Below are 57,671 nucleotides of genomic sequence, written 5' to 3'. Positions count from 1 at the left end.
CGTCCCGGTGCCTGCGCGGAGCTCGTCCACATCCCCGGAACTGCAGACTTTCTACCGTTCCCCCGACCCATTACCGAAGGAGCGCCATCATGGCCGCCACCAAGGATGAGATCGTCAAGGGTCTCGCCGAGATCGTGAACGAGATCGCCGGGATCCCCGTCGAGGACGTCCAGCTGGACAAGTCCTTCACCGACGACCTGGACGTCGACTCGCTGTCCATGGTCGAGGTCGTCGTCGCCGCCGAGGAGCGCTTCGACGTGAAGATCCCCGACGACGACGTCAAGAACCTCAAGACGGTCGGCGACGCGACCGATTACATCCTGAAGCACCAGGGCTGATCCAGTCCCGGCGCATGTCGCCACCCCGCGGTGGCGCCGTCGATTCTCAACCCCTCAACCTGTGGAGTAGGAATTTCCGTGAACGCGACCAATCGCACCGTGGTCGTCACCGGTATCGGCGCAACCACACCGCTGGGTGGCGACAGTGCCTCGACCTGGGAAGGGATGCTCGCCGGACGCTCCGGCGTGGCCGCCCTCGACCAGGACTGGGCGGCCGACCTCCCGGTCCGCATCGCCGCCGCGGCGGCCGTCGACCCGGGTGAGATCATCCCCCGGGCCCAGGCCCGCAAGCTGGACCGCTCGGCGCAGCTCGCGCTGATCGCGGCCCGTGAGGCGTGGGCGGACGCCGGTTTCGAGGCCCGGGCCGGCGAGGACTCCTCGGTGGACCCGGACCGGCTCGGCACGGTCATCGCCTCCGGCATCGGCGGCGTGACCACCCTGCTGAACCAGTACGACGTCCTGCGGGAGAAGGGCTCCCGCCGCGTCTCCCCGCACACCGTGCCGATGCTGATGCCCAACAGCCCGTCGGCCAACGTCGGCCTGGAGGTCAACGCGCGGGCCGGTGTGCACACCCCGGTCAGCGCCTGCGCCTCCGGCGCCGAGGCCATCGGCTACGGCATCGAGATGATCCGTACGGGCCGTGCCGACGTCGTCGTCGCGGGCGGTACGGAGGCGGCCATCCACCCGCTGCCGATCGCCGCGTTCGGCAACATGATGGCGATGTCCAAGAACAACGACGACCCGCAGGGCGCCTCCCGCCCCTACGACGCGGACCGCAACGGCTTCGTGCTCGGCGAGGGCTCCGGCGTGATCGTCCTGGAGTCGGCCGACCACGCCGCCAAGCGCGGCGCGAAGGTCTACGCCGAGGCCGTCGGCCAGGGCATCTCCGCCGACAGCCACGACATCGTGCAGCCCGAGCCCTCCGGCAACGGCATCGCGCACGCCCTGCAGAACCTGCTCGCCAACACCGACCTCAAGCCCGCCGAGATCGCGCACGTCAACGCGCACGCGACCTCGACGCCGCTGGGCGACCTGGCCGAGATCAAGGCGCTGCGCAAGGTCTTCGGCACCGACGTCGACCACATGGCGGTCTCCGCCACCAAGTCGATGACCGGCCACCTGCTGGGCGGCGCGGGCGGCGTGGAGACCGTCGCCTCGGTGCTGGCGATCCACCACCGGGTGGCGCCGCCGACCATCAACATCGAGAACCTCGACCCCGAGGCGGCGGACGCGGACATCGTCCGGGACGAGAAGCGCGCGCTGCCCGCCGAGGGCACGATCGCGGTGCTGAACGACTCGTTCGGTTTTGGTGGTCACAACGTGGTGCTGGCCTTCCGGACCGTGTGACCGGAGCCGGGACCGCTGGTCCGTGAGGTGTGTGAAGGGGCCGTGCCGTGTGGCGCGGCCCCTTCCGCGTGTCCGGGGGCGTGTGGCGGGGGCGGGCGGCGCGGCCTCCCCGCGTGTAGGGGGCGGGCGTACGGCCCCGTCCGCGTACCCGTGGCCGCGTACGCCTCGGACTCAGAAGCTGGCGTAGTACGCCGCCGCGCCGTCCTCGTCGCCGTGCCCCTGCGCCTCCGCCCGCCGGAAGCGCTCCGCAGCGGCCGCCGTCAGGTCCATGTGCACCCCGCCCGCCGCGGCGGCCTCCTCGATCAGCCGGGCGTCCTTGCGCGCGGCGGACACCGTGAAGCTCGCCGGATAGGCGCCGGACAGGATCAGCTCCGACTTCGTCCGGAGGTAGGGCAGGTCGAGCGGTCCGCCCTCGACCGCTTCGAGGAAGGAGCGGGGGTCCACGCCGAGCCCCTGGGCGAGGGCCAGTGCCTCGCCGGTGCCGTTGATGACGGTGAGCACCCAGCTGTTGACGACGAGCTTGAGGCGGCTGGCCGCGCCCGAGGACGCGTCCTCGTCGACCCACAGGGTGCGCTGTCCGACGATGTCGAGGATCCGTGCGGCCCGGTCCCGTACCTCCTGCGGTCCCGCCGCGAGAACGGTCAGCAGGCCCTTCTCCGCGGGTTCCTTCGTGCCGACCACGGGCGCGTCCACGAGGTCCAGGCCGTGTTCGCGGGCGAGGGCGGCGAGCGGGGCGGTTCCGTCGGCGCCCACAGTGCTCATCTGGAGCCAGAGGGTCCGCGCGCGCAGGGCGGGGGCGCTCGCCCGTACGGCGTCCAGGACGGCCGGTCCGTCCAGCAGGACGGTCAGGACGGCGTCCGCGCCGTCCACCGCCTCGGCCGGGGTGTCCACGACCCGTACACCGTCGGCGGCCAGAGGTTCGGCCTTGGCGCGGGTGCGGTTCCAGGCGCGGACGTCCAGGCCGGCGCCGGCGAGGTTGCGGGCCATCGCCGAGCCCATGATTCCGGTGCCGAGCACCGCCACTGAGGTCTTGTCAGGCATGCCCGCACGCTACGGCCTGGAGCGCGCTGGAGGGCAAGCGCGACGCGGCGCCTCAGACCACCTGGTGCAGCCAGCGGACCGGGGCGCCCTCGCCGGCGTACCGGAACGGCTCCAGCTCGTCGTCCCAGGGCTTGCCGAGCAGCTTGGCGACCTCGGCCGCCAGCTCGGTCTCGCCGCCCGCCGAGCGGGCGAGCGCGGCGCGCAGCCGGTCCTCGGGGATCAGGATGTCGCCGTGGATGCCGGTGACGGCGTGAAAGATGCCCAGCTCGGGTGTGGCGCTGTAGCGCTCGCCCTCGGCGGTGGCACAGGGTTCGGCGGTCACCTCGAAGCGCAGCAGGTGCCAGCCGCGCAGCGCGGAGGCCAGTTTGGAGGCCGTACCGGACTCGCCCTGCCAGGAGAATTCGGCTCTCCAGGTGCCGGGGGACGCCGGCTGGCGGATCCAGTCGAGATTGACGCGCACGCCGAGGACGCCCGCGACGGCCCATTCGACGTGCGGGCACAGCGCGCGCGGTGCGGAGTGGACGTACAGAACTCCACGTGTCGTCACCGGGACCTCCAGTACGGTTCGAGGTTCGCCTTCCCCAGCGGCCTCGTGCCCGTTCCGGTCGCGGCCGGGACAGCTGCAAGCATTCTGCCCCAGTGATCACGTCGGCACCAGCATCCGAGGTTACCTACAGTAAACACCATGAGCCCCAATTTGCCGCAAAAGGGACAGTAAATGACGTGATGTAATACACGCGTGCCGACTGTGCCGGTGCCGTCGGGCGAGGACCCTACGGGTCACGGCACAAGCTACCGCGCGGCAGGCGTCGGGGGGTGACGTACCGTCGGTACGGGAACAGATATCACTCGCACGCCGGAGGGGGACAGGGGATGACCGTGGTCAATCGGCCCTTTCGGCCAATCCGGGCCCGTACCTCCGCGGCCGCCGTCCTCACGGCGGCCGCGCTCGCCGTCTCCCTGACGGCCTGCGGCGGCGACCCCGTCGGCGGCGGCCGGGCGGCCCCCGGCCCCTCCCCCGAGCCGTCTCCCGCCTGGCGCACCGATCCCGCCTCGGTGGCCGCGCTCGGCGACTCCATCACCGTCGGGTTCGACGCCTGCTCGGTGCTGTCCGACTGCCCCGCCGTCTCCTGGGCCACCGGCACGGACCCGGCGGTGAACAGCGTCGCCCGGCGGCTGGTGAAGGACCCCGCCACGCACAGCTGGAACTTCGCGAAGACCGGCGCGCTGATACGCGACCTGCCGGCCCAGGTCGAGCAGGCCGTACGGAAGCGCCCCGAGCTGGTCACCGTCCTGGTGGGCGCCAACGACGCCTGCCGCACCGACGTCGGCGCGATGACCACGGCGACCGCCTTCCGCGCCGACTTCGAGGCCTCGCTGCGCGCGCTGCGGCGCGCCCTGCCCAAGACGCAGGTGTACGTCGCGGCCGTGCCCGACCTGATGCGGCTGTGGTCGCAAGGGCGGCAGAACCCGCTGGGCAAGGAAGTGTGGAAGCTCGGGATATGCGGCTCGATGCTGCGCGACCCCGACGACCTGTCGAAGGCTGCCGACACCCGCCGGCAGAGCGTGCGGGACCGGGTGGTGGCCTACAACAAGGCCCTGGAATCGGTCTGCGCGCGCGACAAGCTGTGCCGCTTCGACCGGTCCGTCTTCGACTTCCGCTTCACCGGCGCGGAGTTGAGCGCCTGGGACTGGTTCCACCCCGGCCGGGAGGGGCAACGGGAGCTGGCCCGGATGGCGTTCCAAGAGATCACCCGTAAGGGGAGGTAGCAGCCCTGACGTGACGGCGCGGGCACCCCTAAGGGGGCGGGCGGGCAGATCGTTCCTGCTGGGGATCCGGGCGGAACGCGGGGCGCGGGAGGATGGCAGTCGGCCCGAACCGCCGTGCAGTCGGGCCCGTACACCGCTCAGCGCGCTCGCGCACCGCTTTCCGCACCCGGGGGGACCCACCATGACCGCACGCCGTACGACCGGGCCGGACCACCGCGTCACCAGACCGGGGCACCGCGCCACCCGTACCGCCCTCGCCACGGCCGCCCTCGTCACGGTCGCCGTCGCGGTCACCGGCTGCGAGCTGACCGAAAAGGTCACCGAGACCGAGCACAGCTACACCGTCGAGGGCCGGGCGACGACGCTGGACGTGACGACTCCGGGCGGCAACATCTACGTGGTCGCCGACGACACGGTCGGTGACGGGGTCCAGGTGACGGAACGCATCAGCTACGGCAAGAGGAAGCCCGGCACCCGGCACTCCCTCGACAACGGCACGCTGAAGCTCACCGCGGACGACTGCGGTGCCGTCAAGAGCAAGTGCAGCGTCGCCTACCAGGTGCGGGTGCCGCGGTCGGCCACCGTGAAGCTGGCGACCGACGGCGGGGACATCGACGTCAAGGGCGCCGTGGGGGCCGTGGACGCCCACACCGGTGGCGGCAGCATCGAGCTCAGGGACTGTGCGGCCAAGCAGGCGGCCGTGAAGACCGACGGCGGGGACATCGAGGCGCGCTTCACCGCCGTACCGGACCGGGTGGACGGCCACACCAGCGGCGGCCAGATCACCGTCCGGCTCCCCCAGGGCCGTTACGCGGTGGACGCCACCACGGACGGCGGGAGCCGCAGTGTCACCGGCACCGTGGACAACGGCTCGCCGCACAAGGTCAAGGTGCACAGCGACGGGGGCGACGTGGAGGTGCTGGCCGGGGGCTGAGGTGCCGCGGCCGCCAGTGGGTGACCGGCCGGGCAGATCGCACACCCCAGGGTGACGGGGGCGCATGCGGCGTACGTCGTCGCCGGTGTTCCGCGGCTGGTTCCGCGTATCGGCCCAGGTCGCCAGCAGGGTGAGAGCGTCGGCGCTGGGCGTACCGGGATCCGCAGTGCAGGTGGTGATGGTGATGTACGGGTCGCCGGGCAGCGCGAAGTCGTCGTACGCGAGGTCCGTCGTTCCGGCGGCCGGGTGGTGGACGGTCCTGCGTCCGCGCGCGGGGCGGCGCACGTGGTGCTGGGCCCAGCGGGTGCTGAAATCGGTGCTGCGGGTGGACAGCTCGCCGACGAGTTCGGTCACCTGCTCGTCCGGTGGCTCACGCCCGGCGGTCGCGCGGAGTACCGCGACCAGCAGGTTCTTCACCTCGTCGAGGTCGGCGTAGAAACTCTCCGCACATGGGTCGAGGAACACGTACCTGGCGAAGTTCGGTGGCTGCTGCGCCATGTCGAAGAGGTCGTTGGCCGCGAGGAGGTCGAGACGGCCGTTCTGTACGACGGCGGGCACGCTCATGGAGTCGAGGACCTGCCGCACCGATGCGGTGACGGGCGAGGTGCGCTCGGGGCGTTTGCAGCGCGAGCAGGACGCGACGCTGCGCGCCAGGTCGTACAGGTGGGCGCGCTCGTCCGTCGAGTCGCAGCGCACGGGCGATCGCGTCGAGAACGCTCTCGGACGCGCCACCGAGTCGGCCGCGCCTTCGCCGACTCCGGCGCCGTCGTCATCGCAACGGCTCTTCCCGTCGACGGTGGCTTCACCGTCCACTGATACGGCGCCGGACAGGTCCTGCCGCCGAGGCGGATACACCTCGTGGTGCCCCTGTGGGTTGCGATCGTCTTCAAGGGCGCGCCGGTCCTCGTTGCCCGGCCTGGATGCCCATGCCCATGCCGGGCCGGTCTGGGCCGGTCCGCGTGGGAAGGAAATGGATCAACCTCTTCCGCCCGCGGCAAGTCGCCGGTTTACTCGCCCCATGAGACGCATACGTACCTCGGCGGGCGTGTTCGGCGCCGTGCTGCTGACCGCGGCCCCGCTCGCCCTCACCGCCCCTTCCGCCACGGCGGCCTCCTCCGTCTCCGCCTCCGCCACCGCCCGGCAGGCGACGGCCTCGCCGAGCGTCGAGGAGCAGCGGCTGTCGCAGCGCGCGCCACAGGAGATCCTGCGGCGCAGCGGGTTCGCGGACGTGGCCGGGACGTTCGGTGACGGGCTCGCGCGGGTGCACTCGTACGGGGCGGCGAAACGGTACGTCACGGACGCCGGACGCGGCCTGTGGCGGCGCGCGGTGGACCGCGTCCAGGGGCGCGGACCGCAGGGCGGCGATCTGAGCCGGGACGACGACCGGCCGCTGTACTGGGCACGGCTGGGCATGACCAAGACGCTGCGCGAGTGGAAGCCGCAGTTCCGGCTGGCCGCGGACCAACGGGACGCGCTGACGGGGGCGCTGGAGCGCGGATCGCGCGGACAGGACTCGATCGACCTGCCCGGCGGGCACGGCGGGAAGCGGCCCCTGCGCGTCGTCGTGACCGGCTTCGACCCGTTCCAGCTGGACGCGGACGCCCGCCGCAGCAACCCGTCGGGCGCCGCGGCGCTCGCGCTGGACGGTACGACGGTCCGTACGTCCTCCGGGCGGCTCGCCCGTATCGAGACCGCCGTCTTCCCCGTACGGTGGGCGGACTTCGCGGCGGGCACGGTGGAGCGGACGCTGCTGCCGCACTTCCGGCGCGGGCCGCGGCAGGTGGACCTGTTCACCACCATCAGCCAGGGGCGGCCGGGGCGGTTCGACCTGGAGCGGACGAACGGCGCCTGGCGGGGCGGCTATCCGGACAACGCGCGCGCGTCCCGGACCGAGATGGTGCCCGTACCGAAGGGCGTGCCGACCGTACGGCCGCAGCCGCAGTGGACCACCACGAGCCTGCCGTACGCGCAGCTCACCACCGCTCCCACCGGGCCGTTCCCGGTACGGGACAACACGGAGGTGACCGAGATCCCGGCGGGCGGCGGTGCACCCGTCGAGCGGCCGGACGGGCCGACGCCGGGCTCGACGGCCCGCGCGGGCGGCGGCGGTGACTACCTGTCCAACGAGATCGGCTACCGGGCGACGCTGCTGCGGGACGCGCTGAAGCTGAAGGTGCCGGGCGGCCATCTGCACACGCCGGTCCTCCAGTTCGGCGCCGGGAACACCGATCCGGCGACCGGCGCGGTCACCGATCCCGACTTCGTACGGAACCGGAATGCCATCACCGGGCAGGTGCGGAGCATCCTGACCGCCGCGTTGTCAGTGGCACCGGGCATCATGGAGAAATGATCGTCGCAGCAGCACAATTCCCGTCCGCGCCCCTGGACGTCGAAGCCAACGCGGCGCGGATGGCCGCCCTGCTCACCGAGGCCGCCGGCCGCGGTGCCGAGCTGGTCGTCTTCGCCGAGCTGGCCCTGACCAACTACGAGCTCGACGCGATAGCCGCCGCCCCGGAGCAGTACACCCTCGCGCCGGACGACCCGCGGCTGGACCCCGTCCGGGATGCGTGCCGGGCGGCCGGCGTCGCCGCGGTGGTCAACTGCCCGGGCCGTGGCCCGGCGAACACGGCGGACGGCATGACGATCGCGTCGTTCGTGTACGGGCCGGACGGCGCGCTGCTGACCCGCTACGACAAGCACCACCTGTACGGCCGGGAGACCGGACTGTTCACGGCGGGTCCGGACGCGGGCGGCCGGTTCACCTTCGGCGGCCTGAAGTTCGCCCTCGCCACCTGCTACGACAACGCCTTCCCCGAGCTGGCCGAGCAGGCCGCTGCCGACGGCTGCCAGGTGTATCTGGCCAGCTCGTTCCACGACTCGGTGGAGCGCACGGAGCAGTACGCCGCCACGGCGCGGGACAACGGGCTCGACGTACTGCTCGCCAACGGCGTCGGCCCGGGGAGCGAGAGCGTGGCCTGCGGGTACAGCGGTATATGGGCGGCGGACGGGACCTGCCTCGCGCGCCTGGACGGCGGGGCCGGGGCGGCCGTGGCCGAGGTGAGGCGGGCCGCCGGGCAGGCGGAACCTGAAGGTATACGGGAGCCGGTGAGCAACCGGTGATCCGAGACCTGCGCGACGTCCGGTAGCAGCCTGCGGAAGGTGGTTCCCCACCGCTGACGATGCACCAGAGGTGAGCGGTCGCGGGCGGGACGGCCTGCGTACGGCCGTCCCGCCGCGCCCCGCGTGTGCCTCCGCTCAGGAGGGCAGTTCGTCCAGCGTCGGGTAGGACGGCTGGGCGCCCGGCTTGGTGACGGCCGCGGCGCCCACCCGTACGGCGAAGCGGGCCGCGTCCGTGAGGGAGTCGCCGTGGGCCAGGCGGGTCGCGAGGGCGCCGGTGAAGGCGTCGCCCGCGCCCGTGGTGTCGACGGCCTCCACCTTGACGCCGGGGACCCGGCCGGTGCCGCCCTCGCCGTCCACGACCAGCGCGCCGTCGCCGCCGAGGGTGACCACGACCGAGCGGGCGCCCTGCTCGCGCAGCGCCTGGGCCCAGTTCTCCGGGGTGCCTTCGCCGCGGCCCGCGAGCTGCTGCGCCTCGTGCTCGTTGACCACCAGGGGGTCGGCGGCGGCGAGCAGCTCCGGGTCGAGGCTGTCGGGGGTCGGGGACGGGTTGAGGACCACCCGGGTGCCGGTCTCCGTGGCCGTGGCGGCGGTGGCCCGTACCGTCTCCATGGGCACCTCCAGCTGGAGGGAGACGGCGGCGGACGCGGCGATGACGTCGCGGGCGGCCGCCACGTCCTCGGGGGTGAGCGCCGCGTTGGCGCCCGGGGAGACGACGATGCTGTTGTCGCCGTCCGGCCCGACGATGATCATCGCGGTGCCGGTACGGGCGCCGGACTCGACGATCACGTGCGCGACGTCCGTGCCCGCGGCGCGCTGCGCGTCCAGCAGCAGCTCGCCGTACGCGTCGTCGCCGACCCGGGCCAGCAGCCCGACCCGGCCGCCGAGCCGGGCGGCGGCGGCCGCCTGGTTGGCGCCCTTGCCGCCCGCCGACTCGACCAGGTCGGAGCCGTGCACGGTCTCGCCCGCGCCGGGCCGCCGCGCCACCCGGACCGTCAGGTCCGCGTTGGCCGAGCCCACTACCAGTACGTCGTACATCTGCTTCTCACCCATCGAATTCCGCCGCGTTCTTGCCGGTCACCAGGACCACCGGCACCTTCACCTGCTTCGGCAGCCGCTCGCCGCGCGCCGCCTTGAGCGCCTGCTCCACGGCCTGCCTGCCCAGCAGCTTGGGCTGCTGGGCGACCGTGGCGGTCAGCGTTCCGCCGCGTACCGCCGCGACGCCCTCCGGCGTCCCGTCGAACGCCACGATCTTCACGTCCTTGCCCGCCCGGGCGCCCAGCGACTTGGCGGCGCCGAGCGCCATCTCGTCGTTGGCCGCGAAGACGCCGCCGATGTCCCGGTGTACTTGGAGCATATTGGACATCACGTCCATGCCCTTGGCCCGGTCGAAGTCGGCGGGCTGCCGCGCCACCACCTGGATGCCCGGGTACGCCTTGATGCCCTCCTCGAAGCCCTGCCCGCGCTCCCGGGCGGCCGAGGTACCGGGCTGGCCCTCCAGGAAGGCCACCTTGCCCTTGCCGCCGAGGGACTCGGCCAGCGTCTTCGCGGCGAGCCGGCCGCCCGCGACATTGTCCGAGGCGATGGCCGAGCCGACCCGGCCGCCGTTGACGCCGCGGTCGAGGGAGATCACCGGCACGTCCGCCCGGTTGGCGACCCCGACGGCCGGTACCGCGGCGTCGGAGTCCACCGGGTTGATGATCGCCGCCTTGACGTCCTGGCTGGTGAACGTCTCCATCTGGTTGATCTGCTGCATGGGGTCGTTCTGCGCGTCGGTGATGTTGATGTTCAGGCCGCGCCGGTCCGCCTCGGCCTGCGCGCCCTCCCGGACGGCGACGAAGAACGGGTTGTTCAGGGTGGACAGGGCCAGGCCCAGGTCCGTGTCGCCGCCGCGCTCGCAGCCGGACAGGGCGAGGGCGCCGGCCAGGACGGCCGCGCCGAGCAGGCCCGTACGTCTGCGGAGCGAGGTGGTGCCCTTGCCGGGCGTATTGCGGCCGAGCAGCCCGGTGCGCCGCTCGCGGAACGCACCCGTGCCCCCACCAGACGTACTGCGGCCCAGCTGCCCCGTACGCCACTCACGGAACGAACCCGCACCCCCACCGGACGCATCGCGGCCCACCAGCCCCGTACGCCACTCACGGAACGAACCCGCACCCCCACCGGACGCATCGCGGCCCACCAGCCCCGTACGCCGCCTCATCGCGCGCTCCGGCGCCGCAGCGTGTCCAGGAGCACCGCCAGCGCGATGACCAGGCCGGTCGCCACCTGCTGCCAGAACGCCGAGACGCTCAGCAGGTTCAGGCCGTTGCGCAGCACGGCGAGGATCAGTGCGCCGATGAGCGTGCCGGACGCCTTGCCGGAGCCGCCGGAGAGGCTGGCGCCGCCGATCACGACGGCGGCGATCGCGTCGAGTTCGTAGCCGACGGCGGCCTGCGGCTGGGCCGAGGTCAGCCGGGCCGCGAGGACGATGCCCGCGACCGCCGCGAACAGTCCGGACATCGCGTAGATCACCAGCTTGCGGCGCTTGACGTCGATGCCGGAGAGCCGGGCCGCCTCCTCGTTGCCGCCGATGGCGAACATCGCGCGGCCCGCGTACGTCCGGTTGAGGACCAGCGCCGCCACGAGCCCCATCGCGATCATGACCAGGACCGGGACGGGCAGCCAGCCGCCCAGCGTGTCCCCCAGCTTGCTGACCGAGGCCGGGAAGGGGATCGGCGTGCCGCCGGTGATCACCAGGGCGAGGCCGCGGCCGACGGAGAGCATCGCGAGGGTGGCGATGAAGGCGGGCAGCTTCCCGTACGCGACCAGCGCGCCGGAGACCAGGCCGGCCGCCGCGCCGAGCGCGAGGCCCAGCAGGACGGCGGCCCACACCGGCAGGCCCGCGTCGGTCGCGGCCCAGGCGACCACGGTGGCGCTGAGGGCGGCCACCGAGCCGACCGACAGGTCGATGCCGGCCGAGACGATCACGAAGGTGACGCCGAAGGCGAGGACGGCGGTGACGGATGCCTGGACGCCCACGTTGAGGAGGTTCTGCCCGTTCAGGAAGTCCCCGGACAGGATCGCCATCACCACGACCAGGGCGATCAGGCCGCCCAGCGGGCCGTTCTTCAGGACGGCCCGGGTGAACCAGGGGCCGAGGCCGTCATCGGGCGGGGTGGTGCCGACCGCCTCGGCGGCCGCTCCCGTCTTCACATCAGCGGACATCGGAGCCCTCCTTCGCGCTCTCGTTCGTCGTCGTGTGCGGTGCCGTCCCGTGCCCGTGGGGTGCCGTCCCGTGCCCGTGAGGTGCCGTCCCGTGCGGTCCGGGCGCGCCGTCGGCGGGCCGTACCGCCAGTTCCATCACCGCGTCCTGCGTCGCCTCGTCGCCGGAGAGTTCACCGGCGAGCCGCCCCTGGGCCATGACCAGCACCCGGTCGCTCATACCGAGCACCTCGGGCAGGTCGCTGGAGATCATCAGCACCGCGCGGCCGGCTGCCGTCAGCTCGTTGACCAGCCGGTAGATCTCGACCTTCGCGCCCACGTCGATGCCGCGCGTCGGCTCGTCCAGGATCAGCAGCCGGGTGTCGGCCAGCAGCCATTTGCCGATGACGACCTTCTGCTGGTTGCCGCCGGAGAGGGTGCGCGCGTGCTGTCCCAGGCCGCTCATCCGTACCTTCAGCCGGGCGGCCACCTCGGCGGCCGCGCGCCGCTGGCCGCGCCGGTCGACCAGGCCGCCGCGGGTGTCGCGGTCCAGCCGGGCGAGCGTCAGGTTGTCCTGGAGGGAGGCGTCCAGGACCAGCCCCTGGCCCTTGCGGTCCTCGGGGACCAGACCGAGCCCGGCGCGCATCGCGGCCCGTACGTCGCCGGGTGCCAGGACCTGCCCGTCGACCTCGACGGTCCCGGCGTCGTACCGGTCCACGCCGAAGACCGACCGCGCGACCTCGGTACGGCCCGCGCCGACCAGGCCCGCGAGACCGACGACCTCACCGGCCCGCACCTCGAAGCCGACGTCCTCGAAGACGGGCGTGCCGTTCGGGCCGTGCCGGGTCAGGCCGCGGACGCGCAGCAGCGGCGCGCCGGGCTCGTCCGGGCGCTGCCGCGGGTACTGCTCGGCGATGTCCCGGCCCACCATCAGGCGGATCAGCTCGTCCTCGTCCGTACCGGCCGGGACCTCGGCGACCGAGCGGCCGTCACGCAGCACGGTGACGCGGTCGCCGAGGGCGCCGATCTCCTCCAGGTGGTGGGTGATGAAGATGATCCCCACGCCGTCGGCGCGCAGTTCGCGCACGATGCCGAAGAGGGTCTCGACCTCCTCGGAGGTCAGTACGGCGGTCGGCTCGTCCATGATCAGGACGCGGGCGCGCAGGCTCAGCGCCTTGGCTATCTCGACCATCTGGAGCCGGGCGATGCCCAGTTCGGCGACCGGGGTGTCCGGGGAGACGTCCAGGCGTACCCGGCGCAGCAGTTCGGCGGCGCGCGCCCGCATGGCCTTCTTGTCGATCAGGCGGAGCGCGGTGCGCGGCGGCCGGCCGAGGAAGATGTTCTCCGCGACGGTCAGCCGGGGGACGAGGTTGAACTCCTGGTGGATGGTGGCGATTCCGAGGCGTTCGGCGTCCTGGGCGGTGCGGATGTGCACCTCGTGGAGAGTGGCGGGAGGGGTGCCGGGGGCTGCGGTGGGGGCGGGGGCACTGCGGCCGCCGGGGCCGTGGGGCGGGCCGCCGGTCGGACCGCCGGTCGGGCCGTCGGTCGGGCTGTCGGCCACGAGGATGCGGCCCGCGTCGGGGCGATGGGCGCCGGAGAGCATCTTGATCAGGGTGCTCTTGCCCGCGCCGTTCTCACCGAGCAGGACGTGCACCTCGCCCGCGCGCAGGCTCAGATCCACACCGTCCAGCGCGCGCACGCCGGGGAACGACTTCGTCACCCCCTCCACGCGCAGCAGTTCACGGCCGGCCGGTGCGGCGTCCCGAACGTCGTCGTTGACGTCGGTCATGCGCTGCCCTCCTCCTCTTGGGTGTCCTCACGGGTGGTGCCCGGTTCGCCGCAGGAGCGGCGGGTGACGAGGCGGGCCGGCAGCAGTACGCAGCCGGGCGCGCGCCCCTCGATCCGTTCCAGCAGGGTGTGCAGGGCGGCCCGGCCCAGCTCGCGGGTGGGCTGCGCGATGGCGGTGAGCGGCGGGTCGATGTGCGCGAACCACGGCACGTCGTCGTACACGACCAGCGCCATGTCGTCGGGCACCCGCAGCCCGCGCGCGCGGATCTCGTCCATCGCGCCGAGCGCCATCAGGTTGTCGGTGGCCAATACGGCGTCGGGCGCCTCGGGCAGGTCCAGGAGACGGCGCATCACCTGGCGGCCACCGGTGGGCTGGAGGTCGGGCGTGGAGCCGACACGCTCGTCCGGCAGCGCTATGCCGTGCGTGGCCAGCGCCGTACGGAAGAGGTTCAGCCGCTCGTCGCCGGTCGGGGTGCCGGCCGGGGCGACGATGATCGCGGGACGCCGCCGACCGAGGGCGGCGAGGTGGGCGGCCAGGTCGGTGAGGGCCGCGGCGCCGTCGGCCCGTACGCACGGCGCGTCGATGCCGGGCACGATCCGGTCCAGCAGCACCAGCGGTGTGCCGGAGGCGACGACCTCGTGCAGCATCGCGGAGCCGGTACCGGCCGAGCTGACCAGCAGGCCGTCGATACGGCGGTCCAGCAGCGTACGGATGTAGTCGTCCTGCTGGCCGGGGCGTTCGGCGGCGTTGCCGATGATCAGGCTGTAGCCGAGGCTGCGGGCGGCGTCCTCGACGGCGTCGGCCAGCTCGGTGAAGAACGGGTTGGTCAGGTCACTGATGACCAGGCCGAGCGTGCCGGTACGGGCGGTCCGCAGGGCCCGGGCGACGTTGTTGGGCCGGTATCCCAGCTCCGCGACGGCGGCGAGCACCCGTTCACGCGTCTCGGCCACCGGGCTCCGCCCGTTGAGCACCCGGGAGACGGTCGCCACGGACACCCCGGCCCGCTCGGCCACATCCTTGATCTTCGCCATCCCGCCCCAGCCCTTCCGTGCAGGTCCGCGCAGGCAGGTCGAGGACACCACGGCGCAGGGCGTCTCGATCGCACAACGGCGTGTAATCGATTTTGTGTGGGCTTACGTAATCGATTACACGCCACCGTCGTCAAGACAGCGTGAGAGTGGCCTGCGTCACAGGGGGAGCTGCGAACGGTGGCGGCCGGCGGCGGCACACCTCTCGGCTCACCCGTCACTCGCCCTCTCGGACGCCTCACGCCACCACGTTAGCCATCGGCCCCACGACACCCCAGAGTGTCGACATCATTGGCGCGAACCTGACACCGCCATAGGGGCGTGCACCGGAGCACCCCGAGGGCCACCACCTGGACCCCAGCGCCCCGCAGCCGTCGGCCTCGCTCACCTGACCTGCGGATCTGCGAGCAGAACGACTCGATCGGCCGCGACGTCGAAGCCGAGCACCGGACGACCGCAGTCGCCTTCCGGGTCCATCAGTACGGGCTTGCGCAGCCGCCGCCCGATCTCCCGAAGGAAGCCGCAGAACACATCGAGTCGGTCCTGGCCCTGCAACTCCCGCAGGTCGACGTCGAAATCGACTTCATCGTCGGTACGGAATCGGAAGATCGCCAACACGTCGGCGGTCGGCCACACCCGCAGTTCCGGATGTGCGGCGTACTCGGCATCCGCCGGGCGGGCCGGCACGGACTCCGCCCGGGGCACGGGAAGCACCGTCTCCCCCTCGGAGTACCGGCACCGCCAGCCCTTCTCCGCGACAAGATCGAGGATCGCCTGCCAGTCCTCCACCGAGGCATGCGCGACCCGCACGTCCGGCAGCGACCCCACCAGGTCCGGGTCGAAGAAGGAACTCACGTCGTCCCACAACAGATCAGCCACCCCGCCACGCTGCCCTGCTCGCCGACCCGACGCACCCCGTTTTCCCTGGCCAGCGGCATGGAGGCACCCCCGCGCCAACCGGAACGACCAAGAGCCGCACCCCCGTCCAGGAGTGCGGCTCTCAGCCGAAGCCTCGCGCCGGCCGCCGGCCACCGGCCAGACGTCAGCCGACGCCCGGCCGCCGACCGAAGCCCGCCGGTCAGTCAGCGCTCAACTGCCGGTCACTGGCCGGCAGTCAGCCGACGCTGAGCTTGACGTCGATGTTGCCCCGCGTGGCGTTCGAGTACGGGCACACCTGGTGGGCCTTTTCGACCAGGTCCTTGGCGGTGGCCTCGTCCACGTTCGGAATGGAGGCGTTGATCTCGACCGTGAGGCCGAAACCGCCGGACGGGGTCTTGCCGATGCCGACCTTGGCGGTCACCCGGGAGCCGGAGACGTCCGCCTTCTCCTGGCGGGCGACGACGCTGAGCGCGCCCTGGAAGCAGGCGCTGTAGCCGGCCGCGAAGAGCTGCTCGGGGTTGGTGCCGGCGCCGCTGCCACCCTGCTCCTTGGGCGGATTGACGACGACGTCCAGCTTGCCGTCGTCGCTGGCGACGCGGCCGTCCCGGCCGTTCTCCGCGGTGGCGACGGCGGTGTAGACGACGTCTACGGGCTGGATGGACATAGAGATCCTCCTGTGGTTCGCCGCGACTCGCGCCCACGATCGCGACGGCTTGGGGCCGAGCCTAGTGGCCCGGCGGGACCGGCTCCGTGAAGGGTCAGTCCGTGAGATCGACGATCATCTTGCCGGTGTTGTCACCGCGCAGCAGGCCGAGAAACGCCTCGAAGCCGTTCTCGATGCCGGCGACCTTGGTCTCGCTGAACTTCAGCTCACCCGAACGCACCCAGGCCGAGACCTCGGAGACGAACTGCTCCTGGAGGTGGCTGTGGTCGGCGACGAGCATGCCCTGGATGCGCAGCCGCTTGCCGATGACCGTCGCGAGGTTGCGCGGCGCCGGGGTCGGCTCGGTGGCGTTGTACTGCGAGATCATGCCGCAGACGGCGACCCGGCCGTGCACGTTCAGCGAGTCGAGGGCGGCTTCCAGGTGGTCGCCGCCGACGTTGTCGAAGTAGACGTCGATGCCGTCGGGGGCGGCGTCCCGGAGCTGGTCCTTGACGGACCGGTCGGACTTGTAGTTGAAGGCGGCGTCGAAGCCGTATTCCTCCGTCAGCAGCTTGACCTTCTCGTCGGAGCCCGCACTGCCGATGACGCGCGAGGCGCCCTTGAGCTTGGCGATCTGGCCGACCTCGCTGCCGACCGCGCCGGCCGCGCCGGACACGAAGACGGCGTCGCCCTCCTTGAAGGAGGCGACCTCCAGCAGGCCCGCGTAGGCCGTCAGGCCCGGCATGCCGAGCACGCCCAGGTAGGCGGAGAGGGGCGCCAGGGAACCGTCCACCTTGGCGATCTTGGCGGCGTCCACCACCGCGTACTCGCGCCAGCCCTTGAAGTGCAGGACGTGGTCACCGACCGCGAAGCCGTCGGCGTTGGAGGCGACGACCTCGCCGACCGCGCCACCCTCCATCGGCTCGTCCAGCTGGAAGGGCGGGGAGTAAGACTTCACGTCGTTCATCCGGCCGCGCATGTACGGGTCGACGGAGAAGTACAGGTTGCGGACGAGGAGCTGCCCCTCGCCGGGCTCGGAGATCTCGGCCTCGCGGAGCGCGAAGTCCTCCGGCTTCGGCCAGCCGTGCGGGCGGGCGACCAGGTGCCATTCGCGGCCGGACGTGGGCAGTGCGGACATGGGCTGCTCCTCCTCGAAATACTTCAGGTGCTGAAACAACAATGCTCCTCGATATTTCATGTTGTCAAGTAATTCGGTATCCTGGTGTCATGACTCCTCGCGCAGACCACCTGACCGCCGAGGTCGTCGAGCTGATCGGCACCGTCGTGGCCCGCTATCACGAGGAGTACGAGCACGCGGCGGCCGAGCACTCCCTCACCGGCGCCCAGGCGCGCGTTCTCGGCCTGCTCGCCCGCGAGCCGATGCCGATGCGCCGGATAGCCCGGAGCCTGAAGTGCGAGCCGTCGAACGTGACCGGGATCGTGGACCGGCTGGAGTCCCGCGGCCTGGTCGAGCGCCGCCCGGACCCGGCCGACCGCCGGGTCAAGCTGGCCGCCCCCACCGAGACGGGCCGGGCGACGGCGGCGCAGCTGCGCGACTCCCTGGACTTCGCGCGCGAGCCGCTCGGCGAGCTGTCCGTCACGGAGCGCGCGCTGCTCAAGGAGCTGCTCCAGCGGATGCTCGGCGTCACACCGGAGTAGCGCCGGAGCAGCGTCGGACCAGCGCCGCCGACCGGGCGAGCGCGAGCCGGCGGACACCGGCCGGCGGACGCGCCCCGGAAGCCGCCCGTCCGGACGCCGCACCGCCGGACGCCGCCGACCGAACTCCCGGCCGGAAGTTGTGAAGCGAACTATCGTGGCGTCATGACTGATCAGAATGCGTCTTCCCCGAACACCACTCGTCACACAGTCGACTTCTACTTCGACCCCCTCTGCCCCTTCGCCTGGATCACCTCGCGCTGGATCCTGGAGGTGGAGGCCCACCGCGACATCGACCTGCGCTTCCGCGTGATGAGCCTGGCCGTCCTCAACGACGGCCGCGAGGGGCTGCCGGAGCAGTACCGGGAGCTGCTGGCCAAGGCCTGGGGCCCGGTGCGGGTATGCATCGCCGCCGCCCAGAAGCACGGCGAGGACGTACTGCGCGACCTGTACACCGCGCTCGGCACGCGCCTGCACAACGACAGCCGGGACGACTACGGCACCGTCATCGAGGAGGCGCTCGCCGAGGCCGGGCTGCCCGCCGAGCTGGCCGGTGCCGCCGACAGCACGGAGTACGACGACGCGCTGCGCAAGAGCCACCACGAGGGCATGGACCCGGTCGGCGAGGAGGTCGGCACGCCCACCATCCACATCGACGGCGTGGCCTTCTTCGGTCCGGTGCTGACCGCGATCCCGCGTGGCGAGGACGCCGTACGGGTCTTCGACGGCGCCCGGCTCCTCGCCGGCTACGACAAGTTCTTCGAGCTGAAGCGGACCCGGACGGGGGACCTGGACTTCAGCTGACCCGAAGCCGGTTGTCAGTGGCGGGACTTACCGTGGCGTCATGAACGCTTCGACGTACGACCGCCACTGCTCCGAAATCGTCGAGCAGACCGACCTGTTGAGGTCGCGCGTGCGGGGCGCGGCCCAGCTGAGAACCCCGGTGCCCACCTGCCCCGGCTGGAACGTCGGCCAGTTGCTGCGGCATCTGGGCGGTGCCCACCGCTGGGTGGAGGAGGTCATACGCACCGGGACGGAACGGCCCCCGCCCGACGGGCACTTCCGCGATCTGTCGCCGTACGCCGACGAGGACCCGGCCGTGCTGGACGGCTGGCTGGGCGAGGGGGCCGCCCTGCTGGCCGAGACCCTGCGGACCGCCGGGCCGAGTGCGGAAGCCTGGGTTCCCGTGCCCCAGCTGGGCCCGGCGGCCGCGTTCTTCGCCCGCCGGATGGCCAACGAGACGGTGATCCACCGCGCCGACGCCTTCCTGGCCGAGGGCGTGCCGTTCACGCTCGGCGAGGAGACCGCCGCCGACTGCTTCGGCGAGTGGCTGGAGCTGGCCGCACAGCCACAGACCCTCGATCACCGCCCGGAGCTGCGAGAACTTCTCGGCCCCGGCCGCACACTGCGCTTCCGGGCCACCGGCACGGCACCGGGGACGCCGGCCGAGTGGCTGGTGGACCTCACCGGCGCGGCGATCACCTGGCGCCACGCACCCCGTGAGGAGGCCGCCGTCACCGTCAGCGGCCCGCTGACCGACCTGCTGCTGGTTCTCTACCGCCGGTTGCCCGCCCGCAGCCCCGGCATCGTGATCGGTGGTGATGTGGAGCTGCTGGATTCCTGGCTGGAGCGGGTCAGCTTCGGGTGACGGGGGCGATGGGAATCGGCAGCGGCATCGGCGTCGGCATCGGCGTCGGCATCGGCATCGGCATCGGCAGAAGGGGAAGCAGCAGAAGGGGAAGCGGTGCCGGGGGCGCCGGACTCGCGCCTGCCCGTGACCGGCTTGCATTCGGTCGCCTCCTCCCCCGGCTCCGGAGACTGCGTCCGTACGCCCCTGAGCAGCGCCGCGGCCAACAGCGCGCCCAGGACCATCACGGCTGCCGCGCCGAGCAGCACCGCGTGCAGGCCGCCGAGGAACGCCGTACGGGCCGCCGTGAGCAGCGCCTCCCCGGCCTGCCCCGGCAGTTCCCCCGCGACTGCCGCGGCTCCGGCCAGGGTTTCCCGTACGGTGTCCGCCGCGCCCGCGGGGAGCCCGCCGGGGACGGCGCTGTCGATCTCGCCGCGGTAGACGGCGTTGCCGAGGGTGCCCAGGAAGGCCAGGCCCAGGGCGCCGCCCAGTTCGGAGCCGGATTCCAGGAGGGCGGAGGCCGAGCCCGCGCGCTGCGGCGGGGCGACGCCGAGGGCCAGTTCGGTGCCGAGCGACATCACCATGACCAGCCCCGCCGCGTAGACGCTGGCGCCGATGAGCACGATCCACAGCGGCGTGTCCGCCGCCACCCGGGACACCCACAGGAACCCTCCGGCGGCGGCCAGGAAGCCGCCGGCGATGACGAACGCCCGGCCCGTACGGCGGGCGAGGGCGGCCGCGGCCGGGGCCATGCCGCCGACCGCGAGGGTCGGCACCACGTTCCACAGGGCGGCTTCCAGCGGACTCATGCCCCGTACGGACTGGAGGTACTGGGTGAAGAAGACCGCGCTGCCGACCAGCGCGAACATCGCCAGCAGGTTCATCAGGACGGATCCCGAGTAGCCGCGATGGCGGAAGAGTTCCAGGTCCAGCATCGGGTGCCGGGCGGTGCGCTGGCGGCGTACGAACCCGGCGGCGGCCAGCAGTCCGGCCGCGACGGCCAGTGCGGGCAGCGTCTCGAAGCCGTTGCGGGCCAGCTCCTTGATGCCGTAGACGACCGGGAGCATCGCCGCCAGGGAGAGCAGCGCGCCCGGCAGGTCGAAGCGGCCCGCCGCCGGGTTCTTGAACTCGGGCAGCAGCAGGGGCCCGGCCACGAGCAGCAGCACCATCGCCGGAGCGTTGATCAGGAAGACCGAGCCCCACCAGAAGTGTTCCAGCAGCACCCCGCTGAGCACCGGACCGAGCGCGATGCCGCCCATCATGCCGCCGGACCAGATCGCGACGGCCTTGCCGCGCTGCCCGGCGTCGTGGAACAGGTTGCGGATCAGGGCCAGGGTGGACGGCATGAGGGTGGCGCCGCCGACGCCGAGCACCGCGCGGGCGGCGATGAGCGCGCCGGGGCTCTGCGCGTAGGCGGCGAGCGCCGAGGCGACGCCGAACAGGACGGCGCCGGTGAGCAGCAGCCTGCGGCGGCCGATGCGGTCGCCGAGGGCGCCCATGGTGATCAGGAGCCCGGCCAGGACGAAGCCGTAGACGTCGAGGATCCACAGCTGTTCGACGCCGCTGGGCGCGAGTTCGGCGGAGAGGAACGGTACGGCGAAGTAGAGCACCGAGACGTCCATCGAGACCAGCAGGCAGGGCAGCAGGAGCACCACCAGCGCGGTCCACTCGCGGCGCCCGGCACGCGGCGGAGGTGTATACGGGGTAAACGTCATAACCAGGAAGGTAGACAGGGCACGCTTACAGCGCAAACCTTGGGCCCAGCACAGGGATTGGAGGTGCGTCACACTAGTGCACCTCGCCTGCCCCCACCGGCGCTGTCGCAGCCTTGCTACGCCCACAACCCCCTGGTGCACTAGTATGGAGAGCCGGAGGCCGCCACCATGGACCGTTCAGCCACCCCCGCCACGAACCGTTCCGCCACCCCGCCGTACCGCCGCATCGTCGCGGAGATCCGGCGGCGTATCGATACGGGTGAACTGACCGCGGGCGACCGCGTGCCCTCGACGCGGCGGATCACCCGGGAGTGGGGGGTGGCGATGGCGACCGCGACCAAGGTCCTCACGACGCTGCGCCAGGAGGGCCTGGTCAGGGCGGTGCCGGGGGTGGGCACGGTGGTGGCGGAGACGGGAACGGGAGCGGAGGCGCGTACGCACCATGGGCCCGCGCCCCGGCCACGCGGCAGCAGCCACCACCCTCTCCCTGCCGCCTCCCAGCCCCAGCCCCCCGCCCTCAGCCGCGACCGCATCGTGCGGGCCGGCGTCCGGATCGCCGACGCCGAAGGGCTGCGCTCGCTGTCGATGCGCCGTGTGGCCGCCGAGTTCGGCGCTTCCTCCATGGCGCTCTACCGCCATGTGGCGAACAAGGACCAGCTGGTCATGCTGATGGCGGACGCCACCTTCGCCGAGATCGAACTGCCCGCCCCGGCGCCACGGCACTGGCGCGCGCGGATGGAGGCCGGAGCCCGCCTCCAGTGGCAGCTGTACCAGCGGCATCCATGGGTCGCCCAGTGGCTGTCGATCACTCGCCCGCAGCCGTTGCCGCACGCGATGACCCTCATCGAGTGGACCATGGGGGCGACCCGGTTCGATCCGCTGACCAAGCTGCGGCTGGCCCTGACGCTGCTCAACCACGTACGCGGCACGGCGGTGGCCATGGAGGAGGACCTGGAGGCCGAGCAGCAGACCGGCATGGACCAGGACCAGTGGATGGTGTCGCAGGAACCGGAGTACGAGCAGATCCTGGAGTCCGGTTCTTTCCCGATGTACGCGGGGATCGACGCCATGGACGACGCGGGGACGCTCCAACTGGACGCGCTGTTCGAGTTCGGGCTGGCCCGGCTGCTGGACGGCTTCGAGGTGTTCAGCGACGGCAGGGAGGGCCGCCCGGCACACTGAGTTCGCCGCGCAGCCGCCGGGCCCGCAGGACCAGTTCCAGTTCGAATCGGCGGTCCGGATCGTCCACCTCGTCACCCCACAACTCGCGTATTTGACGCAGTCGGTAGCGCACGGTCTGCGGGTGGACGCCGAGCCGGGCGGCCACCTCGGGCGCGCCGCCGCGCGTCTCCAGCCAGGCGAGGAGGGTCTCGGCCAGCCGGCGTCCGTGGGTGGGGCCGCAGTGCGCCAGGGGCTCCAGCCGCCGCCGGGTCAGGTCCTCGATCAGCTCCTCGGGCGGCAGAAGGACCAGCGCCTCGGTGTGATCGGTGCAGTGCAGCAACTGCCCGGCGGGCAGCAGGCCCCGCTCGATCAGATCGACCGCGGTGTTGGCCCAGCGCAGCGACTTGGCCGCGTGCGCCAGCGGTACGGCTGGGCCGAGCGCGCCAGACCACCCCGCCGTGGCCCGCTGGAGTAGTTCCCTGCGCCCGGCGGCGTCCGGCTCCGGCACCACCATGCGGGGCCGCTCGCACTCCATGTCCAGGAGGACGTCCGTGCCGACGGCGGGCGCGACGGACTCACGGGCGGGGCGCAGCAGTACGGCCACGGCGACCTGTGCGGGCAGCGCCCAGCCGATCCTGGCAGCACGGTCGGTGAGCGCGGGGGCGGTGTGCGCGCGGGTCCCGGCGGTGAACAGCTGCTCCATGAGACGGCGTTGGTGCCGCAGCCGTTCGCCCGCCTGGCGGGCCGCGGCCTCGGCGAAGCCCCTTACCGATTCGGCGACCAGCCCGTCCAGGTACTCGAAACCCGATTCGGCCAGTTCGTACATGGCGGGGGCCGGAATCGCCACCTGCTGGCCGATCTCGGCCAGCCGCCGCCAGGCCAGCCGTACGCCCAGCCGGTAGATGGCTTGCAGGGCGTCCAGACTGCGGCCCTGGATGCCCGCGCCGCGGCCGAACTCCTGGAAGATGCGCGGGTGGACGTGCGGACTGTCCAGGCCGGCGGACATGTGCTCCACGAAGTGCTCCAGCGACTGCCGGATGCCGACCAGCGCGCGCGGCTCGCCGTACTCGTCCAGGGCCAGCGGCAGTTGTGGGTATTCGCGGCGGATCTCCCCCAGGATGCGCTGGGCGAGCGCCGGGACCTCGTCCAGAGCGCGCGCGGCGAACTCCCGCACCTGCCCCGGGGGTACGTCACGCCAGGCCGAGCGGACGGTCTCCACCACGCCTGCGGCCTCCCCTAAGGCGTCCGGTCGAAGGTCACCAGCGGCACGTTCGGCTGTTCCGGCGTGGCGTCCAGGGCGGCGACGATGCCGAGGGAGGCGCCTACGGCCAGGGCGGCGGCGCCCAGCGAGGTCAGTACGGCGGCGAGCAGTCTGTGCATGGCGCGGCGGGCCCCTTCGGTGGCGGGTACGTCGAGGGTTGCGCGGCGCACCGGTCCGGCCCGGCCCGGTCCGCTGACGGCCTCGGGCGCACGCGGGACCGCACGGCGGCGGCCGCGGTGCCGTACCGCGCCGACGGGACGCCGGGCCGCGGCGGCCGCGGTGCCTGCCGAGTGTGTGGGGGCATTGACGGCATGTCAAGGATGCGCCTACGGTTCCCGCCCGTTCACCCGGACCACCGCCACGCCGCACGCGCACTGCCCCCGCCGCCCTCAGGAGTGCCCGTATGCGTAAGACCGCCTCACCCTTTTCCCTGGTCCTGCTGGGCCTCGGCGTCTTCCTCCTGGTGCTCGCCCCGATGCTCGCCTGGTACGTCGCGCCGCGCGCCCAGCGCACTCCGGTGGACGTCGACGTGACCACCGTCTTCACCGGCACCGGCAGCTACTTCGACACCGGGACGCTGCGCCCGAAGAACCGGCAGAAGATCACCGTCACCCGGCACGTGCTGGGGGACGTGGCGGCGAGCGAGCGCAGCGGGCGGGCCGTGTGGGACGTGTCCACGACGGTCGACACCCCGGAGACCCTGGAGCTGAAGGACCCGCGCAAGGCGTTCCAGTGGACGCGGGAACGGTGGGTCACCGACCGGCGCACCAACGCCCCGGTGCACTGCTGCGAAGAGGCACCGACCCGCTTCGAAGGGGACGCGTACCTGAAGTTCCCCTTCGACGTGCAGCGCCGGACCTACCGCTGGTGGGACAGCACGCTCGGCGCCGCGGTCCCGCTCCGCTTCGCCGGCACCAAGCAGGTACAGGGGTACCAGGGCTACCGCTTCACCGGGACCGTCGCGCCCACCAGGACGGGCAGCCGGCAGGTTCCGGGGCGGCTGGTCGGGCGGCCGGCGCAGGGCCAGGTGCAGGCCGAGGAGTGGTACGCGAACAGTGGGATCGAGCTGGTCGTCGAGCCGCGCACCGGCCGGATCATCAACGCGTCGATCTCGCCGCACAAGACGCTGCGGGCGCCCGGGGCGCGGACCGACGCGGTGACGCTGCTGCGCGGGTCGGGGCTGGAGTTCACGCCCGCCACCCAGCGCAAGCAGGTGGCGCTCGCGGACGCGGACAGCACCAAGCTCAAGACGGTCGGCGAGACGGCGCCGCTCGCGGCAGCCGTGGCGGGCGGCGGACTGACGCTTTTCGGAGTGGTGCTGGTGGTGCGCGGGAGGCGCCGGTTCAGCTGATCCTGCGCGAAGTGATGAGGCGTCAGGCGGAGCCGGGGCGGAAATTGTCACGCCGGTGAGTAGCCGCATCGAACAGGGCGGCGAAAACTATCCAGCTCACCCACCCGCGTCCCCGTCCCCGTCCCCGCACCGGTCCTCGTCCCGATCGTCGCACCGGCCCTCGTCCCCGTACCTGTCCCCTTGCCCGTCCCCCCGTCCCCCCGTCCCCCGTCCGCAGCCCCAGGCCGGCAGGTCCGCACGACTCAGTACGCAGTACGTCCCCCCACACCACTGGTACCGCACCCTGAGACGAGTTGGAGCGCACATGCCCCAGCACGTACGACCGTCCTTGTCCGCCGCACCACCCGCACGCCGCGAACCACCCGCACGCCATGAATCACCCGAACGATCCGCAACGACCGCACGTTCCGCAACACCCGCACACCACGAATCTCTCACCCACCCCACACCCCCAATCCCCCACCGCATCGTCTTCCTCGCCCGCCGCGACCTCGGCAACCCCGCCGCCGGCGGCTCGGAACTGCTCGTCGACCGCATCGCCGAAGGCCTGACCGCGCACGGCCACGAGGTCACCCTGCTGTGCGGCGGCCCCGCGGCCGACCGCGGCTACCGGGTGGTCTCCGCGGGCGGCGACGCCGGTCACTTCCTCCGGGTACGACGGCAGTTCAGCCGCCGGGTCGGCGCGTGCGACCTGCTGGTCGAGGTCTGCAACGGCATGCCGTACCTGGCGCCCCTGTGGCACACCGGACCGACGCTGTGCCTGGTCAACCACGTCCACACGGACCTGTGGGGCATGCGCTACCCCGCGCCCGCCGCCCGGCTCGGCCGCCGGCTGGAGCACTGGGCGCTGGCCGGTACCCACCGCGGCAACCTCATGGTCGCCGTGTCGGGCTCGACCGCCGCCGCGCTGCGCGGGCTCGGCGTGGAGCGGGAGCGCATCCGCCTGGTGCACAACGGGGTGGAGGAGCCGGGGCCGCTGCTCCCCGAGGCGCCGGAGCCGCTGTTCCTGGCCATGGGCCGGCTGGTCGAGTACAAGCGTGTCGATCTGCTGCTGCGCCTGTGGGAGCGGGTGCGGCCGGTCACCGGCGGCCGGCTGGTGATCGTCGGTGACGGTCCGGAGCGCGACCGGCTGACGGCCATGGCCGGTCCCGACGTGCACTTCACCGGCCGGATCAGCGAGCAGGACAAGCACGAACTCCTCTGCCGCGCCTGGCTGCTGCTGCATCCGTCGCTGGTCGAGGGCTGGGGTTTGGTCGTCATGGAGGCGGCCGCCCGGCACACCCCGGCCGTCGGGTTCGACATCCCCGGCCTGCGCGACTCGGTCGACGACGGGGTGACCGGGCTGCTGGCGCGCGGCGAGAGTTCCTTCGCCGCGCACTGGTGCACGCTGGCGCTCAGCCACCCGCGACGGCAAGCGCTGGGTGCCGCCGCCGCGCAGCGCGCCGCGCGCTTCCGGTGGAGCGGCACGGTCCGCAGCTTCCGCGCCGTGGCGGCCGAGTCGTACGCCGAGGCACACCTCGACCTCCCCGCCGGGCGGTGATGCTGAGGTGCGGGACCCTTCCCTGCGCAGATCTCTCACCCTTTTCCGCGCCTTCCTGCGCGAGCAGCACGACCCCGAGCACTGCTACGGCCTGCTCGCCCGGGACGCCGCCGACCAGATCGAGCGGTACGAGCCGCTGAAGGGCCGGGTCGTGGCGGACATCGGCGGCGGCAGCGGGCACTTCATCGAGGAGTTCCGGCGCCGCGGCGCGCACGGCTACCTCTTCGAGCCCGACCTGCGCGAACTGGCCGCGCGCGGGCGCCCCCCGAGCGGCGCGGTGCTCGCCGACGGCTACCTCCTCCCGCTGGCCGACGGCGCCGCCGACGTGTGCTTCTCCTCCAACGTCCTGGAGCACGTGGCGGATCCGCAGACCTTCCTCAGCGAGCTGGTGCGGGTCACCCGTCCCGGCGGTCTGATCTATCTGTCGTTCACCAACTGGCTGTCCCCCTGGGGCGGGCACGAGATGGCGCCGTGGCACTACCTGGGCGCCCGGCGGGCCCGCGAGCGCTACCGGCGGCGTACCGGCCGGGCCGCCAAGCACACCCTCGGCGAGAACCTGTTCGCGCTGCACGTCGGCCGGACGCTGCGGCAGATCAGGGCGCGGGACGACGTGTGGATCGTGACGGCCCGCTCCCGGTACGCGCCGTTCCTCGCCGAAACGATCCCGCGCCTGCCGGGCGTACGTGAAGTAGCCACCTGGAACCTTCTCCTCATCCTGCGGCGGTTGCCATGACCCAGACGCTCGTGTCCAGCTCACCGGGATCACCGGACGCCGGAGGCACCCCGGCGTCCGCGCCGGGCGCGCCGCCGCCCGGACCGCCGCGGTCCCGGCGCTGGCTGCTGGCGTTCTGGGCCGTCACCTTCGTGCTCTTCCTCGCGCCGTCCGCCGGGAAGATGACCTTCGAGACGAAGCTGGGGGTGACCACCGACCCCTGGCGGTTCCTCGGCGACCTCGGGCAGCTCTGGCACGACCGGGCGGGCTTCGGCGGCATCACGGACCAGTACGTCGGCTACGCGTTCCCGTCCCTGCCGTACTACGCGCTGACGGACCTCGTGCACCTGCCGGTGTGGCTCGCCGAGCGGCTGTGGATGTCGCTGATCGTCACCACCGCCTTCTGGGGCGCGCTGCGGCTGGCGGAACGGCTGCGCGTCGGCACGCCGCCGGCCCGCCTGCTCGCCGCCGCCGCGTACGCGCTGTGGCCGACGTTCACCATGGTCATCGGCTCCACCTCCGCCGCCGCACTGCCGGGCGCGCTGCTCCCCTGGGTGCTGCTGCCGCTGACCGACCACCGCGCGTCGGCGCGCTTGGCCGCCACCCGCTCCGCGCTGCTCATCCCCTTCATGGGCGGCGTCAACGCAGCATCCACCCTGGCGTCGCTGCTGCCCGTCCTGCTGTACGTGCTGTCGCGTACGGGCACCCGGCGCAGAGCGCTGCTTGCGTGGTGGATTCCGGGCGTCGTCCTGGCGACCGCGTGGTGGGCCGTACCGCTGCTGCTGCTCGGGGTGTACGGCGAGAACTTCATGCCGTACATCGAGCAGGCCAACACCACGACCGGCACCATGTCGGCGACCGAACTGCTGCGCGGCGCCGGCAACTGGACCGGCTACCTCAACTTCGGCGAACCCTGGCTGCCGGCCGGCTGGACCATGGCGGCAGGCGTCGTCGCGATCCTCGGCTCGGCGCTGGCCGCCGCGCTGGGTCTGGCCGGGCTGGCCCGCCGGGACGCGCCGGAGCGGCGCTGGCTGCTGCTGACCGTGCTGGTGGTGGCCGGTATCTGCCTCACCGGGTACGCCGGTGCGCTGGGCGGCCCGTTCCACGGGGTGTGGCAGGACTGGCTCGACGGCTGGCTGCGGCCGTTCCGCAACATCTACAAGTTCGTGCCGGGCCTGGCGCTGGCCCTCGCGTTCGGCCTGGCGCATCTCGTCGGGGTGGCCGGTGAGCGGCGCGGCACCCGGCGCGTTCCCGGGCGCCGCCACCTCCCGCTGGTCGTCGCGCTGCTGACCGTGCCCGCGCTCGCCCTGCCGTTCCTCAACGGGACCGTCCTCCAGCCCGGCGCCTTCAAGAAGCTGCCGGACGCCTGGGAACGGACCGCCGACTGGCTGAAGAAGAACACCCCCGACAACCGCGCCCTCGTCGTCCCCGCCACCGCGCACGGCGTCTACACCTGGGGCTCCCCGATCGACCAGCCCCTGGACGTGCTCGCCCGCTCCCGGTGGGCGCAGCGCGACTACGTGCCCTTCGGGACGCCCGGCGTACGGCGCGCCATGGACGCCGTGGAACAGGCGCTGCTGACCGGCTCCGAAGTGCCGGGGCTGCGCGACTTCCTCGGCCGGGCGGGCCTGTACGACGTCGTCGTCCGCAACGATCTCGACCCCGACCAGATCGGCTACATACCGACACAGACCGTCAAGCGCACCCTGGAGGCGTCCGGCTACCGCCGGGTCGCCGCGTTCGGGCCGCTGACCACGGACGGGAAGATCGCCCCCGACACCCCCGTACAGATCCAGGGCCTGTACCCGCGCCAGCGCTCGGTGGAGATCTACGAACCGGTGGACACTCCGCGCCCCGGCCCGGTCACCGCCCGGCCCGTGGCGGACACCGCACAGGTCAGCGGAGGTCCTGAGGCGCTGCTGCCGCTGTCCGCCGACCCCACGCTGCGCCACCGGCCGGCCGTGCTGACCGGCGACAACCACCCGGGCGTCGGCACCCCGCCGCTCCAGCTGACCGGCGACGGGCTGCGCCGTGCCGACACCCGGTTCGGACTGGTCAACTCCAACACGTCCTACACGTACACGCCCGGGGAGCGGAATCACCCGGACAGCGTCCAGGACCCCGGGCGCCCGCCGCGGCAGATCCTGCCGGCCGAGGGCATCGGCCACCAGACCACCGGGGTGCTGCGCGGCGCCTCCTCCGTCACCGCCTCCAGCAGCGGCAACTGGCTGTTCCACCTGCCGCAGTACGACCCGGTGCACGCCTTCGACGGCGACCCGGACACCGGCTGGGCCGAGGGCAGCGCGGGCGAACCGGTCGGCCAGTGGCTGCGGATCGGCTTCACCCGTCCCACGTCCGTACCGTCCCGGATCGCGCTGACACCGCTCCCGGGTGACGGCATGCGGGCGGCGCCGACTTCCGTACGCGTCCGGACCGACCGGGGCAGCGTCGAGAGCCAACTGCTCACCAACGGCGCGAAGCAGCAGGTCAGAGCACCGGCCGGGGTCGCGAAGTGGCTGGAGATCACCATCACCGGGTCGCAGACGCCGCGCGCCGGACTGTCCGGCGCGGGCTTCTCCGAGGTGGAGATACCGGACGTGCAGGTCACCCGGCTGCTGCGACTCCCGGCGGACGCCGAGAAGTCCACGGCGCCCTCCGCCACGTACTCCCTGCACCGCGGCAGCGACCCCGGCGGCCTCTCGCCGGCCTCCGCCGAGGCAGGGCTGCACCGCCAGTTCCGTACGGGCACGAGCGCGTCGTACGCGGTGTCGGCCAAGGCCGTGGCCGTACCGGGACCGGAACTCGACCAGCTCCTGGACCGCGCGGCCACCCGCCAGAAAGAACGCGTCACCGTCACCGCCGACTCCACCAGCTTCGGCTCCGGCCGCTCGCTCAGCCCCCGCAACCTCGTCGACGGCGACCTGACCACCGCCTGGATCGCGGGCGACCGGCCCACCCTGCACCTGCGCTGGCCGGGCAAGCGGCCCGTCAGCCAGATCGTGCTGGCCGCGGCCGGCGGCATCTCCACCCGCCCGGAACAGATCCTGGTCAACTCCCCCGACGGCGCCGCGACCGCCGGTGTCGACGAGAACGGCCAGGCCCGCTTCGACCCCATCACCACCGACCGCCTCGACATCACCATCAGCAAGGTCAAGGAACTCACCGTCCACAACCCGGTCGCCGACCAGGCCCTGCAACTGCCCGTCGGCCTCAGCGAGGTCTACATCCCGCAGCTGGAGGCGCTGCGCACCCCGCCCCCCTCGGCCACCGACCGGTTCACGCTGGCGTGCGGCCAGGGCCCGCCGCTTGCCGTGGACGGCACCCTGCACGCCACCAAGGCCTCCGGCTACGTCCGCGACCTGACCGAACGCCGACCCGTCGACGTCGAACTGTGCGCGGGCGAAGCACGTGGCGGAAACCTCGAACTCCCCTCGGGCGAACACCGGGTGGAGGCCGGCGACCAGGGCCCGCTGGCGCTGACGGACGTCACCCTCAGCCGGGGCAGCGCCCCCGCGCCCGCGAGCGAACGGCGGACCGTGACGGCCGAGGACTGGGCGGGCGACCAGCGGTCGGTGCAGGTCGGCACCGGCGCCGCCGCGTACCTCCAGATGTACGAGAACGCCAACGACGGCTGGCACGCGACGCTCGACGGGCGCGAGCTGTCACCCGTCCGGCTCGACGGCTGGCAGCAGGGATTCCTGATCCCGGCGGGCCGAGGCGGGCTCGTGAAACTCTCGTACGCGCCCGCCACGACGTACGACCTCGGGCTGCTCGGCGGCGCGCTCGGTATCGCCGTACTCATCGGCTCCACCCTGGTGCGCCGCACACCGCGCACGCCGCCGCCGGAACCGCAGGTGCCGCCCGCGCCCTCCTGGGTACTGGGGGTCGTCGCCCTCACTGTGGTCGTGGCGCTCGCCGCCGGGCCGTACGCCGTGATCGTGCCGCTGCTGGCACTGGCGGCCCGGTTCCGGCCGGGGCTCCTGGTGCCGGTCTCGCTGCTGGCCATGGTGGGCGCCGGCATCACGGCGGCGCTCGGCGCGGGCGAACCGGCCGCCGCCGAAGCCGGGGCCTTCAGCGCCACGGCGCAGGCACTGGCGCTGCTGGCGCTGGCGGCCGCGGTGGTGACGGTGCCGGGTTCGTGGGCACGGCGCGGGGTGCGGGCGAGGGGTGGGACGGGGCCCCGGGGGGAGGCGGAGTTGGCGGAGGAAGCGGAAACGGTACCCATGCCGCCGGTCTCCGGGCCGGTGGCGTCGGGGCCGCCGGCACCGCCGCTGCCCAGACGACGGCGACGGCGTGGCGCGGCGCCGGAGAGCGCGACGCCTTCGGGCGGCGAGCCGCCCACGGGTAGTGAGCCTCCGCACGACGAGCCGTCCCCGGGCGACACGCTTCCGAACGTCATATCACCGGGCGGCACACCGCCGAACGACACACCACCTCACGGCACTTCACCGGACCGGAACGGGGAGGAACCCACTCGATGACCGCACTGCAGCCGGCACGACGGGAACCACCGGCCGGGGACGGGCCGCCCGGCACGGCGGACCGGACCGTACGGCGCATCCCGTTCCCGGTGGTCGACGAGATCACCCGGCACTGCCTCACGGACGACGAACCGGAGACCGTGCACATCGAGGTGCACCTGCCCGGACGGCCGGACCCCGACCGGCTGCGGGCGGCGTTCCGTGAGGCGCTGTGCCGGCACCCCCGCATCCTGATGCGCCAGGCACCGCACCGCTGGTGGCGGCGCCGGTACGAGTGGGAGCTGACCGGGGTGCCGGACGTGGACCCGGTCGTCTTCCCCCCGCCGGGCCCGGACGCCCTCGAACGGGCCCGGGAACGGGCCCTGGCCGACTGCCCGCCGCTGGACGCCTCGCCGCCGGTGCGTCTGGAGGTGGTCGAGCGGGGGCCGGACGGGGAGGGAAGCGAGGACGGGGCCTCCGCAGACGGCAACGGCAACGGCAACGGCAACGGCAACGGCAACGGCAACGGCGGCACGGTACTGCTCGTCACCATCAACCACACCGCGCTGGACGGCCCGGCCTGCCTGCGGGTGCTGGCCACCGCCGCCCAGCTCTACGGGGGCGCCGACAACTCCCCGGCGCCACCGCCCGTCCGCGCGCCCGGGGTTCCCATGGGCGGCGCTTCCCAGGACACACCGCCGCTCGGCGGCCACCGCCTGGCCAGGCCGGTACGGATCGCCGCGGAACGCGGGCCCCGGAGCGCGGGCAGCGAGGGCGGTTCGAGCGCCCGGGGCAACGGGATGCTCATCACCGAGCTGCCCGTCCCGGCCCGGCCGCCCCGCGTCGACGGCGTCGCCGCCTTCACCGTCAACGACCAGCTTCTCGTCGCCACCTGCCTGATGGTGGCCCGCTGGAACCACGTCCACGGGCGTCCGAGCGCCCCCGTCGTCGTGACCATGCCGGTGGACGACCGCCCGCGCGGTACGGACATGCCCATCGGCAACGGCACCCGGCTGGTCTCCGTCGGTTTCGGCCCGGAGGAGGAGCGGGACGCGGCGCTGCTCACGGCCGACCCGCCCGACCCGGCGGCGGTCGCCCGGCTGCTGCGGCGCACCGCCGCCCGCACCCGTTCCCTGAAGGCCGCGCCGGGCTCCCAACTCGGGCTCGGTGCCGCGCTGCTGACCGCGCCGGTGCTCCCGGTCGGCGCGCGCGGCGTCCTCGCGCGGGCGCTGCGCACGGCCGCCGCGCCCCTGGCGTCCACCACGCTGCTGTCCAACATCGGCCGCATCCCGTATCCGCTCGACTTCGGGGACGCGGGGCGCCCCACCGCCGTGTGGTTCTCGGCTCCGGCCCGTATGCCCCGCGGCCTGACCGTCACCACCGTCTCCGTCGGCGGGCGCGTCCAACTGGCGCTGCGCTGGTCGCACGCGCTCCTGGACGACGAGGCGGGCGCCCGCCTGGGCGCCCTCTTCGCCCGGTCGCTCGCGGCCACGTCCTGGACGCCGGGGGCCGGAGAAGACCGCACGGGTCGCACGGACCACACGGATCACACTGACCACCCGGATGACACGGGCCGCACAGATCGCACAGGTCGCACGGATCGCATGGATGGCACGGACCGCACGGATGGCACAGATGGCACGGATGGCACAGATAGCACGGATGCCACGGACCGCCCGGAAGGCACCGCCCCGTGACCCGGCAGGCCGCCACCGCCCGGGACACCGAAGCCCCACGGGCCACGGCGGGCCGCCAACCCCGGCACGCCCTCCGGGAGTTCTACGAGAACCCCGCCGTACCCGTCGCCTCCGGTGACGCCCGCAGCCACCGCCAGGCGCTGATGCTGGCCCGGGCACTGGGCCCGGTACGTCCGGACGCGCCCCCGGCCACCGTCCTGGACGTCGGGTGCGGCGACGGGCGCGCGGCCGCCGTCGCCGCCCGGGCCTTGACCGGTCACCGCATCATCGGCGTCGACTGGTCACAGGACGCGCTGCGCCGCGCCACGACCCGGGTTCCGTACGCCGTACGGGGCGAACTGGGCGACGGTGGGCTGCCGTTCGCGGACGGCAGCGCCGACGCCGTCCTCTTCAGCGAGGTCATCGAGCACCTCGTCGACCCCGACGCGGCCCTCGACGAACTGCGCCGGGTACTGCGTCCCGGCGGTCATCTGATGCTCTCCACCCCCAATCTCGCTGCCTGGTACAACCGCGGACTCCTCCTAGCGGGGGTCCAGCCCGTCTTCTCGGAGGTGAGCATGCGAGGCATCCACGGACGGCCCGGCACCCAGGTCGTCGGCCATCTGCGCCTCTACACCGCCCGCGCGCTGCGCGGCTTCCTGCCGGCCTGCGGCTTCGAGGTCGTACGGATCGCGGGGGCGCCGTACCACGACGTGCCGCGTCCGCTGCGGCCCCTGGACCGCGCCGCCTGCCGTCTGCCTTCGCTGGCCTCCGTCCTGCTCGTCCATGCCCGCCGGAGAAGGGAGTAGGGCGGTGCTGTGGTGGGGCGTGGCGGCCGCACTGCTCGCCAACGTCCTGTACAGCACCGGGTTCGTACTGGAGAAGCGCGCCCTGTCCGCGCTGCCCGCGCTGAACACCCGCCGGCCCGCCCGGCTCGTGCGCCACCTGCTGAGCAGCCCGCTGTGGATCGGCGGTTCACTGGCCCTCGCCGCCGGTTTCGCCGCCCAGCTCGCGGTCTACCGCACCCTCCCCATCGCCGCGGCCCAGGGCATCTTCGTCTCCGGTCTCGTCCTGCTGCTCCTCCTGTCGTCGGTCTTCCTCGGTGAGCGCACCAGCGGCCGCGAGCGCCGGAGCATCCTGGCGATCCTGCTCGCGCTCGGCATGGTCGTCGGGTCGCTCCAGGGCAGCGGCGCCGGCACCGTCACCCGCACCGCGCCCACCGGCACCCTGCTCGCCATCGCCCTGCCCTCGCTGGTCGCGGGGCTGTGGCTGTACGGGACCGCCGAACGGCGCGCCAAGCGCCGCCACCGCCAGCCCACCTCGGGCGTCCCCTACGGTGTGGCCGTCGGCCTGCTCTACGGCGTCAGCTCGCTCGCCATCAAAGGCGTCTCCGGACTGCTGAGCGCCCACGACCCGGCGGGCGTCGTCCGTGACGTGTTCACCTCCCCGTATCCGTATCTGCTGCTCTTCACCGGCGCAGTGGGCCTGGTGCTGTCGCAGACCGCGCTCCAGCGCTGCCGTGCCTCCCTCATCGTCCCCGTCTGCACTACCGTGACCTGCGTCTTCACCGCCGCCTGCGGCACGGTCGCCTTCGGCGAGCCGCTGCCCTCCGATCCCCTGCGCCTGGGCCTGCGCCTGGGCGGCACCGCAGTCGCCGTCCTCGTCCTGCTCGCCCTGCCCCGCCAGGACGCCCCACCGCCGGAACCAGAACCGGCACCGGAAACGGAACTGGCACCGGCACCGGCACCGGCACCGGCATCAGATGCGTCCTCCCCTTCCCCCTCCGCCCCCTCTCAAGGAGCTGAGCCGTGACCCCCGACGACCCCCTGTTGAAGATCCTCGCCTGCCCGATCGACAAGGGCCCGCTCACCCTCCTCCTCCCGGACGAGATCCTCTACAACCCGAGGCTGCGCCGCCGTTACCCCATTCTCGACAACATCCCCCAGCTCCTCCCCTCCTCCGGTGAACAGGTCACCGAGACCGAACACGAAGCCATCCTGCGCCGCCTGCCCCCGGACGAACGCCCACCCGACGAGCCTCGCCAGGGCCCGCCCGGACCCACCGTCCGCGAACATGTCCATCATGAACCCCACCACTGACAACGGCCCGGGCGACGGATCCGGCAGCAGGTCCGGCGGTGGCCCCGGCGGGCCCGCCGACGGCCCCCGCGCCTTCCAGCTCGTCCTTCTGCGCCGCATGGCCGACCACCAGCCCGGCCTGGTCGAGGACGCGCTGCGTGCCCTCGGCGCCTCGCGCGCCGAGCTGCGGGAGGCCAACCGCCGCTGGCAGGCGTGGGCCCACTCGCCCCGGTCGCGCGGCGCGGTGCAGCGCTACCGCTCGCTGCTCGGCCGTCCCGAGTCCGTCACCGCCCGCCGCATCGGCGACCTGACCTGCGAGGCGCTGACCTGGCCCGTACCGCTCTGGCCCGATCTGCGGTTCGAGGTGCTGACCGGTCCGCAGGGCACCGCGTGGAACGCGTGGCTCGTCCGGGCGCCGGGCGCCGCCGCCCCCGCCCTGCGGACGACCGGCGATCTGGTCCCCTGGTCCTGCACGGTCGACGAGGTGGCCCGCGCGTTCACCCCGGCCCGCCCGATGGAGGGCACGGCCCCCACCCGCTGGCGGCTAGCGTTCACGGCGCCCGACACGGACGGCGAACCGCGGGCGACAGTAGCCGAGTTCACCTGGGGCCTGCTACAGCGCACCGTCGACTGAGACCGCGGACAGTCAGCCGTCAGCCGAGGCCGCAGCCGGCTGGCCGTCGAGTGAGGCCCGCATGCAGTCGGCCGTGGCCGAACCGCGCGCCGACAGCAGGCCGCGCGGCGTCCCGGCGTACACGATCTCGCCGCCCCTCCGGCCGCCACCGGGCCCGAGGTCGATCACCCAGTCCGCGCGCTTGACCACGTCGAGATCGTGCTCGATCACCAGGACGGTGTTGCCGTCGTCCACCAGCCGGTCGAGCAGTTCCAGCAGGCCCGCCACATCGGCCATGTGCAGCCCGGTGGTCGGCTCGTCGAGCACGTACACGCTCCCCGTACGGTGCAGCCGGGTGGCCAGTTTGAGGCGTTGCCGCTCGCCGCCGGACAGGGAAGACACCGACTGCCCGAGCGCCAGGTAACCGAGCCCGACCTCGACGAGGGCCGCCAGCTTCCGCACGATCCCTGCCGCCTCGTCGCCACCGCTCCCAGCGGGGGCCGGGCCGCCCGCCCCGAAGAACACCACCGCCTCCTCCGCCGTCATCTCCAGCACGTCCGCGACCGACCTGCCGCACAGGGTCAGGCCGAGCACCTCGTCCTTGTAGCGCCGTCCCCGGCACGTCTCACAGGTCGAGGTCACCGGGTCCATGTATGCCAGGTCCGTGTGGATCACCCCGCGCCCCCGGCACGCCTCGCACGCTCCGGCGGCGTTGAAGCTGAACATCCCCGCCGGTACGCCGTTCTCGCGCGCGAAGAGCCCCCGGACCGCGTCCATCGCCCCGAGGTACGTGGCCGGAGTGGACCGCGCGGACACCCCGATCGCCGACTGGTCGACCACCACGGCCTCCGGGTACGCCCCCACGAACGCCTCGGACACCAGGGTGCTCTTGCCGGATCCCGCCACCCCGGTGACGACCGTGAGCACCCCGGTGGGCACGCGGAAGTCCACGCCCTTGAGGTTGTGCAGCGTCACGTCCCGTACGGTCAGCCAGTCCCCCGGCGTACGGACGTCCGCCTTCACGCCCGTCACGCGCCGCAGCCCGCGCCCCGTAGGCGTGTCGGCGGCCGCCAGCCCGCGCACCGTCCCCGCGTAGACCACCTCGCCGCCGTGCGCCCCGGCCCCGGGCCCCATGTCCACCACGTGGTCAGCGACGGCGATGACGTCCCGGTCGTGTTCGACGACGAGGACGGTGTTGCCCTTGTCGCGCAAGCGCACCAGGAGGTCGTTGAGGCGGCGTACGTCGCTGGGGTGCAGCCCGGTGCTCGGCTCGTCGAAGACGTACGTCATACCCGTCAGGCTGCTGCCCAGGTGACGCACCATCTTCAGCCGCTGCCCCTCCCCGCCGGACAGGGTGGCGGCCGGCCGGTCGAGACTGAGGTACCCGAGACCGATGGCGGTCAGCCGGTCCAGCGCGGTGACCGCCCGCGCCGCGACGGCCGCGCCCACCGGCTCCTCGGCCGGGTCGACACCGCGCAGGATGTCGCTCAGCTCGGTGACCTCCAGCGCCGCCATTTCGGCGATGGACCGCCCCGCGACCAGGGACTTCAAGGCCGCCGCGGTCAGCCGCGCGCCCTCGCACAGCGGGCAGGTCCCCTCCCGTACGAAGCCGCGCACCAGGTCCCTGGTCTTCTCGGAGAGCGCCGAGAGGTCCCGCTTCACATAGCGCCGGTCGAAGTTCTCGACCAGTCCCTCGTACGTGTTGTTGTAGGCCCGCTCACCACGCTTGACGGTGAACCCCTTGCCGTACAGGAGCAGGTCCCACTCCTGCGGGCTGTACCGGTCCAGGGGTTTGCCCGGATCGAAGAGGCCGGAGGTCGCGTAGATCTGCCAGCCCGCCGTGCCGACGGCGAGCGGCGGGAAGCGGATCGCGCCCTCGTCGAGGGAGCGGCCGGTGTCCAGGAAACGGTCGAGGTCGATACGGGTGGTACGGCCCAGCCCGGCGCACTCGGGACACATGCCGGCCGGATCGTTGAAGGAGTACGCGGAGGCCTCACCGGCACTCGGCGTGCCGCACCGGGAGTAGAGCACCCGCAGGATGGCGTAGATGTCGGTCAGCGTGCCGACGGTGGAGCGCGCGCCGCCGCCGAGGGGCCGCTGGTCCACGACGATCGCCGGGGAGAGCCGCTCGATGGTGTCGGCCTTGGGCCGTTCGTGTTTGGGCAGCTGGTTGCGCACGTACCAGGTGAAGGTCTCGTTCAGCTGGCGCTGCGACTCCACCGCCACCGTGTCGAAGACCACCGAGGACTTGCCCGAGCCGGACACCCCGGTGAAGACGGTGATGCGCCCCTTGGGGATCTCCAGGTCCACGTCCTTGAGGTTGTGCTCCCGTGCGCCGGTGATCCTGATGCTGTCCTCGTACGTCGCTCCCATACCCGCCACGCTAGGAACGAAGTAGGTCGGAACATGGCCGCCTTCTCCGGCACCCTGGGACCATGAGCGACACCCCGGCGCGCCTCCTGAAGCTGCTCACGCTCCTCCAGACCGGCCGCGAGCGGACCGGCACCGAACTGGCCGAACGGCTGGGCGTCAGCCCGCGCACGGTCCGCCGCGACATCGACCGGCTGCGCGGCCTCGGCTATCCCGTGGACGCGGCCATCGGCGCCGTCGGCGGCTACCGCCTCGCCTCCGGCACCGCGATGCCGCCGCTCCTCCTGGACGACGAGGAGGCCGTCGCCATCGCCGTGGGCCTGCACGCCGCGGCGGGCGGCACGGTCGCTGACGTGGCGGAGACCTCCGTACGGGCGCTGGCCAAGCTGGAACAGGTACTGCCCGCCCGGCTGCGGGGCCGGGTCACCGCCCTACAGGAGGCCACCGTCCCGCTCTACGGCCTGCTCACCGGCGGTGGCGAGGCCCCCGTCACCGATCCGGCCGTGCTGGCCGCCCTCGCCACCGCGTGCCACCGCCGCGAGCGGGTGCGCTTCGCGTACGCGGCGGCGGACGGCACCCCGAGCAAGCGGCACGCCGAGCCGTATCGGCTGGTCAGCGCGGACCGGCGGTGGTATCTCGTCGCGTACGACCTGGACCGCGCCGACTGGCGTACGTACCGCGTGGACCGGGTGGACCGGGCCGACGGCCCGCGGCTCACCGGAGCGCGCTGCGTACCGGACCGCCGGCCGCCGGCCGCCGACGCCGCCGCGTTCGTCGCCGAATCCGTCACCAGCCATCGCGCCCGGCACCGGGCGCTGGTCACGCTGCACACCACCCTGGAGGACGCGGCCGCCCGGCTCCCCGCGGGCAGCGGCCTCCTGGAGCCGCTCACCCCGGACTCCTGCCTGCTGCGTACGGGAGGCGACGCGCTGGACTGGCTCGCGTTCCGGCTCGGCCTGCTGGGCGTCCCCTTCGAGGTGCACGAACCGCCGGAACTGATCGCTTACTTGCATGAGCTGGGCAGCCGCCTGCTCGGCGCCGCACAGCGCTCCGGCCCCACCGGCACTTCCAGCACCTCCCCCACCCCTCGGCCCCCGGCGTCCCCCAACCGGACCTTCCCAACGCGCACCTGACGAACCGTTGGCACACGATGGATCACGAGTGGCCGCCGGCGGCCACTCGGCCCGTACTGCCGAACGCTCCCCGGGGAGGCACCATCCATGACCGCCAGCCTGGCACAGTTGCTCCGTTGCTCGGTCGCCGTCGACCTGGGCGCGGCCCGCACCCGGATGTACATCAAGAACCAGGGCCTGGCGGTGGACCAGCCGACCGTCGCGGCCGTCAACATCCGCACCGGCGCACTGATCGCCGTCGGGGACCGCGCCGAGGTGATGGACGGCCGCACGCCGGACCACATCCGCGTCGTGCGCCCGGTCGCCGGCGGCACCGTCGTGGACATCGACATGGCCCAGCGGCTGCTGCGCAACCTGGTAGACGACAAGCTGCGCAAGGCGTGGCGGCGCCGGCCCACCATGCGGGCCGCGATCTGCCTGCCGTACGGCAGTGAGCCGCTGGCGCAGCGGGCCGCGGTGGAGACCCTGAACGGGATCGGCGCCCGCCGGGTGGAGATGGTCGACACGCTGGTCGCCGCGGCGGTCGGCTGCGACCTGCCGGTGGAGCACCCCGAGGCCACCATGATCGTGGTGTGCGGGGCGGGAACCACGCAGATCGCGGTGCTCTCCCTCGGTTCGATCGTGGCGGCGGAGACCGTCGCGGTGGGCGGCAACGCCATCGACCACGCCGTCGTCCAGCACCTGAGGCTGCATCACAAGCTGCTGCTGCCGGGCCAGTCCGTACGGCCGCTGCACCTGATGCTCTCCAACAACGGCGACCTGGCGGCGGGTCCGACCGAGGTGCACGGCCGGGACGTGGTCAGCGGGCTGGCCCGTTCGGTCATGGTCGAGACCGAGCCGGTCCAGCGGGCCATCGCCTCACCGCTGACCACCATCCTGGACGGGATCGGGTCGGTGCTGCGGCGCTGCCCGCCGGACCTGGTGGCGGACCTGGGCGAGCGCGGCATCATGCTGGCGGGCGGCAGCGCGCTGATCCCCGGCCTGCAGTCGATGATCCGGCAGGCCACGACCATGCCGGTGCACATCGCGGACCGGCCGGACACCTGTGCGGTGCTGGGGCTGGGCGCCATGATCGAGGGCAAGGTGGAGCCCCTGCACCTCGATCCGATGGCCACGTGAACGGCCACGTGAGGGGCCGGCCGGTGCAGCCGGGCATCCCGGCTCCGGCCCCGCCCCTCACAACGTCCGGGTGTTCCACCCCACCACCGCGGGCCGCCCGTGCTCCTCGCCGAGGATGCCGACCGTGCCCGTCTCGAAGGTGAACAGCGCGCCCGCCGACGGCGACAGCCCCAGTCGGCGAGCCGTCAGCACCCGCTGGAAGTGCCCGTGGCCGACCAGCACCACATCGCCGTCCGCCGTACGCAGCTCTTCCTCGATGCGGGCGAGCACCCGGTCGGCGCGCGCGCCGACCTGCTCGGGCGACTCGCCCGGGTGCTCCGGGGGCCCGGCGGTCACGCCGTCGCTGAACAGGAACCAGTCGGGACGGGTGCGGTGGATCTCGTCGGTGGAGATGCCCTCGTACCCGCCGTAGTCCCATTCGCTCAGGTCTGCGTCGATCCGCGGGTCCGGCAGGCCGGCCAGCTCGGCGGTGCGCCGGGCCCGCTGCAGCGGGCTGGAGAGCACCGCGCCGATCTTCCGGCCGGCCAGGACCGGCCGCAGGGAGCGGGCCTGCTCCTCACCGCGGGCGGTGAGCGGCAGGTCGGTCCAGCTGGTGTGCTGTCCCGATCTGCTCCACTCCGTCTCGCCGTGGCGGATCAGGAGCAGTTCACTCACCGGCGGCCTGCCCCTCCTGCTTCTGGGCCTCCTGCTGCTGGGCCTCTTCGACGGAGGCGCGGACCTCGTCCATGTCCAGGTTGCGGGCCTGGCCGATGACGTCCTCCAGGGCCTCCTCCGGCAGCGCGCCGGGCTGCGAGAACACCGCGATGTTCTCGCGGACGATCATGACGGTCGGGATCGACTGGATCTGGAAGGCGGCCGCCAGCTCGGGCTGCGCCTCCGTGTCGACCTTCGCGTAGACCAGGTCGTCGTGCTTCTCGGACGACCGTTCGAAAACCGGGCCGAACTGCTTGCACGGGCCGCACCACTCGGCCCAAAAATCGATCAGGACGAACTCGTTCCCCGAGACGATCTCGTCGAAGTTGTCCTTGGTGAGCTCTACGGTGCTCATGCGTACTTCCCTGCTTCCGGTTCCGGTCTCTTCTCGGTCCCGCTGCGACAACGGGTTCGTCGCCCGACCTATTCCGCACGCCGGACCGTCCCGCACCCCTGCCCAGCAAACGCCGACCTATCCATATGAATTTCCACAGCCGTACGGCGGCGTCCCCGGCCCCCCTCGCGCCAGCTCCCGCCACACCCGGTCCCGGGCCAGCGGCAGCCGGGGGAAGCGCACCCCGGTGGCGTCCCGGACCGCGTTGGCCAGGGCCGGCGCGACCGGATTGAAGGGGCTCTCGCTCATCGACTTCGCGCCCGCCGGGCCGATCGTGTCGGACGTGGCTGTGAGATACACCTCGGTACGGGGCACGTCCGCGAAGGCCGGCAGCCGGTACTCGCGGAACGCCGCCGTGCGCACCGCGCCGCGCCCGTCCAGCCGTACCTCCTCGAAGAGCGCCGTACCCAGCGCCTGGGCCACTCCGCCCTCGACCTGGCCGCGGCACTGCATGGGGTTGATCACGGTGCCCGCGTCCGCCACGTGCACACTGCGCAGAATGCGGATCTCCCCGCTGTCCGGATCGACCGCGACGCGGAACCAGTGCGCGTTGAAGGCGACCGTGCGCGGCGTCCCGCCGAAGTGGCCGTACCCGGTGAGCGGCCCGTCGCCGCCTCCGCGCGCGGCCCGGTCCCTGATCAGCCCCGCCAAGGACCGTGCCGCACGCAGCACCGCCTCGCCCTCGACCACGGTCCCGGCCGAGCCGAAGGCGCCGGTGTCGTGCCCGACCGCGTCGGTGTCCGCCTGCCGTACGGCGATCCGCGCACTCGTGGTGCCCAGCTCGGCGGCGGCGATCTGGCGCAGCGCGGTGGTGGTCCCGCTGCCGGATTCGATCGATCCGACGGCCAGTTCGTACGTGCCGTCGGCGGTGAGCGTGATCCGGGCATCGGCGAAGTGCCCGCCCGGCCCGGCCGCGGCGATCATCGAGAGGGCACTGCCCTGGCCCACCGGCCATCCGGTCGGTGCGGTCGTCCCCGCCGACGCGGAAACCTCCCGCAGCACCTTCAGACAAGCATCCAGCCCGTAACTCCCGATACGCAGGTCGCTCACCCCGCCCATCACCGTCTCCAGCGCGTCGCCGGACCGCACCACATTGCGCTCCCGCAACAGCAGCGGGTCGATGCCCAGCCGCCGCGCCAGCTCGTCGAGCGCGCTCTCCAGTGCGAAGACGACCTGCCCGACCCCGTAACCGCGGAAGGCGCCGGCGGGGACGGTGTGGGTGTGGACGGCGAAACCGTCCACCTTCTTGTTCGGGCAGCGGTAGAGGGCCAGGGCGTCACCGCATCCGTGCGTCAGGACGGTCCGGGCGTGATTGCCGTACGCACCGGTGTCCGACACCACGTGCAGCTGGAGCGCGGTCAGGGCCCCGTCCCGGCGCGCGCCGGCCTTCACCCGTACGGTGAACGGATGCCGCGTCGTCGCGCCGTGGAACTGCTCGGCCCGGGTGAACTCCAGCTTGACCGGGCGCCCGGTCCGCAGCGCCGCCAGCGCCACGACGTCCTCGACGAGCATCTCCTGCTTCCCGCCGAAAGCACCGCCGACCCGCCCCGCGACGACCCGGACGGCCTCGGGCGGCAGGTCCAGCAGAGAGCAGAGGGAACGGCGCACGAGATACGGCACTTGCGTACTGGTACGAACGACCAGCCGCCGACCGTCCAGACCACCCCCACCCGAACCACCCGAACCACCCGAATCGCCTGAACCGCCCGGGACACCGCCCTCGAAATACGCGAGCGCTCCGTGCGTTTCCAGGCTCGCGTGCTGTGCCCGGGGCGTGCGGAAGGTTTCCTCGTACACCGCGTCGGCCGCGTCGAACCCACGCTCCACGTCGCCGGTCTCCCCATGCACCTCACCCGCCACATTGGCTACGGACCGCCCGCCCCCGCACCGTTCCGCATCCCGCCTGACGTGCACCACGGGAGCGTCCGGCAGCATCGCCTCCTCCGGGGTGAGGACCGCGGGCAGCACCTCGTACGTCACCTCGACACGGCGGCACCCCTCCTCCGCCGCCGCCTCGCTGTCCGCGACCACCGCGGCCACCCGCTGGCCCACGTGACGGACCGTGTCGTCCAGCAGCCGGGTGTCCTGCGGGTCGTCCTCGGGACGCTCGTGCTGCGCGGTGGAGAAGCGGCGGTCGGGAGCGTCATGGTGGGTGAAGACCGCATGCACGCCCGGCACCCGTAGTGCGGCCCGGGTGTCGACGGCGGTGATCCGCGCGTGGGCGTGCGGCGAACGCAGCAGTTTCATGTGCAGGAGGCCGGACAGGACGCCGGTGCCGTCATCGGGGTCGAGGTCGAGGTCGAAGGTGTAGCGGGCCGTGCCGGTGACCACTTCCCGGCCGCCGGGCGCGGGCGCGTTGCAGCCGACGGTGGCTGCCGCCGCAGGTTCCGCGATGTGCCGGACGCCCCGTACGGCGTCCTCGACGGCCCGGTAACCGGTACAGCGGCACAGGTTCCCCTTGAAGGCGCGCGGCAGGTCGGCGAGCAGCCCCTCGTCGAGCGCGGCAGCCGTCATCACGAACCCTGCGGTACAGAACCCGCACTGGAACCCCTGCGCCTCCAGGAACTGCCGCTGTACGGGGTGCAGCCGACCGCTCGCCTCACCCTCCGCCCCCGCGTCGGACAGCCCTTCGACGGTCGTGACCGACCGCCCGTCGGCGCGTACGGCCGGATACACGCAGCTGTGCACGGGTTCGCCGTCCACGTGCACCGTGCATGCCCCGCAATCCCCGGCGTCACACCCTTTCTTGACGCCGAACCAGCCCCGCTCGCGCAGGTAGGTGCGCAGGCACTGGCCGGGGCGGGGGGCGGTGCGGGTGGGGGTGCCGTTGATGTCGGCACGGAAGGCAGTTCGGACGGCGGCACTGGAGGCGGTACGGGAGCCCGTACCCGTATTGGACACAGTGCTGGAGTCCGTACCCGTATTGGACGCAGTGTCGGAGTCCGTACAGGAGGACGGCCGGAGGCGCGGGCGTACAGACGCAGCCGGTGCTCCCAACTCCTCCCGAATCTCCTCCCCCATCCGATACGTCATGTGCCGCCGCCACTCGGGCAGCCCATGAACGTCGTCGAACCACCCGTCGTCCGGCACGGCCCGCCCGATCGCCGCCCGCAGCTCGGATGCGGACGGCAGCTCCGGGAACCGCAGCCGCACCGGCCGCACGGTGGCGGCGGTGATCGTCAGGGCGAACGCCCCGTCCACCAAATCCCGCGTCCCGATCAGCAGCGCGGCGGAGCGCCCGAGCCCGTACAGCGACGTCTGCCGGAATGCCGTACGACGCTCCAGCGCGCGGGACGGCAACGTGACCGAGCGCAGCAACTCGCCCTCCGCCAGCGCGTTGCGCCCGGCGCCGGTGACAAGGTCCGCCACCGGCAGTTGCCGCTGACTCCCGCCCCCACCCAGCAGCAGGCAGGTGCCGTCCAGCGCCGCCGTCAGGGAGACCATCGGCGCGGCGGGCAGCGCGAGGCACAGGTTCCCGCCGACGGTAGCCGTGTTCAAGATTTTGAACGAGGCCAGAAACGCACGGCAGCACTGCTCGAAGAGCGCCCCCACGGGCAATCCACCAACGCCGCTACTACTACAGCCACCACCACCGCCGCTGCTCCCGAACCGGGACACCTCAGCGACCGTGCACGTCGCCGCGATCTCCAGCGCGCCGTCCGGCAACCACCGGAACGGCTCCCAGCCCGTCCGGCTCAGGTCCAGCAGCCGCCGCACCCCCGGTTGAGGCTCGGAAAAGAGATACGTACCGCCGCCCAGCCAGGCATCACCCGGCCGCCATGCCAGACGTCCCCCCGCACCCCGGACCGCTCGCACCTCCCGCACCACATGCAGATCCATGACCCGAGTGAAACAAGCACACCCCTCAACCCCCCGCAGCCACGCACACACACCCCGCCCCCACCACCCCAACCCACCTCCTCGGCCTCTCTCCCGCATCAGCGCGACTACACACCCCTCTCCCTGGCATTTACGATGCATTTCCGCGCTCTCACCTGGCGAGTGCGCACGGCAGAGCTCCGGGCCCGGCGCCCGGACGGTACGAGGAGCGCACCCCATGCCGCACACCACCCCGCCCGCCCCCGGGGGCAGCTCCGCCCCCGCCACCCTGGAACGGCTGCTGTCCGCCGTACCCGCCGACGTCCGCGCCGTCTTCAGCGCCCGCACCCTGCGCCCGCTCCTCCCCGAGCACGACAGGACCGGCACCCTGCTGCACACCCTGGAGGTCTTCCTCCGCCACGACGCCTCGTGGTCCCGCACCGCCGCCGCCCTCCACCTCCACGTCAACACCGTCCGCTACCGCATCCAGCGCATAGAACACCTCACCGGCCGCGACCTCACCCGCCTCCCCCACCGCCTCGACCTGCACGCCGCCCTGCTGTGCCGCGCGGGGACGACCGGCGGCGGAGCGTAGGCCGCAGGCCGCGCCGCCCCCACGCGAAAGGCGGGACGGCAACCGCCGCCCCGCCCGGAACCGCCCGGAATCGACCGGATCAGATGTGCAGCAGGTACACGTACTTCCCGCCCGCGCCCGCGTTCAGGTCCTTGTCGTAGCGCTCCCAGGGCTTCGGGGGCTGGTAGTCACGGTTGTCGGTGAGCGCGACGTCCAGCGAGTTGATCGGCGAACCCTGCTCGGCGTTCCGCGTGTAGGCGGCGTAGATGTACTCGCCGCCCGCGCCGGCGTTCAGGTCCTTGTTGAGCTTGCGGTAGCCGTGCGGGGGCTCGTCGCCCTTGGACAGGAAGACGATGTCGGTGATGGGGCCGAACGCGGCGTTGGGTGCGGAGAGCTTGCTGTCGGTCTCGAAGGCGAAGTACAGGTACTGGCCGCCGGAGCCGGCGTTCAGATCCTTGCTGATCTTCGTCCAGCCCTCGGGCTCCTGCTCGTCCCCTTCGAGGATCATGAGGTTGATGACAGCCATGGCGTCCGTTCCTTTCTCGTCGGCGTACGGAGAAGAGGCGCGCTCACGCTACGGCCGCCACCCCCTGGACCACACCGGGCGCAACCGGCCAGCGAGGCGTTCGAATCGGCATCAGGTCACAGCACTGCTGAGCTGCTGACCATGTGGTTCACCCCGCAAGCACCCTCGAACACGAACGCCGCGCGGCACGTGGCCCCCTGACCGGTTCCGGCGGCGCTTCCCTCTCGCATCACGCTGGCCCCCATCAGGTACGCGGACGGCGCGAAAGACCCGCCCCGATATGGCCCTCAGCCACGGCTCGTGAGAGCGCTTCTCGGCTGGGCACTTCAACTGGCGCTGTTCTGAGACGACGACATCGGCGATGCGTGTCCACTACTGCCTGCAGGTAGTAGCGTGATCAGGTCACTCCAGGTCCGCCTCGAACGCGCCTTTTGGGAAGAGATGTCGGAGTTTCTAGAAGTGAGTAAAAAACCGCGCTCCGCTAGGTAAAGCCGCTGGTCGTGGCCTGTGCTCCCCGCGGGTGCGGGGGTGGTCCCCCGCCGCGAGCCCGCCCGCGCTGCCCCGCAACGTGCTCCCCGCGGGTGCGGGGGTGGTCCTCGATTCACCGGCCGGCGGACCGACGCGGGTGAGTGCTCCCCGCGGGTGCGGGGGTGGTCCCGTGGGCATGGGTGCGGTCGCCCTGCTGATCGTGTGCTCCCCGCGGGTGCGGGAGGTGGTCCCGGGAGGTGGTCTTCATCCCCAGTCGACGACCTGTGGTCCCCGCAGGTGCGGGGGTGGCCCCATCGGCAAGCTCCGGCGAAGCTGCTTGCTCGCGTGGTCCCCGCGTGTGCGGGGGCGCCCCCATTTTGGTCGCGGCTGGGCTGGCGTGAGCTACGTGGTCCCCGGCGTGTGCGCGGAGACTACGGGTCCCGGCCGGTCGTCCACTGATGTCCATGGCACCTTTCCCGCGTGCCCGCAGCAACCGTGACAGCCCGAAGTGAACACCAGCGAAGCGTGCCTCTTGCCACTTACGGACTCAGCGTGGCCACACAAGCACCCTTGAGCGCAGCCCTCCATTGGCATGACACGACCTCCGCTCTTCGTCTACAGCCGAACTGAAGCAATCAGCGCAGCGACGCTTGTCGTAATCAACCTCAACGCGAGCGTCACGCCAGCAACGCCATCGGAACGACGGGCAAAGCAGCAGGCCAGCAAGGATGCAAGCCCTTCCGGGCCACGATCGACGCATAGGCAACTGAGAAGCTTTCGTTGTAACTCTGCCCGGGAAAAGGGGTGTTGATGCACAACGGCATTGCAGACTGCTAGCGTTCCTCCACCCAGCGCAGGGCTACACCCCGAGCGCCTCAGCACAGAAAAAACCGAGCCCGCTGATCCACCTCGCTAGCACGAGGTAGCCGGGCTCGGCTCGTCCCATCGGATTGATCGACCGTCGAGACATTGAGAGGCTACGCATGAAAAGCTGTTCCACCAAGACCTTGGAACCATCTCTCACCTGGCAAGGTGTGCTCGTGGCGTTCCTTGCGGCCTGCCCCGTCGCGCCTTCGCCAGTGGCCCCATGGATTTGGGGCGCAGTGGTCATCCTCATCGTGATCGTGATGTTGGTGCAGCCGTAGATGGTCGCTTCTCCTGCCTAACCGGGATGTGTCCGGCATCGCTTCACCGGCGCCGCCGGGCACGCCGCCCACTCGTACCCGCGGGGTGCTCGCGCCCACCGCAGCCGACGCCCGGCCTGTTTGATGTGCCACAGAAGGGCTCAGCTGTGCCGACTACGCCTTTGGACCCGAATTATCCCTCAGGCGCCGCCAAGTTGACGCGCTTCTCCCCTGCCGCCCGTACGGCCTGGGCCAAGCATGATCGGGCGACCGATGGGTGGCTGCCGCTGTGGAGGCACATGGCCGATTCCGGTGCAGTAGCCGGAAAGTTGTGGGACACGTGGCTGGCGGACAACATCAAGCGCCTGCTGTCCGAGGCGCTTCCTGATGGGGAGGGCGACGCACGGCGGCTTGTCATCTTTCTCGCTAGCGTCCATGACATCGGCAAGAGCACGCCCGCCTTCGCCTGTCAGGTGGAACCTCTCGCTGACGCCATGCGCGCTGCCGGGCTCGACATGCATTCTGCCGTGGAGTACGGACAGGATCGGCGTCTGGCGCCTCACGGCCTGGCGGGGCAGTTGTTGCTCCAGGAGTGGATGGCCGAGCGGTTCGGGGTGCCTGCCCGCGCATCCGGGCAATTCGCGGTGGTGGCGGGTGGTCATCATGGGACGCCTCCCGAGCATCAGCAGATACACGATCTGCAGTTGCGCCCGCGCTTGTTGCGGCACCCTGGGCCGAGCGAGGGCGAATGGCGCCGTGTTCAGTACGAGTTGATGGACGCGTGTGCCGAATCGGCCAACGTAATGGAGCGCCTCACCGCGTGGCGTTCGGTCCGGTTACCACAGCCGGTCCAGGTGGTGTTGACGGCTGTCGTGATTCTTGCCGATTGGATCGCCAGCGCTCCTGAGCTTTTCCCGTACGACCCGTTGTCCTGGCAGCCAGCTGGTCCGGTCGGCGAGGCTCGCCGGCTGAGGGCCGCGTGGCAGGGCTTGGATCTTCCGGGCCCCTGGACGTCGAAGGTGCCGGAGCAGGCGGCGGAGACACTGTTCACGCAGCGGTTCGCCCTGCCCGAGGGTGCGCGGATCCGGCCGGCCCAGGAGGACGCCGTGCGGATGGCACGGACGATGCCGGCGGCCGGGTTGCTGATGATCGAGGCGCCGATGGGTGAGGGTAAGACGGAGGCCGCCTTCGCTGCCGCGGAGATTCTGGCGGCGCGGACCGGGGCGGGCGGCTGTCTGGTGGCGCTGCCCACCCGGGCCACGGGGGATGCCATGTTCCCGCGCCTGCTGGCGTGGCTGGACAAGTTGCCGCTGGACGGCCCCCGGTCCGTCGTTCTGGCGCATGCCAAAGCTGCGCTCAACGATGTGTGGGCGGGCATGATGCGGCGGGAGCGGCGGGCGATCGCCGCCGTGGACCTGGACGGGCCCGACCGGATCGGTGCGGTGGGCGCCCCTAAGCGCGCCGAGCCCGCTGGTCTCCATGCCCATCAGTGGCTGCGCGGCCGCAAGAAGGCGCTACTGGCTTCCTTCGCGGTGGGCACCATCGATCAGGTGCTGTTCGCGGGTCTCAAGAGCAGGCACCTGGCGCTGCGGCATCTGGCGGTGGCGGGCAAGGTCGTCATTATTGATGAAGTTCACGCATATGACGCCTATATGAGCCGCTACCTCGACCGAGTTCTGGAGTGGCTGGCGGCCTACCGCGTGCCGGTCGTGCTGCTTTCGGCCACCTTGCCGGCCGATCGCAGGCGTGCACTGGCCGCCGCGTACGCGGGGGCGCCGGAGGGCGCAGACGGACTGGGGCCGAAGGCGGTGCCCGATGACACCTATCCGCTGATCACCGCGGTCGCTCCTGACGCCGCACCCCTAGTGTCGCAGCCCGCAGCGGCATCCGGGCGCCGTACGGACGTGTGCCTGGAACGGTTGGATGACGACCCCGCCCTCCTGGCCGACCGGTTGGCAGCGGAGCTGGCGGACGGGGGCTGTGCGTTGGTGGTGCGCAACACCGTCGACCGGGTGCTGGAGGCGGCAGACGAGTTGCGGGAGCGGTTCGGGGACGGTGCGGTGACCGTGGCCCACTCGCGATTCCTGGCCGCTGATAGGGCAGCCAAAGACACGGAGTTGCGGGAGCGGTTCGGCCCTGGCGGCGACAGGCCGACGGGGCCGCACGTGGTGGTGGCCAGTCAGGTCGTCGAGCAGTCGCTCGACGTGGATTTCGACCTGCTGGTGACCGACCTCGCCCCCGTCGACCTGTTGTTGCAGCGTATGGGACGCCTGCACCGCCACTCGCGGGTGCGGCCGTCGCGACTGGCCCAGGCGCGGTGCCTGGTGACCGGAGTGGCCGCCTGGTCGTCCCTTCCGCCGCAGCCGGTCAAAGGCTCGGCTTACATCTACGGCGAACACCTCCTGCTGCGCACCCTGGCGGCCATGGGCCCGCATCTGGAGGGCGCCCCGCTCGTACTGCCGGACCGCATCAGCCCGCTGGTCCAGGAGGTTTACGGGAGCGCCGAGGTCGGCCCTCCCGAGTGGACCGGGAAACTGGCTGACGCCCGCGCGGAACATCTCCAGCTTCTTGGGAAGCAACGCGAAGCGGCCGGCAGCTTCCTTCTGGGGCCGGTGCGCCGGGCGGGGCGGCCGGTGATCGGCTGGCTGGAGGCCAACGCCGGGGACGCGGACGACAGCCCGGAAGGGCGTGCGCAGGTGCGCGACAGCCCGGAGAGCCTGGAGGTCCTGGTCGCCCAGCGGCTGCGGGACGGCCGACTGGTCACCGTGCCGTGGCTGGACGGCGGGCGGGGCGGTTTGGACCTGCCCACCGATTTCCTGCCGAGCCGACGCGCTGCCGAGGCCGCCGCGGCGAGCGCGATCACGCTGCCCTGGCAGTTCTGCAAGCCCTGGGTGATCCTCCGGACCATCGAGGAGCTGGAGCGTTTCCGGGTGGATGCCTGGCAGGTGAAGGAATGCCCTTGGCTGGCAGGGGAGTTGTTTCTCGTTCTCGATGAGGATTGTCAGACCCGTCTGGCAGGCTTCGTTCTCAGCTACAGCAAGGACGACGGGCTGCGGGTGCTGCCCCCGGCCGAACCCGCGCGCACGCCGGTCCCGGACGAGGGAGGAACCGTGCCTGGGAACGGAGAAGATCGTGGGCGGGCAGCGGATGGTGAGGTTACGAGCCCTGTGCCGGACACGGCGCCGACGGCCCTGCCTGAGGAGACCTCCGGCCAGATGGCGTCAGCCGATACTTCGGGGGTGCAGCGGGGTGCAGAGGAGGTGGGACTGTTGAAGCTTCGCACCACTCAGGCCAACGCTGTGGTTCCGCCGTCCTTCGATCTGGTCACCTGTCCGTGGCTGCCGGTGCAGCGCCTGGACGGCAGCACCGAGGACCTGTCACTGCACGACCTCTTCGCACAAAGCCGCGAGCTGCGGCGGCTCGTAGGAGACGTGCCCACACAGGAGTTGGCGCTGCTACGGCTGCTGCTCGCTGTGGTGCACGACGCCCTCGACGGGCCGGCGGACCTGGAGGACTGGGAGGAGCTGTGGCTGGCGGACGAGCCGTTCGCCCCGGTCCTGGACTACCTCGCCCACCACGAGAGCCGCTTCGATCTTCTGCACCCCGAGCGGCCGTTCTTCCAGGTCAGTGGATTGCGTACGGAGAAAGACGAGATCGCCTCGCTGAACCGTCTGGTCGCCGACGTCCCCAACGGCGATCCGTTCTTCGCCATGCGTCGCCCGTGCGTGGACCGGCTCTCGTACGCCGAAGCGACCCGGTGGCTGGTGCACGCCCACGCCTACGACACGTCCGGCATCAAGTCCGCCATGGCCGGGGACGACCGGGCCAAGGCCGGCAAGGTCTACCCCCTGGGGGTGGGCTCGGTCGGCACCCTGGGCGGCATCTTTGCCGAGGGAGCGAATCTTCACGAGACACTGCTGCTGAACCTCATCGCCCTCGACGAGGGCATCGTGGAGGTGACGGACCACGTGAGCACGGGCGGGGAGGACCTGCCCGCGTGGCGGCGGGAGCAGCCGTTCGGCCCGGGGCCTCGTGGAGCGGCCTCCGACATCAGCCGGCCGGGCGGGCTGCGGGACCTGTACACCTGGCAATCCCGTCGGATCCGGTTGCATGCCGAGGACGGCGCCATCGCGGGGGTCGTCCTGGGGTATGGCGACCCGCTGACGGTGTCCGCACCGTGGAAGCTGGAACCCATGTCGGTGTGGCGGCGCAGTCCGGCTCAGGAGAAGAAGCAGGGCCGCCCGCTGGTGTACATGCCACAGCAGCACGATCCGAGCCGGGCCGCCTGGCGGGGCCTGGACAGCCTGCTGCGCGCCCGCCGCGCCTCCACGGACGACAGCGGGCGGGGGACGAGCGAAACGCTGCCGTCCGGAGTCGTGCGCTGGTCTTCGATGCTCACCACCGAAGGGATTCTCGATCCGCAGACGCTGATCCGGTTGCGGCTCATCGGCGCCGTGTACGGCACACAGCAGTCCGTCGTGGACGAGATCGTGGACGATTCGGTGGTTCTGCCTGCGGTGCTGTTGCATCAGGAGTACGGAGCCTTCCGTACGGCGGCGGTCGACGCCGTCGCCGACGCGGACGAAGCCGTACGCGCCCTGGGCCACCTTGCCGGGAATCTGGCGCGCGCCGCCGGGACCGACGCGGCCCCCGCCACGCAGACCGCCCGCGACCTCGGCTTCGGAACGCTGGACGGCCCCTACCGGCAGTGGCTGGCCACGTTGGCCACGTACTCCGATCCGGATGCGGCACGCAAGCAGTGGCAGGCCACGGTGCGTCGCCGTATCCTCCGGCTCGGCCGGGATCTGCTGAATTCCGCGGGCCCGGCGGCGTCGGAGGGCCGCGTCACCGAGCTTCCCGGGTACGGCCCGACCTGGGTCAACGATGCGCGCGCGGAGACTTGGTTCCGCCGGCGGTTGAACAAAGTTCTGCCCAAGGCTGTAGACCAGCCCGGCGGTCTCCAGGCCACAGGCCGTCTCTCCTCGTCACCCGAAACCGACCCCACCAACGCGCCGGTGCCGGCATCTGCATCCATGCGCCGCAACGACCAGACGGAGCCCGCCTTATGACCACCGGCCCGCAGCCACCTGCAGACCGCCGAACAGCAAGCTCAAAGCGGCCGCAGCGCCGGAGCGCACACCCGCGGAGCGCCCCCGAGTTGGCCACAGCTCGCTGCATCGGACGGCTTCAGAACCTCTATCGCCAGGATGTGCCGGCTGCCGTCGCGATCCTGGCGCAGCTGCGGCGAGCCGCCGGCCGGACGGTTCACGAGACCCCGGATATCTGGGGCATCGACGGGTTGGAAGACCTCGCCCGGGTGTGGGAAGAGCACCGGCAAGCGGGTGAGACCGACCCGGCAGGCGGCGAAGCATCGCCGGAGCTTCTCCACCAAGACGTACGCCGCAAGCGTGAGACGAGCACGCAGGCCGAGGAAGACGCCGTTCATGTGGCGGTCACCCTATGGGCGCTGCATCAGCAGTCCATTCGCGATGCGGCCATGCACGAGCCCGGTTGGGGCCTCGGGCGTGCGGTTCGTGCCCTGGCACAGGGTGGTAGAGGCACCGCCCCCGCCGCCGACGAGCCGGAGGCGGGCCGGCAGGAGACCCGCTCCGCTCCTCGTCTGGATGATGAACTCAACGAGACACTGCGCAAGCGCTTTGTCCGCATCGGCACCTCGACCTCGTTCGACATGCTCGCAGTGCGCCTGCGCGAAGTGGTACAGCTGCTGCGCACTGCACGCATCCCCCTCGACTACGCCCGGCTCGCCGATCAGCTGTGCCGCTGGCAGAACGAGAACCTGCGGGCGGACGTCCGCCGTGCCTGGGGACGCGATCTGCACCTGTCGTACGGAAGGCAGACCAGGCCAGGCGGCGAAGACGAGAACGACGCCGAAGACACCTCGCCCCTCTCCGAGAGCGACGGACCCGACCCCGGTCTCTGAGCCACCGGCAGTCACCGGCATGCCGCGTCGCCGTGTCCCTCCGGCTCCGCCGCACCTGGCACAAAGCCCACGCCATGCCGCGGAAGCCCGTACCTGACCCATTTATCAGCGCCAGAACGGAAGAGCCCGATGAGCCGCACCATCCTCGACATCCACATCCTCCAGACCGTTCCGCCGAGCAACCTCAACCGCGACGACACCGGAACCCCCAAATCCGCTGTGTACGGCGGCGTCCGACGGGCGCGGGTCTCCAGCCAGGCGTGGAAGCGCGCCACCCGAAAAGCCTTCAACGACCTGCTGCCCCCCTCGGAGCTGGGTGTGCGGACGAAGAAGGTCGCCGAGGTGCTGGCCGAACGGATCACTGCCCTGGCCCCGACGACAGACCCGGCCCACGCCGTCGAACTGGCCGCCGAGATGCTCCGCACGGCGACCGGCTCCAAGATCGAAGTGCCCAAGCGCAAGGCAAAGGAGGAGGGCCAGGAAGGCGCGGAAGGATCGAACGGCACGGCGCCGGAGTCCGCGTACCTGATGTTCCTCAGCACCCGCCAGCTCGATGCGCTGGCCGCCCTGGCCGTCGACCTGGACACCGGCACCGGCCTCAAGAGCTTCCAGACGACCCTGAAGAAGAAAGAGAACAAGGCAGCGGCCCGGCAGGCGGTCGATACCCGGCACTCGGTGGACATCGCGCTGTTCGGCCGGATGGTCGCCGACTCCACCGACCTGAACGTGGAGGCCGCCACCCAGGTCGCCCACGCGATCAGCGTGCACAAATCCGAGATCGAATCGGATTACTACACCGCGGTCGACGACAAGAACACCGATGCCGAGACGGGCGCCGGGATGATCGGCTCCATCGACTTCAACTCCGCCACCCTCTACCGCTACGCCGCCATCGACGTCGATGAACTGCACCGCACCCTGGGCACCGGCCTCCGCACGGACGAGGCACCGTCGACTCCCGCACAGAAGGCTGTGGCCGCCTTCCTCGAAGGATTCATCACCTCGCTGCCCACCGGGAAGATCAACACGTTCGGCCACCACACCCTGCCGTCCGCCGTGATCGTCAAGCTCCGCACCCGCCGCCCCGTCAGCTTCGTCGGCGCCTTCGAACGGCCGGTTCCGCAGGGCGTCAACGGCGGTTTCTTGGAGGAAGCCTGCAAACGCCTGGGCCGCTACGTGCCGCAACTGGAAAAGACATTCGGCGTGCCGGACGGCGAGCCGAGCTGGGTCCTACGCGTGGGTGAGGAAACGCAAGCCCTCAAGGACCTCGGCACCAGCGTCACGCTGGCGGAACTGCTCAAGGAAGTGGAGGCCGCCGTCGCCGGGCGTCTGGAGTCCGGCGCATGAGCGTGCTGCTCCTGCGGCTCGCCGGCCCGTTGCAAGCCTGGGGCTCCGCGGCCCGCTTCGCGCGCCGCAGCACCGAGAACGCCCCGACGAAAAGCGGCGTCCTCGGCCTGCTCGCCGCCGCCCAGGGCCGCCCGCGCCAGGCGGACCTCGCCGACCTGGCCGCACTGCGCTTCGGCGTACGCATCGACCAGCCCGGCTCCCGGCTGCGCGACTTCCACACCGCCCACCACGCCGACTCCGGCAAAGCGATGCCGCTGTCCGAACGCTTCTACCTGGCCGACGCCGTCTTCGTCGCCGGCCTCGAAGGCGACCCGGAGCTGCTCCGGGAACTCCACGAAGCGCTGCTGTACCCCCGCTTCCTGCCCTACCTCGGCCGCCGCTCCTGCCCCCCATCCCAGCCACTCGCCATGGGCCCGCCGCAGGACACCTCCCTGGAAGAGACCCTGCGTCACGCCGAGTGGCAGGCATCTGGCTGGTACGTGCAACAGCTCCAGCGCACCGCCGGGCACGGCGCCACGCCCGGGCCGGAAGTCCTGGACATGCTCCTCGACTGCCCGCCCGGCGACACCCCCGACTTCTCCCTGCGCGACACCCCCGTCAGCTACGACGCCCGCCACCGTCGCTATGCACTGCGCGGCATCCGCAGCACACAGGCCACTGCCGCGCACCACGCCACACCTCCGGCTCACGAGCCGACCACCGGCCTCGCCTCCGTTCCCTTTGAAACACCAGCGACGTCCCCGCCTCCAAGGACCACCTGATGTACCTGACCCGCTTTCGCGTGAACACCGGCCGCACCGAGGCCCGTCGGCTGCTCGGCTCGCCCCATTTGATGCACGGCGCCGTCAACATGGGCTTTCCCGACCTGCCGGCCCGCGACGGCCAGGGCCCGCGTGTCCTGTGGCGTGTGGACCGCACCCACCAGGCCGAAACCGTCCTGTTCATCGTCAGCCCCGCCCGCCCGGACCTGTCCCATCTTGTCGAACAAGCCGGCTGGCCCACCCTGGAGACGCCCGGCTGGACGACCTTCGCCTACGCAGAGTTCCTCGATGCCCTCGCGGCCGGGGACACCTGGGGCTTCCGGCTGACCGCCAACCCCGTCCACCACATCCGCCTGCCCCAGGACGCCCCGGGCGCCCGCACCAAACGTGCCGCCCACGTCACACCCCACCACCAGATGCAGTGGCTGCTCCAGCGCCAGGAGAAGGCCGGCTTCGAAATAGTCCCCAAACGCGCCGACCGCCGGCTGACGGAACACGGCGACGCCTACGAACTGATCGTGCGCGACCAGCAACCGCTCCAGTTCCGCCGCACCCCGACCAAGCAAGCCGGGCAGGACGTCCGCTTCACCCGGGTGACCTTCGACGGACGGCTGCGCATCACCGATGCTGCCGCCTTCCGCCGCACCCTCACCCATGGCCTGGGCAAGTCCAAGGCCTACGGCTGCGGCCTGATGACGCTGGCCGTGGCAGGCGCCCGATGAGCACCGTCAGCCGCCGCAGTACCTCCACGCCCCGGGAACTGGCCCGGGTCGGCGACCGGCTCTCCTTCATCTACCTGGAACGGTGCACCGTGCACCGCGACCACAACGCCATCACCGCGACCGACGCGGACGGCACCACCCACATCCCGGCCGCCACCATCGGCACCCTCCTGCTGGGCCCCGGCACGCGCATCACCCACCAGGCCATGTCCGTACTGGGCGAGTGCGGCGCCGGCGTGGCCTGGGTCGGCGAGCACGGCGTGCGCTTCTACGCCGGCGGCCGCGCCCTGACCCGCTCCTCGGCCCTGGCAGAAGCCCAGGCCAACGCCTGGGCCAACCGCCACACCCGGCTGGAGGTCGCCCGCGCCATGTACCGCCTGCGCTTTCCCGACGAAGACCCCGCAGGCCGCACCCGGCAGGAACTGCTGTCCATGGAAGGCCGCCGCCTCAAAGACTGCTACCGCCGCGAATCCGTCCGCACCGGCGTCCCCTGGACCCGCCGCGACTACCACCGCGACAACTTCGCCGCCGGCGACGCTCCCAACCAGGCCGTCACAGCGGCCGCGCAGTGCATGTACGGCATCGCCCACGCCGTCGTCACGGCGCTCGGGTGCTCCCCGGCCCTGGGCTTCGTCCACTCCGGCCACGAACGCTCCTTCGTCCTGGACATCGCCGACCTCTACAAGACCGACATCGCCATCCCCGCGGCCTTCGACGCCGCCGCCGACGGCTGCGAGGACGTCGCCCCCCGCACCCGCCGCGCC

44 protein-coding genes and 2 pseudogenes (1 of these 46 only partly in view) are annotated in these 57,671 nt (G+C 72.2%); 28 read left to right on the top strand and 18 right to left on the bottom strand.

Features of this window, described 5'->3' with window-relative positions:
* The first annotated feature begins 89 nt into the window (after positions 1–89).
* Positions 90–338: an acyl carrier protein gene (locus JXZ78_RS19825; protein WP_030023114.1), complete on the top strand. Its 249-nt coding sequence runs from the start codon at positions 90–92 to the stop codon at positions 336–338.
* Positions 339–416: 78 nt separating this feature from the next.
* A complete protein-coding gene (locus tag JXZ78_RS19820) occupies positions 417–1,685 on the top strand; it encodes a beta-ketoacyl-[acyl-carrier-protein] synthase family protein (protein ID WP_030023113.1) in 1,269 nt (422 codons plus the stop codon).
* Between the two features lie 171 nt (positions 1,686–1,856).
* Here JXZ78_RS19820 and JXZ78_RS19815 read toward each other — a convergent pair whose 3' ends face one another.
* Both JXZ78_RS19815 and JXZ78_RS19810 read right to left on the bottom strand, forming a co-directional pair.
* Positions 1,857–2,726, bottom strand: a complete 870-nt coding sequence (locus JXZ78_RS19815; RefSeq protein ID WP_030023111.1) for an NAD(P)-dependent oxidoreductase — start codon at positions 2,724–2,726, stop codon at positions 1,857–1,859.
* A gap of 52 nt (positions 2,727–2,778) precedes the next feature.
* Positions 2,779–3,273 (bottom strand): DUF3145 domain-containing protein, encoded by a 495-nt coding sequence (locus JXZ78_RS19810; protein ID WP_003979739.1) that lies wholly within the window; start codon positions 3,271–3,273, stop codon positions 2,779–2,781.
* A gap of 326 nt (positions 3,274–3,599) precedes the next feature.
* Between JXZ78_RS19810 and JXZ78_RS19805 the strand changes: the two genes are divergently transcribed.
* A complete protein-coding gene (locus JXZ78_RS19805; RefSeq protein WP_030023110.1) occupies positions 3,600–4,496 on the top strand; it encodes an SGNH/GDSL hydrolase family protein in 897 nt (298 codons plus the stop codon).
* Between the two features lie 181 nt (positions 4,497–4,677).
* Positions 4,678–5,430: a DUF4097 family beta strand repeat-containing protein gene (locus JXZ78_RS19800; RefSeq protein ID WP_050502861.1), complete on the top strand. Its 753-nt coding sequence runs from the start codon at positions 4,678–4,680 to the stop codon at positions 5,428–5,430.
* A gap of 183 nt (positions 5,431–5,613) precedes the next feature.
* Here JXZ78_RS19800 and JXZ78_RS19795 read toward each other — a convergent pair.
* Positions 5,614–5,994: pseudogene (locus tag JXZ78_RS19795) on the bottom strand (MmyB family transcriptional regulator); the annotation flags it as partial.
* 454 nt (positions 5,995–6,448) lie between these two features.
* On the opposite strand from JXZ78_RS19795, the gene JXZ78_RS19790 reads away from it, so the two are divergent.
* Together JXZ78_RS19790 and JXZ78_RS19785 are read left to right on the top strand one after the other, a co-directional pair.
* The gene (locus tag JXZ78_RS19790) at positions 6,449–7,780 is read left to right on the top strand and encodes a PA0049 C-terminal domain-containing protein (RefSeq protein WP_030023107.1); all 1,332 of its coding nucleotides are present in this window, start codon (positions 6,449–6,451) and stop codon (positions 7,778–7,780) included.
* A complete protein-coding gene (locus JXZ78_RS19785) occupies positions 7,777–8,550 on the top strand; it encodes a carbon-nitrogen hydrolase family protein (protein WP_050502860.1) in 774 nt (257 codons plus the stop codon). Before JXZ78_RS19790 ends, JXZ78_RS19785 begins: the two co-directional genes overlap by 4 nt.
* A 135-nt stretch (positions 8,551–8,685) precedes the next feature.
* Here the strand turns inward: JXZ78_RS19785 and rbsK are convergent, their stop codons facing one another.
* From rbsK to JXZ78_RS19745, 7 genes and pseudogenes are all read right to left on the bottom strand, one after another.
* Positions 8,686–9,585 carry a ribokinase gene (gene rbsK, locus JXZ78_RS19780; protein ID WP_030023105.1) on the bottom strand — a complete coding sequence of 300 codons (900 nt, stop codon included), beginning with the start codon at positions 9,583–9,585 and terminating at the stop codon, positions 8,686–8,688.
* Between the two features lie 7 nt (positions 9,586–9,592).
* A pseudogene (locus JXZ78_RS41085) lies at positions 9,593–11,751 on the bottom strand (ABC transporter permease/substrate-binding protein).
* A complete protein-coding gene (locus JXZ78_RS19765; protein WP_030023101.1) occupies positions 11,741–13,516 on the bottom strand; it encodes a sugar ABC transporter ATP-binding protein in 1,776 nt (591 codons plus the stop codon). Before JXZ78_RS19765 ends, JXZ78_RS41085 begins: the two are co-directional and overlap by 11 nt.
* Positions 13,513–14,547, bottom strand: a complete 1,035-nt coding sequence (locus tag JXZ78_RS19760; protein ID WP_030023100.1) for a LacI family DNA-binding transcriptional regulator — start codon at positions 14,545–14,547, stop codon at positions 13,513–13,515. The genes JXZ78_RS19765 and JXZ78_RS19760 overlap by 4 nt, the downstream gene beginning before the upstream one ends.
* A 381-nt stretch (positions 14,548–14,928) precedes the next feature.
* Positions 14,929–15,423 carry a hypothetical protein gene (locus JXZ78_RS19755; protein ID WP_030023098.1) on the bottom strand — a complete coding sequence of 165 codons (495 nt, stop codon included), beginning with the start codon at positions 15,421–15,423 and terminating at the stop codon, positions 14,929–14,931.
* Between the two features lie 235 nt (positions 15,424–15,658).
* Positions 15,659–16,087 carry an organic hydroperoxide resistance protein gene (locus tag JXZ78_RS19750; RefSeq protein WP_030023096.1) on the bottom strand — a complete coding sequence of 143 codons (429 nt, stop codon included), beginning with the start codon at positions 16,085–16,087 and terminating at the stop codon, positions 15,659–15,661.
* A 94-nt stretch (positions 16,088–16,181) separates the two neighbouring features.
* Positions 16,182–17,204 carry an NADP-dependent oxidoreductase gene (locus JXZ78_RS19745; RefSeq protein ID WP_030023095.1) on the bottom strand — a complete coding sequence of 341 codons (1,023 nt, stop codon included), beginning with the start codon at positions 17,202–17,204 and terminating at the stop codon, positions 16,182–16,184.
* A gap of 89 nt (positions 17,205–17,293) precedes the next feature.
* Here JXZ78_RS19745 and JXZ78_RS19740 point away from each other — a divergent pair, with 89 nt between their 5' ends.
* The 3 genes from JXZ78_RS19740 to JXZ78_RS19730 all read left to right on the top strand — a co-directional run bounded on the left by JXZ78_RS19740 (position 17,294) and on the right by JXZ78_RS19730 (position 19,370).
* A complete protein-coding gene (locus tag JXZ78_RS19740; RefSeq protein WP_030023094.1) occupies positions 17,294–17,725 on the top strand; it encodes a MarR family winged helix-turn-helix transcriptional regulator in 432 nt (143 codons plus the stop codon).
* Positions 17,726–17,887: 162 nt separating this feature from the next.
* On the top strand, positions 17,888–18,526 hold the full coding sequence (locus JXZ78_RS19735; RefSeq protein ID WP_030023093.1) for a mycothiol-dependent nitroreductase Rv2466c family protein: 639 nt from the start codon (positions 17,888–17,890) through the stop codon (positions 18,524–18,526).
* Positions 18,527–18,566: 40 nt separating this feature from the next.
* Positions 18,567–19,370, top strand: a complete 804-nt coding sequence (locus tag JXZ78_RS19730) for a maleylpyruvate isomerase family mycothiol-dependent enzyme (RefSeq protein ID WP_078624563.1) — start codon at positions 18,567–18,569, stop codon at positions 19,368–19,370.
* Here the strand turns inward: JXZ78_RS19730 and JXZ78_RS19725 are convergent.
* Complete coding sequence (locus JXZ78_RS19725; protein ID WP_238783240.1) at positions 19,277–21,064, bottom strand: MFS transporter; 1,788 nt, start codon at positions 21,062–21,064, stop codon at positions 19,277–19,279. The genes JXZ78_RS19730 and JXZ78_RS19725 overlap by 94 nt on opposite strands.
* 168 nt (positions 21,065–21,232) lie before the next feature.
* Between JXZ78_RS19725 and JXZ78_RS19720 the strand changes: the two genes are divergently transcribed.
* Entirely contained in the window at positions 21,233–22,246 is a 1,014-nt protein-coding gene (locus JXZ78_RS19720) for a GntR family transcriptional regulator (RefSeq protein ID WP_030023092.1), read from the top strand.
* Here the strand turns inward: JXZ78_RS19720 and JXZ78_RS19715 are convergent.
* Together JXZ78_RS19715 and JXZ78_RS19710 are read right to left on the bottom strand one after the other, a co-directional pair.
* On the bottom strand, positions 22,212–23,447 hold the full coding sequence (locus tag JXZ78_RS19715) for a PucR family transcriptional regulator (protein WP_030023091.1): 1,236 nt from the start codon (positions 23,445–23,447) through the stop codon (positions 22,212–22,214). The two genes, JXZ78_RS19720 and JXZ78_RS19715, sit on opposite strands and share 35 nt — an antisense overlap.
* Before the next feature lie 14 nt (positions 23,448–23,461).
* The gene (locus JXZ78_RS19710; RefSeq protein ID WP_167515176.1) at positions 23,462–23,605 is read right to left on the bottom strand and encodes a hypothetical protein; all 144 of its coding nucleotides are present in this window, start codon (positions 23,603–23,605) and stop codon (positions 23,462–23,464) included.
* Between the two features lie 284 nt (positions 23,606–23,889).
* Between JXZ78_RS19710 and pgfA the strand changes: the two genes are divergently transcribed.
* The 9 genes from pgfA to JXZ78_RS19665 all read left to right on the top strand — a co-directional run bounded on the left by pgfA (position 23,890) and on the right by JXZ78_RS19665 (position 35,937).
* Complete coding sequence (gene pgfA, locus JXZ78_RS19705; protein WP_030023090.1) at positions 23,890–24,837, top strand: cell envelope lipid trafficking protein PgfA; 948 nt, start codon at positions 23,890–23,892, stop codon at positions 24,835–24,837.
* Between the two features lie 304 nt (positions 24,838–25,141).
* Positions 25,142–26,377: a glycosyltransferase family 4 protein gene (locus JXZ78_RS19700; protein ID WP_030023089.1), complete on the top strand. Its 1,236-nt coding sequence runs from the start codon at positions 25,142–25,144 to the stop codon at positions 26,375–26,377.
* Between the two features lie 7 nt (positions 26,378–26,384).
* Positions 26,385–27,110 carry a class I SAM-dependent methyltransferase gene (locus JXZ78_RS19695; RefSeq protein WP_030023087.1) on the top strand — a complete coding sequence of 242 codons (726 nt, stop codon included), beginning with the start codon at positions 26,385–26,387 and terminating at the stop codon, positions 27,108–27,110.
* Positions 27,107–31,570, top strand: a complete 4,464-nt coding sequence (locus JXZ78_RS19690) for an alpha-(1->3)-arabinofuranosyltransferase domain-containing protein (protein ID WP_030023085.1) — start codon at positions 27,107–27,109, stop codon at positions 31,568–31,570. The genes JXZ78_RS19695 and JXZ78_RS19690 overlap by 4 nt, the downstream gene beginning before the upstream one ends.
* A complete protein-coding gene (locus tag JXZ78_RS19685; protein ID WP_063726153.1) occupies positions 31,567–33,246 on the top strand; it encodes a hypothetical protein in 1,680 nt (559 codons plus the stop codon). Before JXZ78_RS19690 ends, JXZ78_RS19685 begins: the two co-directional genes overlap by 4 nt.
* Entirely contained in the window at positions 33,243–34,034 is a 792-nt protein-coding gene (locus JXZ78_RS19680) for a class I SAM-dependent methyltransferase (RefSeq protein WP_033039219.1), read from the top strand. Before JXZ78_RS19685 ends, JXZ78_RS19680 begins: the two co-directional genes overlap by 4 nt.
* Positions 34,035–34,038: 4 nt before the next feature.
* Positions 34,039–35,037: a DMT family transporter gene (locus tag JXZ78_RS19675; RefSeq protein WP_030023080.1), complete on the top strand. Its 999-nt coding sequence runs from the start codon at positions 34,039–34,041 to the stop codon at positions 35,035–35,037.
* The gene (locus JXZ78_RS19670) at positions 35,034–35,324 is read left to right on the top strand and encodes a Trm112 family protein (protein ID WP_050502859.1); all 291 of its coding nucleotides are present in this window, start codon (positions 35,034–35,036) and stop codon (positions 35,322–35,324) included. Before JXZ78_RS19675 ends, JXZ78_RS19670 begins: the two co-directional genes overlap by 4 nt.
* Complete coding sequence (locus tag JXZ78_RS19665) at positions 35,308–35,937, top strand: hypothetical protein (RefSeq protein ID WP_033039216.1); 630 nt, start codon at positions 35,308–35,310, stop codon at positions 35,935–35,937. Before JXZ78_RS19670 ends, JXZ78_RS19665 begins: the two co-directional genes overlap by 17 nt.
* 12 nt (positions 35,938–35,949) lie before the next feature.
* Here JXZ78_RS19665 and JXZ78_RS19660 read toward each other — a convergent pair whose 3' ends face one another.
* Positions 35,950–38,289, bottom strand: coding sequence for an ATP-binding cassette domain-containing protein (locus JXZ78_RS19660; RefSeq protein WP_030023074.1), 2,340 nt, complete (start codon positions 38,287–38,289; stop codon positions 35,950–35,952).
* Between the two features lie 62 nt (positions 38,290–38,351).
* Here JXZ78_RS19660 and JXZ78_RS19655 point away from each other — a divergent pair, with 62 nt between their 5' ends.
* Positions 38,352–39,419: a helix-turn-helix transcriptional regulator gene (locus JXZ78_RS19655; protein ID WP_050502858.1), complete on the top strand. Its 1,068-nt coding sequence runs from the start codon at positions 38,352–38,354 to the stop codon at positions 39,417–39,419.
* An 87-nt stretch (positions 39,420–39,506) separates the two neighbouring features.
* The gene (locus JXZ78_RS19650) at positions 39,507–40,538 is read left to right on the top strand and encodes a rod shape-determining protein (protein WP_030023072.1); all 1,032 of its coding nucleotides are present in this window, start codon (positions 39,507–39,509) and stop codon (positions 40,536–40,538) included.
* Positions 40,539–40,595: 57 nt separating this feature from the next.
* Here the strand turns inward: JXZ78_RS19650 and JXZ78_RS19645 are convergent, their stop codons facing one another.
* The 3 genes from JXZ78_RS19645 to JXZ78_RS19635 form a co-directional block, all read right to left on the bottom strand.
* Positions 40,596–41,192: a histidine phosphatase family protein gene (locus tag JXZ78_RS19645; RefSeq protein ID WP_238783239.1), complete on the bottom strand. Its 597-nt coding sequence runs from the start codon at positions 41,190–41,192 to the stop codon at positions 40,596–40,598.
* The gene (trxA, locus tag JXZ78_RS19640) at positions 41,185–41,586 is read right to left on the bottom strand and encodes a thioredoxin (RefSeq protein ID WP_030023070.1); all 402 of its coding nucleotides are present in this window, start codon (positions 41,584–41,586) and stop codon (positions 41,185–41,187) included. Before trxA ends, JXZ78_RS19645 begins: the two co-directional genes overlap by 8 nt.
* Positions 41,587–41,703: 117 nt before the next feature.
* Positions 41,704–45,465 carry a molybdopterin cofactor-binding domain-containing protein gene (locus JXZ78_RS19635; RefSeq protein WP_275127944.1) on the bottom strand — a complete coding sequence of 1,254 codons (3,762 nt, stop codon included), beginning with the start codon at positions 45,463–45,465 and terminating at the stop codon, positions 41,704–41,706.
* A 217-nt stretch (positions 45,466–45,682) separates the two neighbouring features.
* On the opposite strand from JXZ78_RS19635, the gene JXZ78_RS19630 reads away from it, so the two are divergent.
* Positions 45,683–46,039: a PucR family transcriptional regulator gene (locus tag JXZ78_RS19630; protein ID WP_030023068.1), complete on the top strand. Its 357-nt coding sequence runs from the start codon at positions 45,683–45,685 to the stop codon at positions 46,037–46,039.
* A 79-nt stretch (positions 46,040–46,118) separates the two neighbouring features.
* On the opposite strand, the gene JXZ78_RS19625 is transcribed toward JXZ78_RS19630, so the two are convergent.
* Positions 46,119–46,544, bottom strand: a complete 426-nt coding sequence (locus tag JXZ78_RS19625) for a hypothetical protein (RefSeq protein WP_030023067.1) — start codon at positions 46,542–46,544, stop codon at positions 46,119–46,121.
* 1,759 nt (positions 46,545–48,303) lie between these two features.
* On the opposite strand from JXZ78_RS19625, the gene casA reads away from it, so the two are divergent.
* The 6 genes from casA to cas1e all read left to right on the top strand — a co-directional run.
* Positions 48,304–53,205 carry a type I-E CRISPR-associated protein Cse1/CasA gene (gene casA, locus JXZ78_RS19620; protein ID WP_505016628.1) on the top strand — a complete coding sequence of 1,634 codons (4,902 nt, stop codon included), beginning with the start codon at positions 48,304–48,306 and terminating at the stop codon, positions 53,203–53,205.
* Between the two features lie 89 nt (positions 53,206–53,294).
* Positions 53,295–54,077: a type I-E CRISPR-associated protein Cse2/CasB gene (casB, locus tag JXZ78_RS19615; RefSeq protein ID WP_063726152.1), complete on the top strand. Its 783-nt coding sequence runs from the start codon at positions 53,295–53,297 to the stop codon at positions 54,075–54,077.
* Positions 54,078–54,206: 129 nt separating this feature from the next.
* Complete coding sequence (cas7e, locus tag JXZ78_RS19610) at positions 54,207–55,424, top strand: type I-E CRISPR-associated protein Cas7/Cse4/CasC (RefSeq protein WP_030023063.1); 1,218 nt, start codon at positions 54,207–54,209, stop codon at positions 55,422–55,424.
* Positions 55,421–56,185, top strand: coding sequence for a type I-E CRISPR-associated protein Cas5/CasD (gene cas5e / locus JXZ78_RS19605; protein ID WP_030023062.1), 765 nt, complete (start codon positions 55,421–55,423; stop codon positions 56,183–56,185). Before cas7e ends, cas5e begins: the two co-directional genes overlap by 4 nt.
* Positions 56,185–56,907 (top strand): type I-E CRISPR-associated protein Cas6/Cse3/CasE, encoded by a 723-nt coding sequence (gene cas6e / locus JXZ78_RS19600; protein WP_030023061.1) that lies wholly within the window; start codon positions 56,185–56,187, stop codon positions 56,905–56,907. Before cas5e ends, cas6e begins: the two co-directional genes overlap by 1 nt.
* Positions 56,904–57,671: the 5' portion of a type I-E CRISPR-associated endonuclease Cas1e gene (gene cas1e / locus JXZ78_RS19595; protein WP_030023060.1), read on the top strand. Its footprint extends 180 nt past the window's final position; 768 of the gene's 948 nt are visible here — the first part of the coding sequence; the start codon lies at positions 56,904–56,906; the stop codon falls past the right edge of the window. The genes cas6e and cas1e overlap by 4 nt, the downstream gene beginning before the upstream one ends.

The organism is Streptomyces monomycini (assembly GCF_022271435.1).
Lineage (GTDB): Bacteria > Actinomycetota > Actinomycetes > Streptomycetales > Streptomycetaceae > Streptomyces > Streptomyces monomycini.
The sequence above is the reverse complement of the archived record's forward strand: the minus strand, read 5'-3'. Positions and strand labels throughout refer to the sequence as shown.

What these genes read in the sequence shown, in the direction of transcription:
- JXZ78_RS19730 (WP_078624563.1), top strand. Translation starts at nt 18,567, where the DNA reads ATGAACGCTTCGACGTACGACCGCCACTGCTCCGAAATCGTCGAGCAG.
- JXZ78_RS19625 (WP_030023067.1), bottom strand. Translation starts at nt 46,544, where the DNA reads ATGGCTGTCATCAACCTCATGATCCTCGAAGGGGACGAGCAGGAGCCC.
- JXZ78_RS19635 (WP_275127944.1), bottom strand. Translation starts at nt 45,465, where the DNA reads ATGGATCTGCATGTGGTGCGGGAGGTGCGAGCGGTCCGGGGTGCGGGG.
- JXZ78_RS19700 (WP_030023089.1), top strand. Translation starts at nt 25,142, where the DNA reads ATGCCCCAGCACGTACGACCGTCCTTGTCCGCCGCACCACCCGCACGC.
- JXZ78_RS19650 (WP_030023072.1), top strand. Translation starts at nt 39,507, where the DNA reads ATGACCGCCAGCCTGGCACAGTTGCTCCGTTGCTCGGTCGCCGTCGAC.
- JXZ78_RS19630 (WP_030023068.1), top strand. Translation starts at nt 45,683, where the DNA reads ATGCCGCACACCACCCCGCCCGCCCCCGGGGGCAGCTCCGCCCCCGCC.
- JXZ78_RS19785 (WP_050502860.1), top strand. Translation starts at nt 7,777, where the DNA reads ATGATCGTCGCAGCAGCACAATTCCCGTCCGCGCCCCTGGACGTCGAA.
- JXZ78_RS19825 (WP_030023114.1), top strand. Translation starts at nt 90, where the DNA reads ATGGCCGCCACCAAGGATGAGATCGTCAAGGGTCTCGCCGAGATCGTG.
- JXZ78_RS19760 (WP_030023100.1), bottom strand. Translation starts at nt 14,547, where the DNA reads ATGGCGAAGATCAAGGATGTGGCCGAGCGGGCCGGGGTGTCCGTGGCG.
- JXZ78_RS19790 (WP_030023107.1), top strand. Translation starts at nt 6,449, where the DNA reads ATGAGACGCATACGTACCTCGGCGGGCGTGTTCGGCGCCGTGCTGCTG.
- cas6e (WP_030023061.1), top strand. Translation starts at nt 56,185, where the DNA reads ATGTACCTGACCCGCTTTCGCGTGAACACCGGCCGCACCGAGGCCCGT.
- JXZ78_RS19725 (WP_238783240.1), bottom strand. Translation starts at nt 21,064, where the DNA reads ATGACGTTTACCCCGTATACACCTCCGCCGCGTGCCGGGCGCCGCGAG.
- JXZ78_RS19710 (WP_167515176.1), bottom strand. Translation starts at nt 23,605, where the DNA reads ATGCACAGACTGCTCGCCGCCGTACTGACCTCGCTGGGCGCCGCCGCC.
- JXZ78_RS19655 (WP_050502858.1), top strand. Translation starts at nt 38,352, where the DNA reads ATGAGCGACACCCCGGCGCGCCTCCTGAAGCTGCTCACGCTCCTCCAG.
- JXZ78_RS19665 (WP_033039216.1), top strand. Translation starts at nt 35,308, where the DNA reads ATGAACCCCACCACTGACAACGGCCCGGGCGACGGATCCGGCAGCAGG.
- JXZ78_RS19690 (WP_030023085.1), top strand. Translation starts at nt 27,107, where the DNA reads ATGACCCAGACGCTCGTGTCCAGCTCACCGGGATCACCGGACGCCGGA.
- cas5e (WP_030023062.1), top strand. Translation starts at nt 55,421, where the DNA reads ATGAGCGTGCTGCTCCTGCGGCTCGCCGGCCCGTTGCAAGCCTGGGGC.
- cas7e (WP_030023063.1), top strand. Translation starts at nt 54,207, where the DNA reads ATGAGCCGCACCATCCTCGACATCCACATCCTCCAGACCGTTCCGCCG.
- JXZ78_RS19685 (WP_063726153.1), top strand. Translation starts at nt 31,567, where the DNA reads ATGACCGCACTGCAGCCGGCACGACGGGAACCACCGGCCGGGGACGGG.
- JXZ78_RS19740 (WP_030023094.1), top strand. Translation starts at nt 17,294, where the DNA reads ATGACTCCTCGCGCAGACCACCTGACCGCCGAGGTCGTCGAGCTGATC.
- pgfA (WP_030023090.1), top strand. Translation starts at nt 23,890, where the DNA reads ATGCGTAAGACCGCCTCACCCTTTTCCCTGGTCCTGCTGGGCCTCGGC.
- JXZ78_RS19800 (WP_050502861.1), top strand. Translation starts at nt 4,678, where the DNA reads ATGACCGCACGCCGTACGACCGGGCCGGACCACCGCGTCACCAGACCG.
- rbsK (WP_030023105.1), bottom strand. Translation starts at nt 9,585, where the DNA reads ATGTACGACGTACTGGTAGTGGGCTCGGCCAACGCGGACCTGACGGTC.
- JXZ78_RS19815 (WP_030023111.1), bottom strand. Translation starts at nt 2,726, where the DNA reads ATGCCTGACAAGACCTCAGTGGCGGTGCTCGGCACCGGAATCATGGGC.
- JXZ78_RS19805 (WP_030023110.1), top strand. Translation starts at nt 3,600, where the DNA reads ATGACCGTGGTCAATCGGCCCTTTCGGCCAATCCGGGCCCGTACCTCC.
- JXZ78_RS19735 (WP_030023093.1), top strand. Translation starts at nt 17,888, where the DNA reads ATGACTGATCAGAATGCGTCTTCCCCGAACACCACTCGTCACACAGTC.
- JXZ78_RS19660 (WP_030023074.1), bottom strand. Translation starts at nt 38,289, where the DNA reads ATGGGAGCGACGTACGAGGACAGCATCAGGATCACCGGCGCACGGGAG.
- JXZ78_RS19750 (WP_030023096.1), bottom strand. Translation starts at nt 16,087, where the DNA reads ATGTCCATCCAGCCCGTAGACGTCGTCTACACCGCCGTCGCCACCGCG.
- JXZ78_RS19765 (WP_030023101.1), bottom strand. Translation starts at nt 13,516, where the DNA reads ATGACCGACGTCAACGACGACGTTCGGGACGCCGCACCGGCCGGCCGT.
- trxA (WP_030023070.1), bottom strand. Translation starts at nt 41,586, where the DNA reads ATGAGCACCGTAGAGCTCACCAAGGACAACTTCGACGAGATCGTCTCG.
- JXZ78_RS19745 (WP_030023095.1), bottom strand. Translation starts at nt 17,204, where the DNA reads ATGTCCGCACTGCCCACGTCCGGCCGCGAATGGCACCTGGTCGCCCGC.
- JXZ78_RS19720 (WP_030023092.1), top strand. Translation starts at nt 21,233, where the DNA reads ATGGACCGTTCAGCCACCCCCGCCACGAACCGTTCCGCCACCCCGCCG.